Origin of the sequence: Pedobacter sp. AK017 (genome assembly GCF_014200825.1) — a bacterium.
Taxonomy (GTDB): domain Bacteria; phylum Bacteroidota; class Bacteroidia; order Sphingobacteriales; family Sphingobacteriaceae; genus Pedobacter; species Pedobacter heparinus.
This window is the reverse complement of record NZ_JACHCW010000003.1, coordinates 173,014-230,510: the sequence shown is the minus strand read 5'-3', so window position 1 is coordinate 230,510 and position 57,497 is coordinate 173,014. Positions and strand designations below refer to the sequence as shown.

Genomic DNA, 57,497 nt, shown 5'->3' with positions numbered 1-57,497 from the left:
ATGATAATGCACATCATTGGTGGCCACCATCGGCATATCCAGCAGCTTAGCTAACTGCGACAGCCGGTAAAGCTGTTTCATATCATCGCCATTATACAAACGCATCGCGCCGAGATAAACATCCGATCCCAAAGCCTCACGGTATTCAGTCAATGTTTTTTTGAAACTCTCCTCAAAGTCAAACCTGGTATTTAGTGAAGCTGGTGGAACTACGATAAATTTTATGCCTTTGGCATGTTCATACACATCTTTTTTATATAAATGGCAAGATCCTTTTTCAGCCCTCAGGTTACCTGTTGTAAGCAAACCAGATAAACGGCTGTAAGCATCTCTGTCTGTCGGATAAGCCAGCAAACTTGGCCCATCAATCAGGTCAAATCGGCAAGCAGGAATAATGGACATTCCGATCTTTTTAGCAGCAACATGGGCACGCACAATACCTGCCAGTGTATTCCTGTCTGTTATGGCTATTTTAGAATAGCCATAAGCCGCCGCCTGTTCCACCATTTCATCAGGATGGGAAGCGCCCCGCAGGAAGCTAAAATTGCTGGTAACTTGTAATTCAGTATAACCCATTATTTATGCTCTTATGCGAAAAATCCATGTATAAACCATTGATGGGACTTATCATCAGAATAATGCCCCGACCGGAACAACCAATAGCGTTTGCCAGCTGCATCTTCTACACTATAATAATCGCGGTGCTCACCATTTTCCAGCCACCACTCCCGTTCAATACGTTCGGGACCATCTGCTTTTCTGATCTGATGTACCTTGCTTTTATAAATAAAAAGCATAGGCGGACTATCAGGAATCAACGCTGTTACTTCAATCCGTTCCGGCTTGTCCAATAACCATATGGGCCGTGGCTTATCGCTCTTCCAGCTCATTTGAGGTTTTTCCTGGAGTGTGCCGACAGCTTTAACAGAACGTTCCGGCCAGTAGTGCGCTACCGGCAGGTAACGGTGGATTGCATTTGCACCCACCTTGCCCGCCAAGCGGTCGATCAGTTCTGTTACTGCCCTGGCTTCAAGGCCCAGACTTCCTGCCCATAATCCTTCCTGAACGAGTGGTACATCTTCTGTTTTGGACGCTTCCATTACAAATAACTCGATACCCAAAGCCGGTGTAATGGTAGCAATCTTTAGTTCAAAAAGCTTGAACAAATGCGAAATATGATAAGTAGCACTGCTGGTGCCAATGCTGACCTGTTCCAGTTCGCCATCTATACGATAACATTTAAAAATGGCAGTCCGTAAGCCTTTGCCGTCTTGTTTCAGGCGCAGACAAAGCATTTCCAATAATTGTTTGATTGCGATCTCTATCCCGATAGCTGTTCTGATCGGCTCCAGGCAGGGCAAGCGTTCGCTATAGGCCTCGATTGGTTGCAAGGGCTGCAACAATTCCTGCTCGTTACCCAGTGCCTGATCAAGTCGTAATAGCAGCTGTTGGCCAAAACGCCGCCGTAGAGCGGAGCGCTGCATATGGATAAAACTGCGGATATTCCTGAGCCCTAGTTTTTGCAGCCGTTCTGTAATCCTATTGTCTAATCGTAGCGCCTCGGGCGGTAATGAAAGTAAAGCCTCAGCCTGCTCGCCGGGCTCAATGATCGGTTTTACCTTTCCGAAGCGGGCAATTGCCCAGGCTGTGCCAACAGTATCGGCCATAGCGCCACGCACATCAAAGCCTTTGCTTCTCAAACGGGTAACCACTTCTTTTAAATAACTTCTTTCATCACCCCACAAATGGGTACAACCGGAAATATCCAGTATCAAGCCATCAGGTAAATCGACCGTTACAAACGGTGTATAACGAATGCACCATTCGCCCAGCAAGCTCAGCAGTTTCAGGTCTTTACCAGGAATATCATCCACTACTTGCAAAGATGGAACAATAGCTTTGGCATCCGCTGCCACCATCCCAACATTTATTCCCTGTAATTCCGCTTCAATAGTAGTGGCGGTAATCACCATACGGCCATGATCTGGTGTAGCAAAAACAAAAGGCACACCCTTTAGCTCCGGCTTGCGGAGGGCAAGCCAGTCCGTCAGTAAGTGACGAAACCATAAGGTTACAAATCGTTTTTGCATGATTATCCTGCTTGTAATGTTTGAAGCTCCATTTCCTTTGCTGATGCAGGTTCACTGAGCTGTATAAAGTGACCTTCGGCCCATTCCATTTGCCAGCTACCGGGATTGCCGTTGCGGACTTTCAGCAGTTCAACATTCCAGCGGGGAAAACCTACACCAGGCATTTCACTTTCCTCACTTGGCAAGGAGGTAATCTGCCAGCGTACGGTACATGCCGTTGTACTTAGTTTTCTGGCATCGGTTCGCAAAATAAACCCGGTTACCCTGCTGCTTTCGACAGCCAGTTGCAGTCGCCGGGATTGCGCAAAGCTGATCTCCCGCACTTCTCCGACAACAGCAGCCAGTCCCTCACATTTCAGTGCTTCTTCCATTGCCCAAAGAACATCCCTTTCCCTTTGCAGGTCCACAAAAACTACCCGGTCCGGTTCAATGCCGAACGCCTTCAGTGCAGGCGGAAATAGCTTCCTTGAAGTGCCAATCCATACGCCGATACCCTCATGCTGCATCAGCCTGCCCAGCAAAGCCGCCATAAAACCGCTGCAGGCCGCAGCCTGTTCTGTTTCGGCACCCAAAAACTCGTGCACCACACCGATAGGAAAAATTCCATTTGGAAAAGTAGCCTCTAAGAGCCCAAGCCCCATAACAGAAACAGCTGCCGCAGTCGGGGGCTTAAAACCTTCCAACTGCAAAATATCCTTTCGGAGCTGATTGATAATATCGATGTTGCTTTCGGGCATCACTTCTGATTTGGAACCGTAAAGTTATGCTAAAAATATTAGTATTTTATAAAAATAATTACAAATACTTCAATATTATTGACTGTATAACACTACCAAGCTTTCCCATTCCTCTTCAAGTGAAATTTTCGGTCTATGCTTTCATTCCCTCTTATAAATTACAGCAGATCTTATGCTTTTGGTCAGGTCCGTAACTGCAGGAAATATTTTTGTCATGAGCTAAGCATATAATGCAGATTGGGACTAAATATATTTACAATATAGCAATAAACTCCTGACGCACAAATTACTGCTGCTTACGGCTATCCTCGATGCCACTGTAGCGTTTTTTGTGTCCAAACCAGTTAATCTGAAACATAATTCCACCTGGTTTGTTCTTTAATCAGATAATAGGTATTCACTAAAACTTATAATTATGGCAAACCAACAGGATAAGCTGAAAAAAGATGAAGCGCCAAAAAAAAATGTTTATAAAGAAACGAAGGAGCCCATCAATGAAAAGAAACCAGATAGTGGAGAAACCTCTTCGGTCGCTGATCTGGGAAGAACAGATCTGATCTCAAGACCGGAAAGAAAGCATAAACCACTGGGGTCAAGTCATGAACCGGGAACAACACCGGGCAGCGACATATAGAAATAAGGTGCTGATGTCTGATCAGCACCTATTTTTTACATTTTAAAATCATACTTATGAAAAATCATGGAACACCCAAACCCGGCTCTAAGCAATATGATGTTGAAAAAACAGAAAATCTGACCAAACCTAAATACCATAGCAGCACCGATCGGCGAAGTAGCCAGGAATTGCCAGCAACGGAAAACCTGAATGATCAGCCCGAAAACAATTCTGACGAAAAAATAAAGGACACAGATGTCCCAAAAACCAATTTAGGTAATAAACGCGATGGTGATGAAAAAAAAATGTAAATTTCCTCCTGAACTATAGCATGCCTGTCATACTCCCCAGGCAGTTACAATGAGCTTCCTTTCACCTCCATGATCACGATGTTCACAAAGATAAATCCCCTGCCACATGCCCAAGGCCAATTTTCCATTACGGATGGGCATAGTTACTGAGCTACCCAGTATAGAAGATTTTATATGTGCGGGCATATCATCTGCACCCTCATAATCATGCTTGTAATCAGGATCGTTTTCCTGAACTGCTTTATTAAAAAAGGTCTCAAAATCCCCGCGCACTGTTGGATCCGCATTTTCATTAATGGTAAGTGACGCGGAAGTATGCTGAATAAAAACCTGACAGATTCCGGTTCTCAATGATTTAATTTCTGGAAATTCCATCAGTATCTCATCAGTAATCAGATGAAATCCTCTTTTTCTTGCACGTAATGTTAACGTTGTTTGATAAATATCCATTTAAATAATCCCGCTTTATTGAACTTAACCAAAAAGAGGATGACCATTTTTGATACATCCTCTTTTTTAAAAAATTTCTAAACACCATAAGTAGTGGAAGACGTTTCTCCACCGCGCCCCGTCCAGTTGGTATGAAAGAACTGACCACGTGGTCCATCTAAACGTTCATAGGTATGTGCGCCAAAATAATCCCGCTGTGCCTGTAAAAGGTTTGCCGGTAAACGTGCACTTCTGTAACCGTCAAAATAGTTGATCCCCGCGCTGATACAAGGCACCGGAATTCCATTAAGGACAGCAGCAGCCACTACCCTTCTCCATCCGGCCTGGGCCTGAAGGATTTTGTCTTTGAAGAAATCATCAAGGATCAGGTTTTGCAAAGCAGGGTTTTTATCAAAAGCTTCTTTTATTTTGCCTAAGAAAGAAGACCTGATGATACATCCTTCACGCCACATCAGGGCGATACTGCCATAATCCAATTGCCAGCCGTACTCTAGTGCAGCAGCCTGGATCATTTGATAACCTTGTGCATAAGAGATCACTTTAGCAGCATACAACGCGTCACGCAGGTCATTGATAAACGCAGCCTTATCGCCTTCAAATGTAGGTGTAGGGCCGGTTAATACCTTAGAAGCCGCTACACGTTCATCCTTTAAGGCAGACAAACATCTTGAAAATACAGACTCCGCAATTAAGGTAAGGGGAACACCCAGTTCAAGCGCTACAGTACCTGTCCATTTACCGGTACCTTTTTGTCCGGCAGTATCCAGGATCTTATCCACTAAAGGCGCTCCGTCTTCATCTTTAAAGGCCAGGATATCACTCGTTATCTCAATCAGATAACTGTTCAGTTCACCTTTATTCCATTCCGCAAATACCTTCTGCATATCATCTGCCGACATACCCAGCATATCTTTCATCACCTGATAGGTTTCATTGATCAATTGCATATCGCCATACTCTATACCATTGTGAACCATTTTCACAAAATGACCTGATCCCCCATCTCCGATCCACTCACAGCATGGCGAACCGTCTTCTACCTTTGCTGCTATAGCTTGAAAGATCGGTTTTACAGATTCCCATGCAGCCTTGCTGCCGCCCGGCATAATAGAGGGGCCCAATAAAGCGCCTTCTTCTCCTCCGGAAACACCAGTACCTATATACAACAATCCTTTACTTTCTACATATTTAACACGTCTTTCCGTATCAGGAAAATGAGAGTTGCCGCCATCTATAATGATATCACCAGGTTCCAGTAATGGAATAAGTGTTTCAATAAAATCATCAACAGGACGTCCGGCTTTCACCATCAGCATCACCTTACGCGGACGCTTTAATGAACCAATAAACTCTTCTATAGACATCGCTCCAAAAATATTTTTTCCCTTGGCGCGTCCATTCACAAACTTTTCTACCTTATCAACACTACGGTTATAGGCTGTAACACTAAAGCCTTTACTCTCCATATTCAGAATGAGGTTTTCACCCATTACCGCAATACCTATAACGCCTATGTCAGAAATCGCTTCCATAAATTTTATTCAATTTTTAATTAATTTATATTTATTTACAATAATAGGCTTCCAAATTAAAATAACCAACTTATTCTGGCTCATTATGGGGTATAATCTCTTCAGTATTTTCTTATATTCGCGTTTAATTTTTTATAATGAGAACCAGAACAATCGTATTTCTAGCTTTATTGCTGCCAGCTGCTTATTCTTGTAAGACTAAAAAAATCCTGGCCAAATCACCCCAAACTGCCGAAACCAAAAGTACCGATAACGAAATATTTAACATACAAAGAGAGCTGCCTGGCGATCAGGTAGAACGTACAGCCGCAGGGATCAGATTTACATTCAGTTCGGAAATATTGTTCCCTACCAATTCTTCTTACCTAAATGAAAAATCAAAAAGCAGGATTAATGATGTGGCAAAAGTGATCAGAAATAAATATGCCGATAGAAAAGTATTGGTTGAAGGCCACTCCGATAAGACCGGAACCCCGGAATACAATTTGTGGTTATCAGAAAAAAGAGCTGCCTCTGTAAAAACTTATCTGGTAAGTTTAGGAATTCCTGAAGCAAACATTAAAACTTCAGGATTGGGCGATACTCGCCCTGTTGCCGACAATAAAACCAAAGAAGGCAGATTGATCAACCGGCGTGTTGAAGTAACGGTATTGAAAGCTGATTAATGCTAAGACAATTCTCTAAATATAACAATTGGGCCAATTCGCTTTTGTTAACTGCCTTAAAAGAAAACGAAAGCGCAGTCCCCGGGTCCTGCATCAGGCTATTTAGCCACATTGCAAATGCGCAAACGATATGGGTCGCCAGGATCAATGGATTTGAACCTGCCGTGACCGTATGGCAGGTACATGATCTTAAAACCTGCGCCCTGTTACTTGAAAAAAGTGCAGATGCACTGGCTCAAATAGCCTATCCCGATATACCAGACTCCAGAATCATAACATACAAAACTTTTACAGGTGACAGTTATGAAACCGCTGTTGCCGATATCTTGTTGCACGTTTGCAATCATGGCACTTATCACCGTGCCCAGATCGCAAAAGATATGAAGCTAAATAATCTAGAACCTGTTAATACAGATTATATCCAGTTTGTACGCTTGCACTAATATTTAAAGTGCTTAGTTTTTATACACGATCACAGGCTTGCCATTTACGCAGTCTGTTCTGTCGAATTTCAATTTGCTCCGAAGGATACCACCAGTACCTTGTGCTTCAAAGATCCTGTATTTCAATTTATTATAAAGGGAAACTTTTTTCTTTAATACCGAGTAGTCCTTTGAGTGTAGATAAAGGATAAAATCCAGCTCCATTACCTCATCTTTAACTATGGGTGTAGGCCACCATTCTGCTCCACCGGTACAGGTTTGGGCATTTACCATCGTCATGATTTCTTCATAGCTCTTTGCTGCAAGGGGGATGGCTTCTTCAATATTGATGTTATTTGATGTGATGAGCTGAACTTTACCATCTTTGCATTCGGTTCGGATAGGTTGTTCGGCCATCCAGATGGATTCAAAACAAGGTTCCACAATATAACCAGCACGATATAAAGATTTATTATAAGCACTCAATAGATCAAAATACGCTGTTTTTAGCTTTTCAAATTGTGCCAGCTTTGAGGCAACTACCAGATAATACGTTACGGAACAGTCCGTTGAAATATCTTTAATCTGCACATGCTCAAGCTCACTGCAGGGAATATTGGCCGTAAGGTTTACCAGCTCGTTCTTTTTAGCCGACAACAGCTCTTCCCAGTCGGTAGGGCTACGTTCCTTCTTTTTACAGCCATTCATTAAAAATGCTACAGCCAGTAGAATGGTAAAGACTTTAATGGTTAGGTTCGGATATTTCTTCATGCAGGTAAATAGTTTATGGTTTATATAGCATAAACGTAATCAGGTAAACAAACGTTACAGGAGCTGATAAAAAGAAAAAGGCCATTTTTCATAACGAAAAACGGCCTGTGTTTTTGAAAAGAATGAGATAAGGTTTATCTCAAAAAACGGTAGGTTCCTTCAGTTCCTTCAAAATAAAGGGCTCCATCATCACCTTTGGCAGAAAGCGCAGGATAAAGTATTTTTCCGTCTTTCAGCACCTGCCAGGTACCGGGTAAAAGATCGGTCATCACAAATTTGAATGTTCCTTTACCAACAACGGAAAAGCCAAAGGGACGATCAACAGTTTCTGAAGTTTTGCTAAAAGTAACTATCCTGTCAGCAAGCTGCACACCAACAACCTTGTCACCGTCAATACGCTTCACCTCGTGTAATTTTTGCTGTGTATTGTCGGCAATCTGTATCACATTCAGGTAGTAATCTTCGGCTGCTGCCTTTTTTGGAGTGATTTCCACACGCCATTCTCCACGTTCCAATGCTTCATCCGTGCCCGGTTTAGGATCATTGGTATAATTGGTACCAAACACCCAGAAGTCTTTGCCCTTGCCGCCAATGGAGGTAATGTTTGAATTGGCCGCATCCGGCAGCAAAGCCGTATTCACCAACATCCCGCTATCACCGTTTTTTGTACGTTTTATGGTAATCTGATTCCCCTTTATTTCAGGCTGCTCAATACTGTGCAACAACCAGAACTTCTTAAAATCAGGTTTGGAAGCAACTACCTTGTCAAAAACGATCATCGCTGCCGGAACTTTGGCATCCTTAAGGTTCAGGAATAGAAATGAACGTTTTACTTCCTTCACTTTTGCCGAATAAGCTGCTGTAATGTCTCCTTTCAGATAAGTATAATCAGGGGTTTGGTTATCCGGACCAAAGCCCTGGGCAAGAATTTTGCCGGTCCTGAAATCGCCTGCCAGCATTTCTTTAAGGTCGCGGGGTGCAATCCAACCTTTTCCGGGCAGCCGCTGACCACCATCGTTGGCAGCAAAATCGGTATGGTCACTTCCACCATATCCCGACGAACTGAAAGTTTCTTTAGGATCGTAAATCAGCAAGCTATTGTGTGCAATAGTCCGCTTAAAAAAGTTCTTGTTGTGCGGACTGTTATAACCTCCTGAAGACCCAGTATACGAGCCTGCATCTATGGCCAGCGGGCCTTTGTAATAGATCTGGAAGGCTCCTGCATCCTGATGCTGATGGTTAAGAAAGGAATATTCGTTGACTTTCATCTCTGCAATCACACTTTCCGGACCCCATCCGGTACGGGCAATCATCCATCCAAAAGGCGATCCTGAGTACCTGGAAAGTGGCAAATCATCAGGCTTACGACTTCCCAACTGGGTATCGCGCCATAAAAATTCGAACAATTTGCAATGTGGCTCAACATTGGGATCTTTCAGGAATTCGTAATTAAGGTATTCATCTTTATAATAGCTACCTGCAAGCAATGCAGGCATCGTATAATATTTTGGTTTTTTCCTGGAATAATCTACATCTCCACCTGCTAAAATCTGTCCATCGGGGCGGCGTTTATAGATCGCGTCATAAAGGATAAACTGCTGCCCTGGATTAAACACATTACCAGCGCCCATCCGGTCTAATATCCAGAGGGCAAAAAGGTCGTTGGTAAATCTTACGTTCAGGTATGACATACCCTGATGGTAGTTATGCGAGGGATAAAACCAGTTGCGGGCAACCAGGTGTTCTTTGAAAAAACGACCCGCAGCCAGGTTATACATCTCAGGGAATTCATCGTAAATGGCAATCCCTACAGAAAGCAGGTCCCGCATGATCATCCATTCGGAAGCATGCCCAACAATAGACTTGTCTTTTACCGGAGGATAACCACATTCGAGCATTTTGGCCAGCCTCACAAATGCCTTCACAAAACGTGTTTTCTCTTCTGGTTTCAGCTGATCGTAGCACCAGTCATACACAATGGCCCCTGTAACCATAAACAGGCCTATCCCTCTCGAAATATCACCTGCTGGTTTAAAAGTTGCAGTTTCAAGGGTATCAATAATTGAAGTGATGGCTTCCCGTCCTACCTTTGGATCCTTGGTCATCAGATAGTTCAGGGCCATTAGTTCAACCCTTACAGTAAGCCCTTTCTGGTTAAAATAAAAACGAAAGTCTTTAACTTCAGGAATATCCGCTGGCTTCCAGTCTTCCTGCATCTTGATCATATCGGCCCAAACTTTTTTCAGTTTAGGGTCGTTCATCCTGTTTTTCAGGTCAGGAACTTGCTGCTCACGTAGATACAAACGCGGGTGGGTCTTAGGGGGTATGGGCATAGATACGCCATCCACGTCTTTCCAAACCACATCGGCCTTGGTTTGGGAATAGCCCTTTGTTGTAAAAACCATAAGTTCAACTACAACAAAAATCATATACAGGTATAATTGTCTTTTCATAATTTGGGTTTAATTGTCCAGGTCATCCGGTTTATCCGACCTTGGTCATCTCAAGTTACAAACATTCTAACCTACTGATAAGTGCTATGGCCAATTTTCAACATAATTGAAATGAATTTATTGATTTTTAAAACTACCAGCTTCAAAGCTGCTCTCTTCTTTCAAAAATTGTATACCTGATTGTACCCTGGTATTTATCTTGTGGAAAAGTATGGAACTTTAAATGATTACCCTGCATACCGAAACCCGGATCGTCCTGTAGCTGCAGCCATTTGCCATCAGCAGCCACAACCTTGTAATAACGCGTTCCGCCACCGGGAAGGTCTAATCTGACAAAATCTACTTTAGGGGCATCTCTGTCCAGCTGCAACCGCCATTTTCCATTGCTGCTGTCAAAAGCCTCAACCAGGCCTGACTGTGCTTTGCCCGAATCGTATTGCCAGCCTCCCGTAGAGCGTACGCTTACGCCACGATCATTTAGCCTCACCCTGTCAGTCCGGGTCTTGCCATCCAGCTGATAACGCACTATGACCTCCGCTCCTTCCATGTATACCTTATCTATCCAGGGTTCTTTAGAAAAGGGCTCATGAACTGTGATAAAAGAGGATTTACCACCACTGTGCCGCTGCATAATGCTGCTGCGCATATAATTGTCGAGTTTATTGTCGTCTTCAGCTGCTGGACGAATAGCTGCTGAACGCAGTTTGAAAACCTGTACATTTTGGGGCGACAGGCTATGGATACGCAAGCCAGAATGATCGTAACGCCAGGTAGCTGTCCACCTCCCATTTGCTTTGCCTGATTGTATGTCACGCAGGTGGGCATACGGATGGTAGCGCCTGCCGGAGAGGTCCGCATCTTCCTGCGCTTCTGGCATCTGTTTGCCACCCCATTCCGGAACCAGCGTGCTTAAAGAACTGCCCAGGGGGATACTGGTTTCCAGCTTACCCTCCTGTTCGGCCATGCCATGCAAAAACCAATCGTGCGTTCCGCCACCTTCTACATCAAAACGGTCCAGTACATAGTCCTTACCCGGAGCTACATGCACCATAACCAAGCGCCGGCGATAGGTCTTTGCAACTTTGTAAGCTGGTGAGGCATCCACATCAATTACTTTTACACGTGCATCGGTATCATCATAATACTTGAGCCTGCCCGTCGCCGGATGTTCTGGTGTGCCCACATCCTGTCCCCGCTGGTCAATTACCACTGTATTGTGCGAGGCAGTCTGAATGCTCCAGCCACGATATTTTGTATGGGTATACCCAATATCCGACAGGAGTTCTTCACCAAGTGCATATAGGATAATACCGCCATTGTCGTAATGCGAATGACCGTAGTTACCACTCCAGTTCACATTGAGCAATACCTGATTTTGCCCCTCGCCGGTACCCAGTGCAGCATTGCCCAATGCAGACCACAGGTGTGAAACCGTTTTATCTGTGCCTTTGCCTTTTACTTTTTCATAAGGCCAGGTGTCATTGATGGGTATCTTGCGCCCATTTGGCAAAATGGCATCGCGACTAACACCATAGGCTTTTTGGTAAAACGGCATAGCTGCAGGATCCAGGCCCGCCGTTTTGATGACATTATTTAAACTGTTAATGGTTTGGTCATGGTACGAAACTGTGCCCTCTTTCCACCACCCATCGGCAAAGAAACCAACTTTTATAAATTCCTGAAAACGTTTGAGCCCATCGGCCACCATTTTCGGATCATTGATGATCTTGCCCAGTCTGATCATGTTTTCATACATACCTGGCGACATGTTGCTGTAGGCTTCAGGATTGGCCGCAACATGCGCATAGCCCAATACCAAAAGATCTTTTACTATTTTCCTGTCGGTCTCAGGGCCAATGGTCTTATCCATGCGCCTCCAGTCGTATGTGCTTTGCAATTGCTGGTACACTTCAGCCATTTTAATCGGGATAGATGAATAACCCCACCAACTCCATTTCGCTCCCCGATAAGGCTGCATACCTTCATAAGGCCACTTTTGGTTGGCCGCAAAGAAACTGACCGGACGGTTGGGGTAGTCGAAACGTACTGCATAGTCTGGAAAAACCTGGGCAAAGCGGCCCAATATGGCAGCCGCCCGGTCGGCATAGGCCGGATCCCTGGTCAGCGTCCACAATTCGGCCAACTGAGCAGCAAGCTGCTGTATCCACTCCCAACGCTCATACCAGGCGTGTGCTTCATAATAGTACGCCTTACCCTTTTCATTTTCGTAGTACCGGTAAACCTGCTTCCCGCCACTTGGTGTGGTAATCACGTTCTCTTTGTTGTCTGGAAACTGTGCATTGGGAAAAGTCATCTGGCAAAAACGGCATTTTACCCGATCGCCCATTCCATAAGTCCATTTCAATACGCCCATGTCCTGGGCACCCCCCTTACAGTTTGGACAGCCCACAAAGTTAAGGCCCGAGTAGCTGGGAACCAGGGCTGCGATTGCTTCTGGTGACAGTTTAACAAATGGCTCCACTGCCTTTTTAAGGGCAGCGATATGTGCATTGTCTGGTACAGATTGTCTGGCAGATGCAGTTCCAACAGCGAACAGAGCAATGAAAGCCAGCCCTAAGGATATTTTAAAAGGATTCATTCAGGTTATTTTGAAGATCCAATATACTAAACTACTCCCTTCCTTCCTACTCCATAAACCGTTTTATTTACCTTTCGTTAACCTACCCGAACAAAAACCCTTAAATAAAACCCATTGGTTTTTATCTGTTTATTTCAACCGCAATAAAACGCCTTTTCTTTTAACAATGTGCTTATAATCCCATTGTATTTCCCTTGATTTTTCAAGCCAGCGTTTCAGGTCTCCGGTATTAATTTCTTCGGCAGCAGTATAGGTCACCGATGCATCTTTAAATTTTCCAGTGTTTATTTTAAGTTGTTCTTCAGCAAAATCAGCCCCGCTCCAGAACATCAGCCTGATGCCGGCTTTAAGTTTGCTATAGCCAACAATGGGATTTCCATTTATAAACCAAACCGGATGTGCATGCCAGATCTTACTTTCAGCTTCGCCCAGGTTATGGCCAATTTCGGTTGCCAGTCTGTTGCAGATTTCTTTATATGCGCCAGGCTGGGCATCATTATAGGTTTGTATCTCTGTATTCATCAGTTCCTGCAATTGTATTCTTTCATCAGGCCATTACAGACACCATCTGTAATGTATGTTGTCCTAATTTTTTATTACCTGTAATTTCCACTTGTGGTAATATTTGTTCAGGTGCCAAACTTTTGGAAAAGAGTTTCCAGGCAGTATCAGGATCAATCTTAACTGTGGCATCTGCCTTCAGGTCGTTTTTCTTATTCAAAGTCCACTTGTTTTCATCTTTAACAATATTCCATTGTCCACCAATTTCACTGGTTATAATTAATGAAACAACAGTTCCGGTTTCTGCAGCTATATTTTTAAAAGTATACGGAAGCGCATACATAAAAACATCAAGAAAAGGATAATACAACTCCCTGGTCATAATACCTGGTTTGCCAACTGCATCCCTGATTTGCTGTTGATGCAAAAATTTCTCCGTGTATTCCCTGGCAATATTGAACCAATTGGCTGAAGTTTGTTGTCCTGCCCAGGAAACGGCAAATACCGCATTTTCAAATGGATCAAGCGAATTAAGGTGTGCCGAAAATTGTGGTCCGGTGATTTCCAAAAGGAATGTCAAAACATCAGGACTAAGTCTTTTGGTTGCATTTGTCCAGGTCATATTCAAATTATTAAGAAAGGATACCAGCTCCTGATAAGAACTTATGTTTTCAGCTTTCTCACCAATATAGCCATCTCTTGAGATAGATAATGTCCTTAAATTCGTATCCAGAAGATGGGAAGCAACATCTTTAACTTTCCAAAGTCTGGCTACCGTTTGGGCATTCCATTCTTCATCAGTTAAAGATTTTAAAAGTTCTATGAGTTTTTTGTTTAGCAAAGGGAACAAATGCAAAGTTTCAACTTCTACTTTTTTATCCATATAAAGTTATCATTTAAGAAGCCTCTTATGGCTTCCTCTTAAAAACCATAAGCTACTTCACTGCGCCAAAAGCTGCGAAATTCGAATTCTTATGCAATATCTCCGTAGTTCTAAAACCCACTTTAGTCAGCAATGCCAGCTGAAAATTTAAAGATCGCGGGGTATCCTCATAAGCAATATAATCAAATACGTTTTGCGCATACTCCGGCCCTCCCAAACTTTCGAGATAGACCCGGTACTTATCTTCAAAAAGCCGGTTGATCAGGCTTGAATTATGGGTAATCAGATCAGAAATCCATAAACTGCCACCTGGTTTTAGGGCTTTATAAATTTTAGTAAAAACAAGTTCCCAGTCGGCATCATCACGCAGGTGATGAAAAGTGGCCGCGGCCAGTACGATGTCAAAATGATTTTCTGGTAAATCTAAATTACGCATATCATTATGCAGGATGGTAATTTCACCACTGGTTTGAGCAGCCACACGTGCTCTTGCCCGCTCCAGCATCGGTAAACTCAGGTCATTTAAGGTACAATTCAGGTTGGGGATCTTACCAAGCATATTCAAAGTGTAATTACCTGCCCCACAACCAATATCGAGTAATTCCTTTGCCTTCGGATTAATGTATTGGGCTGCTGCTGTACACAGTTCCATTGTGATCGGAGCATCTATAGTAGATTGCTGTCCGGTTTCCAGATTTGAAAAACGTTCCACATCTTTATCAAATCTCGCTTTGATCTCTTCGTTTGTTGCCTTTTGGGAATAATCTGTATTCATCTCTTTCTTTTTTTTCAAAAACCTTTGTATTTACGATAATTAAAACCTCATCACATCAGTATCAGGAGGCGTATGGCCAAGCAGCCTGCCCATCGTCATTATTTGCCCCTTATGATGAAATTCATGGGTCAATACATGCGTAAAAATACTGTACGCATCCGTTTCAATGTATTGATCTGCCCATTTGTATCCCTTAACGGCTCGCATCGTATCTGTTGCAAAACCTGTAATAAACTGCTCCATGATCAGGTCGACATCTTTAAAAATTGTCCTCAGTTGCGCTACCATTGTAAACTCGCTTTCTGTATAATAAGGTCTTTGCATCGCCAAAGCAAAATTACCCACCCATGCAATATAGGTATTGGCCACATGTACCATCATAAAAGCAATACTTTTACCATTAAAGGTATCAACTCCTTTCAACAGGTCATCCTGTACTTGTAACTCCAGGTACCGCAATACCACCGCCCTGCTTTCCTTTACAAGTTGATATTGAAATTTAAGTAAGTTGTTCATAAATACGCTAAATATAACCATTAAATACTAAAAAATATGCTCCGGAAATAGGGAGACAATAATAATTAAACCCATTGCTTATCTGAAAATGTGTTAACTTCGGCTATTTTCAACGATAAATTATACCATGATTTTATGATCTCAGTAGCCGCAGCAATAATTTTCAGGGAAAATAAGGTGCTCATCGCAAGACGGGCGGCCCATAAACACCTTGCGGGCTACTGGGAATTTCCAGGCGGAAAAATAGAGCCCGGTGAGGAGCCTGAAGCATGCCTTGTAAGGGAACTTGCCGAGGAATTAATGATCATTATTCAGGTAAACCATCACATAATGGATCATATCCATAATTATGGCAATTTTACGATAACTTTAAAGGCTTACTCCTGCACTTTTGTAAGCGGAGAAATCATCTTAACGGATCATGATGAAGTATTATGGGTAAATGTGGATGATCTCCCTTCTTATCACCTCGCACCTGCCGATGTTCCCATAGCAAATAGGCTGATGCAAAAATAGGATTGTCTTACTTTTCCTTCGTCATCACAAATGTCGCCCCACCTTGTCTGAATGTCATTTGATTGTTCGCCACATCAAAAGTTAAGTTGATTCCTGCCGATTCAAAAGTAAAAACATCCGGTTTGGCCGCAACAAGGGGGAAAGCAGATTGCCCCGTGGCTTGTGCATACAAAACTGCATCCTTGCTGGTAATTGTTATTTTAAGTGGCATTTTATCACTTGCGTAGGTACCCAGATATTTATTCAGGTCTTCGTTTTTAAGCTTCAGATTGCTGAAAGTAGGAATAACATAAGGCTTGTTAAACAAAATGCTAAGCACTCCGATAGCCACATCATTCAATGAAGTGTTAACACCATTAGCCGTAATGGCTATTGCCATCTTATTTTCAGGAAAGTAGGCTGCCTGCGACTGAAAACCATCTATTCCGCCAGTATGTCCATAACTGCTGTGTTCACCAAATGACATCTTGAACATTGCCATTCCATAGCCATTTGTTATTTTTTCCATCTGCAAAAGACTGGCTTCGCTGATCAGTTTTCCGGTAAACAATGCATTAAAAAACTGTACCAGGTCCCCCGGGTTCGCTACCATTGCACCGGCAGCACCGGGTATACTCATATCGGTTTCTTGTTCGGCCACCCAGCCCTCTTTCCATTTGTAAGATCTGGCCTCATTATTTGCCGGATTGATCGGACCGCCATAATAGGTGTTTTTTAACCCTATTTTATCAATGATACGTGATTTTACAGATGCAGCGTAGCTTTTCTTATCCAGTTTTTCTATAATAAACCCTAACAGGATGAAATTGGTGTTGCTATACTCGTTTTTTGCACCCGGCTCAAAAACCGGGGCATGCTGAAACCTTGCCAGTAAGTCGGCCTGGCTTAATTTTGCTCCAAGAATACTTGCATAACCGGGATCACTTGTAAGGTTAAACAATCCGCTACTGTGATTCAGCAGATGTGCCATTGTTATTTTATCGGCATTCGGCAAAGCAGGAAAAAAGGTTGCCAGAGTAGTGGTAAGACTAAGTTTACCCTCCTGTATCAATTGAAAAATAACCGTTCCGGTAAATACTTTTGTAATGGAACCTATCCGGTATTTGGTTTCCGGTGTAGCGGGTATTTTTGTATCTGCAATAGCATAGCCTACGGCCTTGCTGTAAACCATTTTCCCATTTTGCATTACAGCAATGCTCATCATGGCTTTATCCTTTGCACCAACGGTTTTGATCAGGCTATCGAGTTTTAATTTGTTAAAGGTAGCAGGGCTCTGTGCAGATGCTGCAGAAGCTACCGTGAAAATCAATAAGAAAAAACTGGTGATTTTAAGCATGACTGGTGTTTTTTAGCTATTAGAGTATGCGGCTTTGTCTATGTTACATAAAAATAACCATCAATTCATTTTTATAGGGATGTTATAAGCTACCCTTACAGGTTTTCCACTTTGTATCCCGGGCTCCCATTTTTCCATCCCCTCAATAACCCGGATGGCTTCAGCATCCAGTAAGGGGTGTACCGACTCTTTAACATATACTTCTGATACACTGCCATCTTTTTCAATAAGAAAGCTGACCTTAATGGTACCTTTGGGCCTTAACTTCAACATGCTTTTGGGGTACACAAAATTGGCCCCAATGTATTTATACAATTTATTGATCCCTCCCGGATATACAGGCTGTTTTTCTAAAGAAACGAACTCAGTGGCCCCGTTTGGTGGTGGAACTGCTCTGTAGTCTTTTTTAAACCTAAGCTTTCCCAGTACATATACCGCTTCTTTTTCTTTCTTTCCTTGCTCATCGTACCAGATGAACTCCCCGTCCTTTACTTCTGGTGAAAGTGAGGTATAAGCACCAGTCATCTGGATTTTCCCGGATTTAAAGTAGTCGGTAACCTCATACCTTTTGCCTTCTTCTATTGTTTTGGTAATGCGGAAATAAGAACCCAATGCCTTTGTAGAAGGCTCCCAGTCTTTATCATAATAAGTGGTATCCGTTTTTTGGGCGTAGGTTACAATGCCCGAAAGCAACAGGCAAAGTACAAAAATAGTGGTACGTAAAATCATGCCCTGAAGATAAGAGTTATTTTAAAAGCAGACAATTATATAATATTTCTACGGGGTGCAATGCTCTTTTTCCGGTACCATCCTTAATCTGGTGCCTGCAGCTGGTTCCGGTTGCCGCTATGATCACCTGATCTGTCTGTTTTCTGATTTCCGGAAAAAGTACCAGCTCAGCAATCTGCATCGACAGGCTGTAATGCTCTTTTTCGTACCCAAAAGAACCCGCCATCCCGCAACAGCCTGAAGGAATGGTTTCCACTTTATAGTTCACCGGAAAGGAAAGGACCTGTTCGGTAGCGCTTAAGGCATTAAAAGCTTTTTGCTGGCAATGCCCGTGCAGTACAACCGTTCTGGCTTCAGTACTAAAATCAGACTGTTTAATATTTCCCCTTTGTATTTCTCTGGCCAAAAATTCATCAATAAGTAAAACGTTGGCAGCCAGTTTCCTTGCTACGTCCAGCTGATCGTCATTTACCAGATCGGGATATTCGTCCCTGAAAGTCAGGATTGCCGAAGGTTCAATACCTATTAAGGGCGATGCCTCATTGATCAATGGGTCCAGGCACCAGACATTGTGCTGGGCAATTTTCCTGGCCCTCCGCAACAGACCTTTTGAAATAGAAGCCCTGCCACTTTCCAGGTGCTTCGGCAGGATTACCTCATAACCAAGGGCTTCCAGCAGCAGGATGGCCTTTATGCCAATCTCCGTATCCTGGTAATTGGTAAATTCATCACAAAAAAAGTAAACCTTTTTTGTACTTTGCAGAACTTCTCCTTTCCAGGTGTCGCGCTGATGTTTCAGGAACCAGCTTCTCAAAGTGGTATACTGAATTTCAGGCATACTCCTGCCGGCAGCAAAACCGGATATTTTTTTTACAGCGTGGCTAACACCTCTTCCTGTCATCATCCAGTTGTACAGCCGGGGCGCCATTGCACCCAGCGCCGCAATTCTGCTAAAGTTGGCTATCAGCCTCGACCTGAACGGAATACCGTTGGCATCCTGGTAATGCTGTAAAAACTCAGCTTTTAATTTTGCCATATCCACATTGGAAGGACACTCCGATTTACACCCCTTACAGCTCAGACATAAGTCCAGTATTTCCTTAATTTCCCGGTGATCAAATTTATTGACCTGCTCAGAATGCGTTAAAAAATTTCTCAATATATTTGCCCGGGCCCGGGTGGTATCCTTTTCGTCATGCGTAGCCATATAAGAAGGACACATGGTACCCCCTGCCAGATGGGATTTGCGGCAATCTCCTGAACCATTACACTGTTCAATATGTTGCAACATATTCTGTCCTTCATAACGGAACACAGTTTTAAAATCAAATCCTTTTTGTCCGGCAGTGTACCTCAGCATGGTATCCATAGGCGGACTGTCTATGATCTTACCGGGGTTAAAAATATTCCGGGGGTCCCAGGTCGCTTTTATTGCTTTCAGCAAGGCATAATTCTTTTCGCCAACCATTTGCGCAATAAATTCTCCCCTTAACCGCCCATCCCCATGTTCACCGCTTAAAGAACCTTTATATTTTTTGACCAGCAGGGCTATTTCTTCGGCTATTAACCGGAACATTCGGGTTCCCTGTTCTGTTTTTAAGTTCAGAATAGGCCTTAAATGCAGCTCCCCGGAACCGGCATGGGCGTAATGGACAGCATACAAACCATGTTTGCTTAAAATAGCATTAAAATCCCGGATATAGGCCGGTAAATCCTGTACCGCAACTGCGGTATCTTCAATTACAGGAACAGCCTTTTCATCGCCGGGCAAATTACCCAATAAGCCCAATCCTGCTTTTCTTAACGACCATACTTTCTTAATGTCCTGACCGAACAACAAAGGAAAATAATAGCCCAGTCCCAGGTTACGCAGTTCCGCTTCAACCCTGGCCGCTACCTCCATCACTTCAGCCCTGCTAGCTCTGGCATATTCAATAACCAGCAGGGCTGCCGGCTCCCCTTGCACAAAAAAGCTGTTCGCACGCTGCTCCATATTATCCCTGGTACATTCCAAGATATAATGGTCAATCAGCTCAACCGCATTTGGCTGGTATTTTAAGGCTACCAGATTGGCTTGCAGGGCAGCTTCCAGTGTATTAAAATGGACACAGAGTAAACCTGAATGTGCCGGGGGCAGGGGTTCCAGGTTCAGCTTCACCTCCGTAATGAAAGCCAGTGTACCTTCTGATCCTGCTATCAGTTTGCAAAAGTTAAAATCCTCAGCTCCCGCAGTAAAAGGTGCCGTGTCAAGCAAAATATCTATCGCATATCCGGTATTTCGCCGTTCTATGTCACTGCGCGGAAATTCTTTTCTGATTTCCTGCTGGTTTTCATAATTCCCCAACTGGCTTCTGATAGAACGGTATAACCTGGCCTCAAGACTTGTCCCTTCGCATTTCGCAATAAACTCCTCAAAATTCAGCGCCTTAAATGTCACCTCAGAGGCATCACTTAACAAAGCTTTAATTTCAAGGGTATGCTCTCTTGTACTTTTGTATAGGATAGAATTTGAACCACAGGAATTATTGCCCACCATACCTCCTATCATGGCACGGTTGGCTGTTGAAGTTTCAGGGCCAAAAAACAAACCATAGTTCCGAAGGTATTTGTTCAGCTCATCGCGCACTACGCCCGGTTGCACCTTAACCCAGCGCTCAGTGGTATTGAGTGCTATAAACTGGTTAAAATATTTAGATACATCCACCACTATACCACTCCCTACTACCTGTCCGGCCAATGAGGTCCCTGCCGTACGTGGGATCAGTGATGTCCCTTCTTCACCTGCAAATTCAATCAGCAGCTTCAGATCAGCTACTGAACGGGGAACCGCAACAGCAAGGGGCATTTCAGAATAGGTCGATGCGTCTGTAGCATACAACAACCTGGTGGTGTCATCCGTATATAATTCACCTTGCAGCGAACCCGCCAGTGCCTTAAGCTTCTCTTCCATCCCTTGATTTCAAGACAAGTTAAGCATAACTTACAAATCAAACTTTATGCCCTGGGCCAATGGCAGTGTATTGGAATAATTGATGGTGTTCGTTTGCCGCCGCATATACCCTTTCCAGGCGTCAGATCCGCTTTCCCTGCCACCACCGGTCTCCTTCTCGCCACCAAAGGCGCCGCCTATTTCAGCCCCGGAGGTACCGATATTTACATTTGCAATACCGCAGTCAGAGCCTGCGGCAGATAAAAACTGTTCTGCTTCACGCAGGTTCAAAGTCATAATTGCAGATGAAAGGCCCTGGGGTACATCATTCTGCATGGCTATGGCTTCCGCTATGTCTTTGTATTTCATCACATACAGAACAGGTGCAAAGGTCTCTTCCTGTACAATTGCATAATGGTTTTTAACCTCGGCAATACAAGGTTTAACATAACAGCCCGATTCAAAACCAGGTCCATTAACCACTCCGCCTTCAACTAAAAACCTGCCCCCCTGTTGTTTCACCTGCTCAATCGCATTCAGGTAATCTTTCACAGCCCCCTGGTCTATCAGCGGACCCATATGGTTATTTTCATCCAAAGGATCACCAATTTTGATCTGCCCGTAAGCTTTGGCCAGTTTAGCCGTAAAATCATCATAAACGCTTTCGTGGATGATCAGCCTGCGGGTAGAGGTACAACGTTGCCCGGCAGTCCCAACCGCACCAAATACAGCTCCGATGACCGACATTTCTAAATCTGCACTTGCAGAAATAACAATGGCATTGTTTCCGCCCAGCTCCAGTATGCTCCGGCCAAACCTGCCGGCCACCGTAGCTGAAACCACTTTTCCAACTCTGGTAGAACCGGTGAAAGAGATCAATGGAATACGCTTGTCCTCATTGATCAATGTGCCACAGGCATTACCCGTAACCAAATTGCTTATTCCTTCAGGTAAATCATTTGCCTTTAACACTTTAGCAACAATATGCTGACAGGCTATGGCGCAGAGCGGTGTTTTTGAAGAAGGTTTCCAGACACATACATTGCCACATACCCAGGCCAGCGCAGTGTTCCAGGCCCAAACCGCCACAGGAAAATTAAAGGCCGAAATAATGCCGACTACCCCCAGTGGATGCCATTGCTCATACATACGGTGACCGGGCCTCTCTGAATGCATCGTTAAGCCATAAAGCTGCCTCGATAATCCTACAGCAAAATCGCAGATGTCGATCATCTCCTGCACCTCGCCCATGCCTTCCTGTAAACTCTTTCCCATCTCAAAAGATACCAATGCCCCCAGGGCATCCTTATGTTCACGCAGGGCATCTCCAAACTGACGTACCATTTCACCACGCTTAGGCGCGGGTACCTTTCTCCAATGCAAAAAGGCCTGGCTTGCCTGTTCCATTACTTTTTCATAGCCCGCCACATCTGTGCTTTGCAAGCTGGCAATTACCTGTCCATTTACCGGAGAGCTGGAACTGATAACAGCCCCTTTGGATGCCAGCCATTTACTACCTGTTGAAGTCCCTGAATTGTCTGGTTCAATCCCCAGTTTGTTTAATATTTCGTTGATGTTCATTGCTTTATAAATTGATTAATCCTTTGCAGGTTTAATATACGTACTTTCAAATATTTTATCAGCATTATTGGTCTCAAAACCTTCACGCCGGTGATCCCTTTTTATTTCAGTTAAAGGCAGCTCCCTGAATTCCGGTAAAACCAAACGCTCCGAAAATTCTACATAGCTGCCTGCAATCGGCATACGCTCGCCTTCCGCAAATACAGCCTCCTGCATTTCGGCCATAGTACTGCTCTGCCGCAATAAACCGTCTGCACTCACTTTGATCTTACCACCTGAACTGTTCAGCTTTAAGCCAAGCGATTCCACAAACCGGTTAAAATCTTCCAGCTTATTGTAGCCAGGCTTCAGGTCCTGCACGCTGATGGTATAATGGTTCAGGTAGTATCGGTTGTAAATTACCCAGGCGGCATACTCACTTTCTTCCAGTAAGCGCTGGTAATCTGCCAGATCAGGCAGTTGCCATAAAGGCTGATGAAAAAATGTACCGATCTCAGCTCCATTGTCAAGGTCAAGTGTATCCACAGGGTCTTTATGTATACTGGAAGTGTACTTGTAAATAAGTTGCTGCGCCAGTTCCGACAGCTCTTTAACGATCAGCTCACTCATAAATATCCTGGGATATTCAGGAGCAGGTGGTGCATACCAATAGGCATTCAGTTTTTTACCCTCAAAATAATAGTAATCCATTTTTTTATACCCCTGGTGCAAAAAGATCTTTTCGAAAGAAGCAATGCCCAGATGTGGTACCCCTAAAGTACGGAAAGCAATGTGGTCATTCACAATTTCTTCCTGTGCTTTTATCACACCGGCCTCAATGAGCGAACCAGTAATCTTTTTAACCGCTGGTACAGCCTTCCGGTACCGGTCAAAAAGTACATTCAGAAAAATATCAAGGGTCTTTTCCTTATCGAAATTCATATGTTATGATTTAAATAAGCTACCGGTTCTGGTGTCCAGTAACGATTCAAGTGAAATCTCTTCCTGTTTAATAAATCCTTTGGCCGGAATCGAACCATTGGCTACCATTTCTATTACTGCAACCAGACTTGCAGCGGTAGTCCAGGAAATTGCCCTCCAGCGCTGCCCCGCAATTACAATCGGCGCACAGGCTTTGTAAAACTCATTTCTTTTCATCTGCCCATCTTTCCAGCCTTCTGCAACTGCATAAATCAACACTACATCTTCTTCTACTTCGGGCTTGGCATTTTTTAAGAGCTCTTCCAGCTGTTGCTTATCATTTTTCAGGTGCAGTTCATGGATCAAAAAATTCATCAGGTCGCAATGCCCCGGATAACGGATCGTTTTGTAATCCAGCTTATCCACTCTGCCTTCATAGGTCTCACACATCGTGCCCAAGCCACCTGAAGTATAAAAAGCCTCATAGGCCGCCCCCTCAATGTTAATCGCTTCTTTACCCTGTAAAGAAATTACGCGTTTCCGCTCAGCATTGTGTATAGCTTCTGCATCGTTAATGTACTCATTTACCACACCGGCGGCCGACCAGGTAAAGGAATAGGCCATTTCTCCATTGGGGTATTTTGGCAAAGCACCCACACGCATTTCTATAGAACGGATCTTTTCAAAGTCCTTACTCAGATGTGCACCTATAACACCAATAATTCCCGGGGCCAGACCACATTGGGGCGCCATCACCGCAGTTGCATCCTTACTCAGCTCCCTGATGTAAGCGGTAGTTTCTACATCCTCCGTCAAATCAAAATAATGGCTACCTGTCTGTTGCGCTATCAGTGCAATGGTTTTATTCAAAAAATAGGGCAGTGCCGATACTACCGCATCATGGTCCGCAATCAGCTTGCGCATCAGTTCAGCATCTGTCACATCACCGGTAATTACTTTAAAGGGCAGCGTATATGGATAATGGGGCTGTTGCTTATCCATGCCGGTTACCTCAAATTGCTCACTCAACAATACGCCTACCAGTGTCCCAACTTTACCAAGTCCCAGTGTAAGTACTTTTTTTATCATATATTTTATTTCAGCTTAATGGTTCCCCAACAAATATCCATAACTTAGTCATAAGTATTGATTAATGTTAATTATATAATGATCAGTTTCACTAATCAAATAGAACTCAGACATCTTGTGTATTTCAAAATGCTTGCCGAGGAGTTGCATTACCGTAAAGCTGCCGAAAAGCTGTTTATTTCCCAGTCTGCCTTAAGCCAGCAGATCAAACAACTGGAACAGCTGATCCAGATCTCCCTTTTTGACAGGTCCAATAAAAAAGTAGCTTTAAGTGAATCCGGAAAATCCTTATATAAGGATGCAGTCCAGGTGCTGAACAAGGTAGAATCTGCCCTTACCAATTTAGAGCTGATTAAAATAGGCAATACCGGACAGCTCAGAATTGGTTTCGTAGCCTCAGCAATGCAATCTGTTTTACCCGGATTGTTAAAAAATTTTCATAAAGAGTGTCCAAACATTAAATTTCAGCTCGATGAACTAAACAACAGGGAACAGTTAATGGCCTTAAAAAACGAAGAACTTGATCTGGGCTTCATGCGCTCCAACCATGTTGATGCGGGATATGACATCAGGAGTGTGTATAAAGAAACCTTTTCCCTGGTGCTGCCCCAAAATCACCCCATCAATGCAGAAACTTTTATAAATATAGGGCAGTTCAGAGAAGAACCTTTTATCCTGTTCCCAAATGACCAGAGTCAGTTATATTATCAGCAAATCATTAACCTGTGTGCTGATCAGGGCTTTGCACCTAAAATTGCCCACCGGTCCATCCATGCCCCAACTATTTTCAAATTGGTAGAATATGGAATGGGGGTCTCCGTTATCCCTACCTCTTTGGCGCATACTGAAAACAAGGAGATCAAATTCATCGAACTGAAAAAAATAACACAAAGAACTGAACTATACGCTGTATGGAAAAAGAAAAGCCAAAATCCGGCATTGCCGCACCTTTTAGAAATGCTTACAAATTTTACCCTATAACAGGATTTATCCAGCTGTGTTTAAGCCTCTTTTTTGTCCTGCTGGCCAGTTGTAACAGCAATGATGAGAGAAGGGAAAGTCAGGTTAAAACGGCATACCGGGCCATAAACAAAGATGATACGGCTTCGCTTAGAATAAGACTAACTGATAAGGAGTTTTATGGCAGGTTTGAAATCAATTATCATGGCGCTTACAAAGATTCCGGTGAAGTGACCGGAATAGTAAAAGGTGATACCCTAAAAGGAACTTGCCGCTTTCAGCGTTATGGGATCGAAACCTGGCACAGGATCCCCATAGCGCTGTTAAAAAAGGACAATAAGCTCATTATGGGTACAGGTTCCATGGAAATTTATATGAACATGACCTATTTCAAAAAGAACATCCCGATTGAGTACCAGAATCCAAAATTTGTATTCGAAAAGATCCCTTAACTGCCTAAAAAAATAAAGATCGTCCCCTGCCTGCAATTGATCTGGATATTTGTCGTTATTTTTGAGGAATTTACAGAAACCTTTGGAACACTGATCGCATGCCAGATAGCAATATATCTTTTAAAAACAAATGGATCCCCATACTTGCCCTGCTCGTTGGTATGCCCTGGGGTTACGCACAGGCGCAAACCACTGATTCATTAAGGACTGATCCTATAAAAAGGGACAGCAGCTATACCCAATACGATATTGGTGATCTTTTTAACAGTATTTTTCATCCTAAGCGGAAAAGTACTAACCCGGCAAAAAAATCAGCTGTAACCATCATTCCTAATTTTGCATATAACCCAAGTATAGGGGCACAGATCGGCATAAAGGCAGTTGCGGGTAAAATATTGGGAAAAGACCCGCATACACTCATGTCCATTGCCGCAACTTCAGCATCTATAACCACTAAAGGCATCATTTACTTTTACCTTAACCACAATGTATATACACCTGGTAATAAATGGAACCTCCAGGGAAGCCTGGTTGCCGCAAAAACCGTATTGCCAGATTTTGGATTGGGCATAGGTAAAGCTGCCACAGGTAGCGAAGCCGACATGATCCTCAGTAATCCCGGCCGAAAACCCTATGTACTTCACGCAGAATATTACAATTTCAGGGAAAAGATATACAAGCAGGTGCAGCCAAACTTATTTCTGGGTGCCGGGGTATCCTTCGAGATCAGAAGGAAAATTGAAGATCGCGCAAATACCAGCAATGCACTTACGCCATATAACATCTATAGCGACAAATACGGCTTTAACCGCGACCATTATCAATCTAATGGCTTATTGTTTAACCTGCAGTATACTACGCGCGACAACCAGAACCGTGCTTATAAAGGCATTTATGTTGATGCCGGCATCCGCCTTAACCAAACCTGGATGGGCAGTTCTAAAAGTGCTATGCAGATTACCACCGATTTCAGAAAATACTGGAGTCTTTCCAGCAGCAATCCTGAACATGTTATCGCCTTTTGGAACTGGGGCTCCTACCTGATCAATGGGGCCCTTCCCTATCTGGAACTGCCAGGTACCGGAAGGGATACTTACTTCCGCAGTGGAAGGGGCTATACAGTTACCTATTTTAAAGGCCCGCAATATTTTTATTCAGAGCTGGAATACCGTTTTCCGATCACAAGGAATAAATTTATAAGTGGTGTTGCTTTTGGCAATATACAAACGGCCAATGACGACCTCGGTACAGCACTGTTTCAGGAATGGCAGCCAGGTGGCGGTGCAGGCTTACGTGTATTGTTTAACAAAGCCACACGAACTAACCTCTGCCTGGATTATGCCTTTGGAAAATATGGTTCAAAGGGGTTCTTCCTGGGCCTCACTGAAGCCTTTTAACTGGTCCTGAAATAGATAAGTCAATTAATTCATTTGAGGCAGGGGAAGCAGATATTCATCCTGCTTACGCTTATAAAGCCTGTTAAAAGCAACCATAAATGATTTATAATCCTGCTGGGAAATGGCAAGCGAGGTCTGATAAAGGTTAACAGGATGCAGGCTTTCATCTACAGATTCAAAAACCAGCTTCATTGCTTTATTGCCTGTCTGAAAATTTTCATGAAAGGGAAACACCTTTAGCGATTTCGTAATGTTCAGGGTTTTTGCAGGCATTTTAATCGGGCCATAGCGTTGCTGGTAACTTAAAGAATGTTTTTTTAGAACCACAGTTTCTGAACCATACAGGTTCCATAAAGAATACCGGAACAGCAATACCTCCATCACGGTAATAAATAAGGTGATTACCCCTATATTACCTATAAAAAATAATATAATGATCCCAATGAGCAGCACATTTAAGGTATAAAGAAAGATTTTTCCGCCTAAAGACGAACGCACAACCAGGGTAGCGGTTATCGAAATTCCATCTTCATCAACTTTAAAATTACTCGCTTTCATATCTTCAAATTATGCATCAAAACTATTAAATCTTATTCATTTGCCCAACCGGCCCTTTCCCCTCTCCAGTCCTGCTATTGCTTTGGCTTAAATACTTTGGTCAGTTCCTGGGCCGCCTCAAGGTGTTTTCTCAACACAGGCAATTGTTTTAAGGCAAACGCTCTTATGGCCGGGTCTTTAGACTTACCGGCGGCAGTATAAAGCGCTATCATGTTCTGATTGCTTTCGATCATCTGTTCAACAAATTCCAGATCGGTTCTGCTGGAAACATTAAGGGATTTTAATGTAACCAGGGCCATGTTTTTGCTCCCTGAAAGCTTTTTTAAATCATGTTGAATCTCTGCGTGGTCAGTCAAAACCATAGCAGCATAATCCTTTATCCGGGTATTTGCGGTTGTTCTTACAGCGTTTTCACTCCGCTTAACTTCAATTTGCTGATCGGTTAACATCTTATTGACAAGTTCTTCATCACTCATAGCCGCTAACTTCTGCTGATTCACCCTCACCATCGCATTGGCTTTTGCAATTGCATTATTGGCAATACTGGTCGCATTTTCTTCTGAACCTGCACCATTTGACTGACCGATTCCGGGTGTAAGGCCGTCTCCACTTGCATTGATTACGCCCCTGCTCGGGTTTTTAATCCCCGGGGTTACACCTGTTATTTTTCTTCGTTTTTTACCTTCCTCAGCAGATGAACTCCTGGAAGATGAACAGGAATAAACTAAACAGGCCAATATCAGAAGAATTGCAAATATTCGGAGACTTTTCATGCGTGCAGGATTTAGCGGTAATACTTGTTAAAACTACAAAAACCTCGCAATAATGTTTGCTTTCCCTGCTTAAAATTACAGCTGCATTGCAGTACGCATGTCCTTTTTAAACTTTTTTAGGAGGAAGTTCAAATGCAACAGCCTCATGCTCAAAATGTCCGTTATGGGAACCATCACAAAAAGGTTTGTTTTTTGACAGCCCGCAACGGCAAATGGACAATACTGTTCTCCCCTGTAAGCCATAAGCATTGCCATTTCTGTCAACAATTTCAAAATCACCTTCTATTTTCACTGATCCGTTATTGTTAATTGTAAGTTTCGTTTTCGACATTGGATTGTTGTTCTTATTTCGGCCAAAACTAAAACAATGCCGGCAGAGTTCTGAATAACATTTTAGTTTAGAAACGTTATAACTAAAAGTCTCCGGAAGGTGTTATGATCCCGTCAATACTTTTATAGAGCGGGGCGTTCACATAAACAGGAAAATCTGCTGTCAGCACCTTCAAGCGCTTCAGGTTAGCATCTGCTTCAGTGGTTAAACTGAGTTTTTTTAAATTATAATTGTATGCTTCCGCAAAAAAGACAAGGCAAAGCCGGTTGTAAAGGTCAAGTTTCCGGTCTGCTATCAATGTCTCAATCGTTCTGTAAACTGCCGCTTTTGAGTCCAGTTCTGCCATTGCCCGTCCTGTACGGTTAAGTTCACCATAATAATGGTTAACCGCAAAATGATCGGCACGCAGCAAAATTCCCGGAACCAGGTACCTGAAATCAACGCCCAGCGCTTCCAGTTCTTTACCATAAGTTTTTCTTCCGGGTTGTGCATAACTCGCATCTATCATCCGCTCAAAGTTGTCATTGAGAATATCGAGATGCGATCTTAGAAAAATCTCCATACAACAGGTCTCTCCTGCCAGTCTTGCTATATTTGTAGCATGTATTATCGGACCGTTGTCCATGCTGCAAGATCCCATCACCCTCCTTCTGCGTTTAAGCTCCAAGGCCTTTTCCTTAGATAGGTATAGCTCAACATGATTTTCAAACTGATCCATTTCAAAACCCCAGGGCCCTTCTTTTAATATGACTTCAGTGGTCTTTGTCAGAAATTCTTCCAAATCTCTTTTCTGTGCAATACTTCGCTCTTTTTCTTTTACCGGATAGATTCCATCTGCTTTTGCTTTACGGATCAGTGTATCTATCCTGGATGGCTTTAAATTGTAAAACCTTGCCCGGGTAATCTTATCACTTTTGTAGATATAAGTATTGGTGTCAATCATGTAATCTGTATATTCAATGGCTAACCTCGCTTTCTCGGGCAATTCAGACCTTTTAAATTCTTCCCTGATCAACAATGCAAGAAGTACATCTGCTTCTGGCCTTGGGCCTTTATAATAGTCGGCAACCCATTTACCACTAAGATCCTGATCATAATCTGTTGCATTAGGGCTTAAAATTTCTGTATGGCCATCATCAGCAATTCTTATTGTTTGAAATACAACCTTTTTCGTACCTTCCTCCCGCCGGCCCTTAATAAAAAATACATCTGGCGTAACTTTCAGATCTGGATATAGCCTTTTAAGCTCCGGCAATGAACTGTTTTTAGCAATCAGTTCATTTACCTTAGCCGCATTTACGCCTTCTATTTTTACATAAACGGCATTACCCTGAGGCCTGGCCCTATACAGTCCGCCACGTTTCTCAGGATTAAATTTTTTGTTCTTCAGGCCAATCTCTTTTTTAAGTTTCAGCATAATTTCTTCGGGATAGAGAGTATGCTGTAGAGGGTTGGTTTGTCCACATGCTCCAAAGAACAACAGGGACAGGATAAGACTAAGGTAAATTTTCATGGTTTTGGTTTTAATCCATACCATGATGCAATTACTTTTCAGTTTCCACAAAAGAAAATATACATTCAGCAAAACGCCAAAAAAACTATGCTGGCTTTGGTAAACTCAGGGCCTCAACCAGGCCATAACTATCTTCCTGTAGCCGGTAACGAACAATCTGCCCATCAGCAACTGTAAAATGTGCAGAAAACATGGAGGCATAAACTTCCCCGGTCCTTAACATTACAGAACTGAACGAGCCTGTAACCACAGCAAAATCTCCTTCGGCCAGAATATGGTCAATCTCCGCACTCACCGGCTCAATGTTTTCCCACAGCAATACAAAAAAATCACGTATTTCTTTACGGTTACTTCTCTTCCCCAGCCATGGGGCCAGTTCCTGATTACCTGGTACATCCCAGTCTGGCTCTGCTGAAAAAAGAAGTAACAATTTTTCGAGTTCACGATTGGCCAAAGCCTCATAAAACTGACGGACAATGCTTTTTGTTTGGGTAGTTAAGAATGCTGACATGACATTTATTTTATTTCATAGCAAAGAAAACCACCGGTACTGACAACCCTATGGCAGTCTGTTTTTTATTTTATTACAATCAAATGTTACAGAATAGCCAAGCCTGGAATCCTGATAACCTAACTTTGTGCTTTAGAAATTATATCCGATTAAATTGAGCAGTACAAAAGTTTTAACACAACAACACGAGGGCATAGCAACCCTGCTTGCATTTGCCCTGTTACCACTATCCGGCTTTGCAACTGATATCTATATCCCTTCTTTACCCACAATGGCCTCCACATTACAGGTAAGCAGTCTGCAGGTCCAGCTTACGCTAAGTCTTTTTCTCATCAGCTACGGCATCTCCCAGCTATTTATCGGCAGTGTGCTCGACAGCTTTGGCCGGTACCGTTTAAGCCTCATCTGCCTGCTCATCTTCGCCGCGGCCAGCATCGTCATTGCCAATACGCATAACATCTACCTCATTTACCTGATGCGCATCATACATGGTTTTACAGTAGGAACCATTATTGTAGCGAAAAGGGCATATTTTGTCGACTTGTTTACCGGCGATCAGCTGAAACACTATTTAAGTCTCTTTTCCATTATCTGGTCTACAGGTCCCATTGTCGCCCCTTTTATAGGCGGCTACCTGCAAACCGCTTTTGGCTGGGAATCCAATTTTTACTTCCTGGCTTTACTGGCCATTGTGCTGGCCGTTCTGGAGTATATTTACAGCGGCGAAACGCTGAGCCATTTTTCGGCTTTTTCCTTAAAAAAGATTACCGGCATCTATATCACCATGATCAAAACCGCAAGCTTTAGCCTGGGCATCGTGATGCTGGGCCTTGCTTATACCATGGTGATGATCTACAACATGACAGGCCCCTTTATCGTAGAACACCACTTACATTTTACACCTGTTGTTGCGGGTTACAGCTCACTCATCCTGGGCTTTGCATGGATGGTAGGCGGATTCATAGGTAAGGCAACCATTAACAGGCCCTTCTTCAAAAAGATGACCACCAACCTGATATTTCAGGTGATATTTGTATCAACCATGCTGCTCAGCATACAGTTCATTTCCAGTCTGTATACCTTAATCCTGTTCGCATTCCTCATCCATGTAACCGCCGGTTACATCTTTAACAATTATTTCACTTTCTGCCTCGGGTTGTTCCCTAAAAACGCTGGAATTGCCAGTGGTTTAACCGGTGGCATCACTTATGTAATTGTATCTTTTTTAAGCTATAGCATCATTGCCATTTTACCGGCAAAAGACGAGCATCACCTTGGAGCCAGTTACCTGGTACTGACCATACTCTCTGCCCTGGTCATGTTTACCATTTACAGTAGGCATAAAAAAGCCGGTACTCAGGTAACAGAATGATTGGTTAACACACCTTAACCACATCCATGTTTAACAACTGGCCCAGCTTTTCAATTTTTGAGCTGATGTGTCCTACACCAATTGCACAGTGATGTGCAGGGCCGTAACTGTTCCAGCTGTTTACAAAATTTCTGGCACCAACAGGGAATTTATACCTGCTGTTGGTATTGCCAATCTGCAATATCGGACCCGGTACTGCTTCAGCCTCCGCTACCAGCAGCATCAGGGTCCCTCCTTTCTGTTCTACTACGGACAATAAGGTCACGGGGCCATTCTTTACCGACATCTCCACAGATACCCCCTTGCCAACTTTGCCATGGTATACACCTAAAGGACGAACTTTTGTTTTACCTTCTGCAATGGCAATATGTCCGGGTCCATCATGTCCCATCAGCACTACGTCGTCGTTAAAGTCCATTGCATAGTATTCTGTAAATGAGCCTCCCGCACCAAAACAATCCATAATTTTCATGGCCTGCGCATTTTTTATTTCATATTCGCCTGCCACAGGAATTCCCCGCGCAGTCAAAAGTGAATTGCCCAGAATGATTGAACTGATGGCTTCTTCATTCTCAATATTCCCCGTGCCTTTATAATAATAAGCCATCGAGCCCAGCTGATGTTTGTCCGCCAATCTATCCAGGGCCACCGAGGTAACCGCCGCTTTTTCCAGTTCTTCTTTAGCGCAGTCCTTTTGCACGTCAAAGGTTTCGTAAAACAACTGCAGCCTTTCGTTCATTTCCGCTGGCGTTACGGCTTTCCGCAAACTGGCCAGTTCCTCTACTTCAAGCAATTCTATATGGCCCCCAAAATGCGCATATTGCTGGGTCAGGTCAGAATAAATGTCCAGCATACCACTATAATAATGCCCCATACAGCCCATCCGGTTATAAAACATCATGTTGGCCACCTTTGCCGCTTCTACCCATTCTGTAATCTCGTTCCAGCATTCCGGATCGTGCCGCAGCATCCCGGTAATCTGATGAAATTTTATGCCTGTACGGTTAAATACATTGGCAATTTCAGGAACCGGACAGGCAGAGCAGTAAGACAGCCATTCACCCGTCATCTTGGTCCTGTCTGTCATGGCATTAAAGGCGGTATAATCTATAGCGGCTTCCGGACTCAGGTTAAGTATAATAACGGGTACCTTGGCGCGCTGAACCACCGGTAATACCGTCGACGATAAGGCATAAGTGGTCACATATAAAAAGATCACATCTACATCTTCTGTTTTAAATAACCTGCCGGCAGCAAAAGCCTTATCGGGGCTGTCTACCAAACCTGCATTTAAAACGGCAGGATGGATAGCCCCGAGTTTCTGCTCAACTATAGCCAGATAGCCTTCCAGCCGTTCTTTTAAGCCTTCAAACTGTGGCCAGTAAGTGTCTAATCCAATACCAAACAAACCTATTTTTAGTGTCGATTTTGAATTGTTCGGTAAAAATGATTGCTTTGCTGAAACGGATGCGATAGGGTCAGTCATAAGATTTATATTTAGGTTAAGCAAAAATTGGCGTTTCACTTTGTTTAATCAATGTACGATCTGATAATCCGCATATACTTATTGAGATGAGCAATTATTTTAAATACCTTCCTGTAAGTGATCACGATATCAACTGGGGCCTGCATGTCTTAAATGCAGGGTATAACCGGATCAGCAAGGCGGCAAATTATCCCCCTGCCGGTCATCCTGCCGGTCATTATTTTAACTGGGATAAGGGACGGATACTGGATGAATATCAGCTGATATACATTTCAAAAGGTACAGGTATTTTCGAATCTGCACATTGCAAACAGCTGCACATCAATGAAGGTGCTGTCATCCTGCTCTTCCCTGGCGAATGGCACCGCTTTAAACCAGATCCGGAAACAGGATGGGATGAATACTGGGTAGGTTTTAAAGGGGATATCATTAGCAATATTGCTAAAAAAAACTTTATTTCTCCCCATCTGCCCCTGCTGCAGGTGGGTCTCAGCGATCAGCTGATCGACCTTTTTTCGGCCATCCTGGAAAAAACCAAAACAGAACAACCAGGTTACCAGCCACTCATATCAGGAATGATCCTGCACCTCCTGGGTGAAGTGTATGCCAAAACCAAATTGCAGGCGCTGGAAAAGGAAAACATATCAGAAATCCTGATCAATAAGGCCAGTATCCTGCTACGGGAATCTGTCCATACAAATATCGCCATAGAAAAGCTCGCCGAAGAACTGCATGTCAGCTATTCCTGGTTTCGTAAGGCCTTCAAAACCTTTACCGGAATTGCACCACACCAGTATTTATTACAGTTAAAAATAGAAAAGGCCAAAACCCTCCTTTCAGACAGTACAAAACCCATCAAGGAAATTGCCTTTGAACTGGGCTTTGAATCCTCATTTTACTTTTCCAGGATCTTTAAAAACAAAACCAGTTATGCACCGGATACTTACCGAAAGCTAGTCCGGAAACTTTAAACAAGCGTTTTATACTGCATGTGCAGATAATTGCCACCCATAAATTCCTTTTCATTTACAGTTTGAAAGCCAAGGCTTGCGTACAACTTTTCAGCTTTAGGGTTTTCTTTGCTCACCAGTAAACCTACAAGGGGCTTATTTATTGAAAGGGCATGTGCTATTAAAGCCCTGATCAACTCTTTACCAATGCCTTTCCCCTGTTTTCCCGGGGCCACACTTACACAATCAATATAATATTCCCCCGCCTGCGTTTCATGTTCAATATGTTCCGGAAAACCATATTTATGGCTGATGTAAGCTAAAAAAGGAGCGCGAAGTAATTCCAGATCGGCCCCATCATAAGCACTGATCATTCCGGAAACCCCTGCTCCGTCTTCATACACCAATGTATTTTCGTAACTGTACTGATTGGCTGGCAGTGCAGCAAACCTTTCAAATAAAAGAACTGCTTCCTCAGGATCTTTACCGGCAACAAATTTTGCGGCCAGACTGTCCATGGCTAAGATAATTAGGCTGGCTATTGCAGCTGCATCATCAGGTTTTGCTTGTCTTATCATAAAACCGCTATTTGTCCTTTCCTTTTTTACGTACAAAATTAAAATAAACCGATAAAATTGCAGCAATAGCAAAGCCTATTGAAGTTGCTGCATCAATAAAATCTGCTGAAATATCCTGACCGCTTAACTTGTCAGCATAATATTTAATAAATGAATTCGGCAAATTGTTTTCACCTAAATGCGTTTTAACCTGCCATTGCCAGTCAGTAACAGGGCAATAGCCCAGCCCATACCATATGCCCAGCACCAGCCAGGATCCTGCAGTAAGCAGCACCAGCACAAAATGCATTTTCCTGGTCGGAGGCCATATCCAGCCCAACAGGTTAAATCCTATAATCACCAAATGGAAAATGGTAAAAAGAAAATCATATAACTGGTACATCGGTTAAAGATAATCCGAAAATCATTCCCTCAAAATATTATCTTTATCCTTATGAAGAAATTTCTGCCTGTCGCCCTGCTTTTCAGCTTTTCCAGTATAATGGCCCAGCAACGCCTGCTGGTTGATACCCATAACGATGTTTTCTCTTTTCAGCTGGTCACTAAAGCAGATCTGGGCAAACTGCAGCCTGTCGGAAATTTCGACCTCATAAGGGCAGCAAAAGGCGGATTAAATGCCCAGGTATTTTCCATCTGGTGTGGTGAAGACTATGGCAAAGGAAAGGGTTTTGCACATGCAAACAGGGAAATCGATTCACTTTATGCCTTAATTGCCCGTTATCCGGATAAGATGGCACTGGTAAAAAGCCCGCAAGAATTGAAAAAAGTGCATCAGCAAGGGCGATTTGCGGCAATGATTGGTGTTGAAGGCGGACACATGATTGAAGACAGGATGGATTATCTGGACAGCCTGATCAAAAGGGGTCTGGTCTATTTAACACTCACCTGGAACAACAGCACCTCCTGGGCCAGCTCGGCCAGAGATGAAACTACAGGAAAAGGTATGCGGCAGGCGGGTTTAAATGAGCTGGGTAAACAGATCGTAAAAACGCTGAACAAAAATGGCGTGCTGGTAGATGTTTCACACGCAGGTGAAAGAACATTTTATGATGTGCTGGCTACCAGCACCAAACCCGTTATTGCTTCGCACAGCAATGCGTATGCATTGACACCCCACCGGCGTAACCTCAAAGATGAACAGTTAAAAGCACTGGCAAAAAACGGCGGGGTGGTATTTGTTAACTTCTATAGCGGTTTCCTTGATAGCAGTTATGACCATCGTGTGCAGGATTTTCTTCAGCTGCATAAAAAAGAGCTGGATTCCCTGAACAACATTTACACAAAGGATTTTGCGCCAACCATGTTAAACGTAATGTATAAAAAAGAAGCTGATCAGATCCGTCCGCCATTAAGCGCACTGGTCAAACACATCGATTATATGGTAAAACTAATTGGTGTCGACCATGTTGGTATCGGCTCAGATTTCGATGGCTCTGAATCATTTCCGGCAGGAATGGATTCTGTTGCCGATTATCCAAAACTGGAAACCGCGCTTAAAAACATAGGTTACAAAAAGGAATGGATAGATAAGATCTTCGGAGGGAACTTTGTCAGGGTCTGGGAAGCCAGTAAAAAATAATATTTTTCACTGGCCGGCATCCAGGTAAAGGTCATTACAGTTAATTTGCGTCGTAAATGGTTACCTTCTCAAAAAGCACCCGGAACTGGTCTAAGAATGCTTTATGGATTTCATGTACCTGGTAAACATCATGCGCAGCCAGGTCTTCAAAAAACAGGATCAGCGAAAATGTATAACTGGTATCTACAACAGCACGTTCAATTGGTGCAGGTGTCCCAATGTGGAAGGTTTTAACAACTTCGATATTTTCCAGTGATTCCAGGCCTTTGCGGAAAGCATTTTTTTGATCTTCTGTGGTGTCGGCCTTTAGCCAGAACAAAACGTGATGAGCTATCATTTTTCTTATTTTTGGCGAATATAGGAAATCCACAGCAATTCAATAAAATACCCGCTTAGATTAGGAACAATATTTGTAAAAGATTTTATAACTTATTCAGAGCTAAAAACACAACATATAGTGGCCAACAAAAACCTATACCTGCTAATTGTTACCAGCCTGCTCAGCCTATCGGGATGTAGCCTGTTAAAAAGAGAACGGGTGACCAGGCACAATGGCATTGCACGATCCGACTTTGATCTGCCTGTATTTGCTTATCCGGCGGCCGACAGCAATAAAACCGGAACTTTAATTGTTATGTTATCCGGAGATGGCGGCTGGCTCGATTTCGAAGATAGCCTCTCCGTTCAATTTTCCAAGGCAGGCTTTAATACTGTAGGATTCAACTGCCGCGATTATTTCTGGGAAAGAAAAACACCCCGGCAAACCGCTGAGGACCTATCCATGCTCCTTCATGTCTACATACAACAATATAATTCCACAAAAATTGTACTTTGTGGTTATTCATTCGGTGCAGATGTAGTCCCTTTCATATACAACCGGCTTCGCCCGCACCTTAAATCCAGAATAACGGCACTGGGCATGTTGTCGCCCTTTGCAACCACAGATTTTAAGGTCCATACCTCCGATCTGCTCAATATTGCCAAAGACAATAGAAAATATAAAGTAAAAGCTGAAATAGACCGCATCAGAATTCCTGTTTTTTGTTTTTATGGAAAAGATGAAGAACCAAAAGCACAGGAAAACATCCTGAAACCCGGTTTTTACCTTAAACTGCTGGCGGGCGACCATCGCTATGAAGAATCAACATACCAGGAGATCGTAAACACCCTCACCAATACAATAAATCAAAAATGAAATTCAAAATCCTGCTCTTTTTATTGATATTGACTTACCAGGACTATACGCAAGCCCAAACTGCTTATCCTACACACCCGCTGTTTAAAAGTTCCCATAAACCGCTTGTCCTGTTCTTAACAGGTGATGGTGGATGGAATACATTTTCTATGCAGGTAGCCGATGAACTGGGTAAAAACGGATATCCTGTAATCTCCCTCGATACCCGGAAATATTTCTGGGAACAAAAAACCCCGGCCGGCTTTGCGGCCGACGTCAATACAATTGTCAGCAAATACCTTAACCAATGGAATAAGGACGAGTTCTGTGTGGTAGGCTATTCTTTTGGTGCAGAGGTTGGCGCCTTTTTACCCACACACCTGCCCGCTGCAACACTCGAAAAATTTAAATCCCTTGTCCTGCTTTCCCCAGGCTATTCCAACAGCTTTGAAGTCCGCTTCATCAATATGATCGCCACTAAAAACACCAATAAGGACAAATATAAGGTATACCCCGAACTGCTAAAATCTAAAATCCCGGTATGGTGCATCTTTGGGGAGGAAGAAAAGACCGACATCAGCCAGGAATTAAAAGAAACAAACAAAATCCGGAAAATCACGATCCCCGGTTCGCATCATTACAATGACGATGTACAGCTTGTGGTAAGCGGGGCAATAAAAGGACTGGTCAATTAACTGCCTTCAGAAACACGTCTCAGGGCCGATGGCACCTGCAACAAATGGTAATTATGACTGTAAATCAAATATTTCTTTTCCCAGTTGGGATAAAACTTCTCCTTGTATTTTCTTAAACCCTTAAACTGCCCGAATACTTTAAAATTCTCGTAGGCATACTTAATTGTTTTCTGGGTAATGTTTACCTCTTCCATTCCCGATAAAGGTGCCAGTCCCATATTGACACTGATATAACCCTGCTCTTTTAAATAAATAAAAGTTTTGGCCAGCAGCATATCCAGCACGCCGTTGGGTGCATCGCTGACCTTCCTGATCAGATCGTAGGTAGCCTCACCCGGCGCATAATCCGGTACCAGGTTCAAAAATGCATAAACCTTCTCTTCTTCATCCTCTACGGTAATGATCGTCTGCGTTTTTAAAATACTGGTATCAAAAACACCCTGGGTAAAAGCAACTTCCTTTTGGTGCAGCTCCGCCAGCCAGTTGTCCGATACCTTTTCAAGCTTTTGCAACAGGCCCTCCTTAATCGGTTCCTGGTAAACTTTTAAACAATAGCCTTCGGCAGTAAGCCTGCTGATGGCACTCCTGGTGGTTTTCATCTTGCCACCATCAAGTGTAAAACCAGTCAAGTCCAGAACAGCTTCTTCTCCTATAGGGATAAATTTATATCCTGCAGCAGTATACAGCTGTAAAGATTTTTCAGGCACGCGGTAATAGGCACTTATAAAACCATTCTGGGCACAGAAATCTTCAAACAGCCCGATCATTTCCTGTTGCGCCGTCTCAGTACCTGCAACGGGATCTTCCAGCACAATGGCAAAATGCCGTGTCACCTTAAAGCTGATAAAAGCCGTTTTGTCGGGCTTAAAGAATAAAAATTTATCGGGGTATACTTTAAAATAATCCAGTGCAGAAGAACCGTATTGCTGCAGCAACTGCCTCGCCAAGTCAAAATCCTGCTCAGAATTATAGGGCTTGGAAAAATAAGGCCTCAGTAAACTGAAAACTACAAAAAGGATCACTGCAGCCCCCGAGATATAGATGGAATCCTGAAAGCGCTCACCAAACCTGGTCAAAGGTGTCATTCCATGATAATCGATCAGAAAGAACAACTTTAAAACTGCTTTCAGTGCCTGCATAAAATGAAAGTCAATCCCAAAATGTCTTTTGTCTATGAAATAAAAGCCCAGTACCCCATAAGCAAGCAGGGCAAGTACTGCGTACAGCAACACCAGGTAATTGATGGAAACCAGTTTGGCATTGGGCTTAAGCTTATAGGAGCTTCTGGTATACCATAAAGCCGAAGCAGCAATAAAGGCCAGTAAGGCTTCCTCGTAATCCGCTGCCTTAAACAGGTGCCCGATAACTGAAAAAACAGTCAGAAACAAAGCCGTATACCAGGCTCGTCTGGAACCCTGTAACAAAAATATGCTGATGATAACCAGTATCAAGCCAAAAACCAGCACCAGTGAATTACTGGTAATGATCAGATCTTCTGGCAGCAGGTCTTTTACCATCCTTAAACGGGTAGGTATAGCTGGTGTAATAGCCGAAATGATGTTTACAATGCCCAGCACCAGGATAATGCATGCCGGCAGTATCCGCAGGATGAGGTTATCCTTTTTGGTGATAAAACTTATAATGCCCGCCAACAGCGGAATCCAGAATTCAAAAAACCTGAACAGCAGGGTAATGGTTGCTGCAGCAAGCACCGGAAAGCCAAACTGCTGTAAAACAAAGGTCAGCGACAATTCTATTGCTCCCAGTCCCCTTAAAAAAGGCGATGCGATCAGCAGGATCACCATCACGATATAACCTATAATGGCTGCCGGCCAGCTGGCATCAAAGCCAAGAGCCAGCATAGAAATGTACAGGTGTACAATACCAATCACCTCTATGCCAACAGAGATCAGTAAAGTTATCCAGAATTGTTTTCTGTTGATCTTTTCATTGATCATGTCATCCAGAACGGTAGACAGCGAGGGCCGCATCCTGGAAAGCCAGCGATAGGCACGGCCTTTTACAGAAATAGAATAAACAAGTAAAATAAAACCTGCCGTAAGCAACAACAGAAAAACAAAGCCCAGCAATTCGGCATTCCCTAACCTGGTAAACAACAGGGCGATGGCCAAAACCGGGACCGCTACAATAACTACCGAAAGGATACTGCAAAAACCAAATAAAGTAGAGGCCAGATGAATCTGTGATTTGCCTACCCCCTTCTCCTCTATCTCTTTCGTAAAAAACACCAGTGATGAAAAACCACCCGCCGGTAAAAAAACACTCACCAGGTTTCTTTTAAGAAACAATTTAATGGCCAGCGCCAGCGAAATCGATTTGTTTAAAGCTTTAAAACTGTACACATACATCAGTCCCTGCGCAAGGATATAAACTACAGTCAGCACTAATCCCAAAACAATGTAGACAGGTTGGCTGCGTTCCAGCTCCGCCTTGATCTTTACCACCTCAATGTGTTCCTGCCGGATAAAAAAGATCGCCATAGCAATCATAAAAATTGCCAGAAACAACTGCCAAAAAAACTTGTTGTAAACCAATCTCGAGAGGTATAACCTGGCTTTGTTCATATTGCAATTCTAAAAAAAGATTATGAATAGCATGTCTTTTTTTTAGCTTTTTATTTTGCCTGCTTTAAAGCTTCAATACTAAAACGGTTAAAAGCCAAAATAGTTTTAATTAACCACAGCCCGGCCCTCCAGCCAGGCCTTAAAACTACTTACCCTTTCCCTGCTGATGATCGCTTCCATATCGGTGGCCGGAAACAACTGTATCACAAACCTGCTGTTGTAATAAGTGGTGATCTTTCTTATGGCATCTATATGAACAATAAGCTTTCGGTTAATCCTGAAAAACAACCGCTGGTCCAGCAGCTTCTCCATCTGTTCCAGCGAATAATCCAAAGGTATCTCCTGCCCAGTCATGTTTATTGCCCGGGTAAGGCCATCCAAAAAATATATATAGGCAATATCCCTTGCTTTCACATATACCAGCTGGTTGTTTATCTTGCCAATAAACCGGGTGTGTTCTCTTTTAAAGAACTCCTCGGCAATCTGTGAAATGTTCAGGGCCGGATTCGCCGGCACCTTAAAATACTCATATTTTTCAATGGCCCGCTGTAAATCCTTTACATCAATCGGCTTCATTAAATAATCTACGCTGTAAACTTTAAAAGCCTGCAGGGCAAAACTATCATAAGCAGTGGTAAAAATAATCGGGGTATGGATCTCCTTTTGCTTAAACAGTTCAAAACAGTTTCCGTCTGAAAGCTGGATATCCATAAAAATCAGTTCAGCAAGGTCTTCATGCACATTAAGCCATTTTAATCCTTCTTCTACCGACTCAATAACCGCCAGCACTTCAACAGTTTCAAGGCATTTTTGCAGCAGCTGGATCAGCCTTTCTGCATTGTGTTTTTCATCCTCAAATATGATGATCTTCATAATTATTAATTATAGGGACTTTTACAATAAATTCATATTCGGTTTCGGTAATTTCTATCCTTTTATCACTCGTCAGTTCATACCTTTTGCTGATGTTGTCCAGCCCAACACCTATCGAATGCTGAAGCCCTGTGCGCTTTCTCAGGTCGTTCGAAACAATTAATGAATCTCCGACATCTTTTATATTGATATGCAAGGGGTCATTTGCCGAAAAACGGTTATGCTTTACCGCATTCTCCACCAGCATCTGCAGCGTAGCCGGTGGCACCATGCCCCTGTTCCTCACCTCCTCGTCTATGTCAATATTAAAAACAATGCTGCTCTGGTGCCTTATCCTGATCAGAAAGGAATAGGATGCTAAAAACTCAAGCTCCGTACGGATAGATACCAGGTTCTCAAATTTTTTGTCCAGAATGTACCTGTAGCTCTTCGCCAGTTGTGTAATGTATTCGGCCGACAGGTCGGCACTCTTATACACCAGGTTAGTCAGTACACTTAAGGAATTAAAAAAGAAATGTGGATCAATCTGGCTCTTCAGCACATCATACTTCGCCTGTATGTTCTCCCGCATCAGCCGCTCCGCATTCAGCTGGCTTTCTTTCCAGTTTTTGTAATAGAAAACGATGCCGCTATAAGCCAGGATCAGCAGGTAAAACATAAATGAACCAAAATAAAGGTCATAGCTCAAACTCGAAAAACTATTCCAGGCCTCGTATTTATGGTAAAGAAAAATATCAAATACCGAATAACAAAAGCCAAACAAAAAGCTGGATAACAAACCATAAACGATAAGGCTAAAACACAAAAACAGCAGCTTATAGGAAAGGTTATGGTTAAAAACATGTTGTTCCACATACTTAGAGACCCTCACTGCCCCTTCCCATGCCACCAGGCCCACCAGCACAAACATTAAACTGAAAGCCTGTGCCCTGAAAAGAAATGGGTTAAAATTTTTAGGAAACGTAAGGTCAAAAGATTTAAAGATGATACTGAATATAAACAGGACAACCGCCCTGATCCCATATTTAAATATTTTACTTTGAAAAACCGCTTCCACTTGCGTTGCATTCATTTTTAATAACATTATGATAAGCGAACCAATCAGCATCCCACAAAATCTAACAATAATTATTATCCCTGAACCAGTTCAGCGCATTGCCTATCGCCTTTTCTATAGGTGTATAGCGCAGTCCCAATTCCCGTTCAGACTTTTTGCCGGAATAGTAATTGTACAGGCAAAGCATATAGGCCGATGAATAATTCAGTTTAACTGATGTCTTGCTCAATACACCAAGCAATGTACCCATTATTCCCGTCATTTTTAAAACAAAGCCGGGAATGCAGATTAAGGTGGACTGCTGACCGGAAACTTTGTTCAGCAATTTAAAAAATGTCCTGTAGCTTAAATTTTCGCCTGCCAGCAAATAACAATCGCCATTTTTCCCCAGCTTAAGCGCATTTACAATACCCGTGCAAACGTCATTGATGTGCACAAAATTCTTTCCGCCCGGCGGATAAAAAACAAAACGCTTGTTCATACCGTGCAGGATGAGTTGTCCCGAACTTGGTTTTGCATCGCATTGTCCGATCATAAAGGTGGGATTCAGAATTACAGCTGGCAAAGCTTTGCCCGCTACCTGTTCCAGAACATACTGCTGCGCAATGTATTTGCTGCTGATATAACCCGAGCTCAAATGCGAGAGCCGGAAAGAACTCAGCTCATTTGCAGGCCTGTCTTTATCGCCATGGCCAATGGTATTGGCTGTGCTGATGTAGATCAGCTTTTTGACCCTGTACTCTAAACAGGCATTTACCACATGAACAGTCCCCTTTACATTCACCTGTTCATAAGTTTTAAAATTTACCCCCCATTGCGCGGTTACCGACGCGGTATGGACCACATAGTCGCATCCCTTAACTGCATGAAAAACCTCATCTTCATTACTGATATCTCCGTAATATACCTCACAGGGAATATCTGCCACAATGGCCATATCGGCCGAGGGCCGCATCATCAGTTTCACTTCGTAGCCCTGCCGGAACAGCTCCCTTGCCGCATTAGAACCCAAAAAACCATTCCCCCCGGTAATAAGTACCTTATTTGTCCTTTGTAAACTCATTTAATGGCCATCTCCTTTTTAACTGCTTTAGATACAATTTTCAGCTTGGTCTCTACGGGTAGCAAACCCATAATGCGGTGGTTGATCCTGTTCCAGAAACCAGGGATAATAAGGGCCTTGCCCGCCAGGGTTTTCTTCAGTGCTATTTCCGCAATCGCTGAGGTGCTGAGCAGGCCCATCCGGCCTTTTATTCCCTGTTCCATGATCCTCGCTGATACGCCCGAATTGGTCATGATGGGTCCAGGATAAACCACACTTACAGATACACAGGTATCACTCAACTCCTCCCTTAAGCCCAGCGCAAAAGATGAGATAAAAGCCTTCGATGCCGGATATACCGTTTTATAAGCTATCGGGGTAAATGCAGCCATGCTCGAAATGTTCATGATATAGCCCCTGTCCTGTTTCAGCAAGCCGGGCAAAAGGATTTGCGTAATCAGCACCATACTCCTGATGTTGACCTGTAAAATCCTGTCAATGGCTGTAAGCGGGCTTTCAGTAATGGCAACGGTTCCACCAATCCCCGCATTGTTGATCAGAAAATTGATCTTAAAGTTTTCAGCAATATAATTCAGCTTATCAACCAGCAAAATGCTGTCGGTCATGTCAAACTCAAATACTTCGATCTTAATCCCAAACTCCAGCATCAGGTTTTCGGCCAGTGATACTGTATTGCTGGCCGGAAGCGCAATCATAATGATGTTCATGCCCAGCCCGGCGCACTGTATAGAGAATTCCCTGCCCAGCCCGGCACTCGCGCCTGTAATCAATGTATACCTGCTCATCTCAGTGGTCTGCTTTCTTCAAAATAAACACTCAGATATTGTTGTACCTTCTTTAAGGAATCGCGGTCAGCACCCACCTTAAAATCTGAATCCTTATAGCTAAAATTTGCTATAAAATGCCTGATGTTCAAACATACAAATCGTTTTCCTATATAATGATGGATGCCTGTTACATCCGCCTTATCTATTCCGGAAAGGGTTTTTCTGCACAGGTATTCCAGCAATTGTATATTGATATCGTCCAGCTCATCCAGTACCGCATACTCGGCAAGCGACCTCATCAGGCTGTTGATCATCAGCATTTCCATCCAGCTGCAGCCAAAACCGTAATGTGTACAGGGTTTACGCTGTACCACATACTGCTCTACCAGTTCCTCACCCAGATAGGCCTGTTCTATTTTTTCCAGAAAATCAACCAGCAGGTTTGAAGCATCTGTAGCTTGCAGCTCATAATCAACTACCACACTGATAATTTTTCTCACTGTGCCATGCAATGCGATAAGATCAGACAGCTCACCAGAGAGCCTGATCCCTGATCCGTTTTCAAAAAGACAACTCTTTAACATAATGTGCTTATTTGTACCCTGCAAAACTGTACATATATTTACCGGGAAAAATAAATAAAAGACGAGCCGTCAATATTTCAGCCTGAGTTGTAAGAAAAGAGTACTCAAAAGAAATTGGCCTTAAAAGAGAAACGGGAATAAAGTCGGAGAGACTATTCCCGTTTATAAGGTCGATCCACCACAGATCAACCTAAACCAAACTAAACCGATACGATAAGAACAAATAACATGCCAAAAAAACAAAACCCCAAAATTCCCCTGTTTTCATCTTCAGCCTGACATACAGATGTCAGATAACTGATCATAAAACCATAATTTTGTCTACAATAGTTAACGCTGCTACAATTCTCCTATGAAAACAATAAAAATTCCTCCATTGCCCGCTGTACTCCTGGCCATCATCAGTGTACAGGGTGGTGCGGCAATCGCCAAAGGCTTATTCCCACTGCTTGGCGCTGCGGGCACTGCTTCTGTAAGGATAGGGTTCTCGGCCATCATCCTGCTTACAGTCTACCGGCCAAATTTAAAACAGCTTAGCCTGCAACAATGGAAAACAGTAAGCGCTTATGGCCTTTCACTGGGTGCTATGAACCTTATTTTTTACCTCGCCATAAAAAGGATCCCGCTGGGTCTGGGTGTAACGCTCGAATTTATCGGACCTTTGCTCCTGGCTGTACTGGGCTCCAAGCGGGCAATTGATTTTCTATGGGTGCTCCTTGCAGCCATCGGTATTGCCTGTATTGCACCATGGAACGAAAAAGGTGCCGACCTGCTGGGCATGTTCCTGGCCCTGCTGGCCGGTGCGTTCTGGGCAGGCTATATTGTACTGGGCGGCCGCATCTCCAAACTGATGGACGGCGGCCAGGCTGTAGCCATTGGGATGGTCTTCGCCTCAATTGTTGTATTGCCTTTTGGTATTGCCGGTGGTATATTAAACCACTTTAGTCCAACTATGCTGTTCTCGGGCATTGCGCTTGCACTGCTCTCCAGCGCCATCCCTTTTACCTTAGAGATCAACGCCCTCCGAAAAATACCTGCCCGTACTTTCAGTATTTTAATGAGCCTGGAACCTGCTGTAGCAGCAATATGCGGACTCCTCTTCCTGAATGAAATACTTTCTTTTTATGAATGGCTGGCCGTGGCCCTGGTGATCATCGCCAGCGCCGGGGCTACCCTTACAAAAGGAAAGCGGAACCTTTAAATCATAAAGGCCCCGCTTTCCATGTGTGCTGATCTATTTTATTTCAGCAGCTTGTCAATAGCCTGATAAGTCATAGGATGATAATTTCCTCTGGCAATTTTATAAATCTCTTTAGCAGTTTTTGTGCCCTCAGGAGTTTTCAGCAACGCTTTATAAAGTGGAATGATGTGCCACATCCGCCCATTTTCTATTAAGTACGACCTGATCCGCTGATCGGCTGCAGTATAATGGTGGCGAATGGCCAAAGTATACCAGCCCAGTTGTACATCCGTATTGTTGGAAGCCGTAAAATGAAACTCTTTATCCAGTTCCGACATTTCCTTAGCGGTCAAATCTGCTGGAAGCTGACTGATAAAATAACGTTTCTCATTGCTCGACATAATTTCCTTACGCAAACCGGTCAGCTGTCCGGTTTTTCGCCATCTGCCCAGTAAACCATCAATTATCTTAAATCTTTCTGAGCCAACCGCAACAATATTAGCAGGAATTCCAGGACCATACACCCAGGCTTTAACATTGATCTTCTGCTCCAATTCCCCGTCGCCCTTAATCAAGTTCTTATTCAAATAGTCTAAAAACTGCTCGGTAGTCAGCGATTGAAAGGCATGGGCATCAAAATAACTCCTTAAAAAAGCATCAAATTTTTCCCGGCCCACAGCGGCCTCAATGCCCCGTAAAAAGAAATACCCTTTTTCATAAGCAATGTCATTAGTGCCCTCATCCGGGTTCCGGCCGCTATAATCTGTTTTTAAATGGGTGTCCTTACTGCCTGCACCCATATCCGAAATCGCATCATCTAAAGCATGTCTGGCAAAAACGGCCTGCATGTCCGCTTCATGCTTACCATACAGTTCCTCATCAATCCTGCGCTCAAAATAATTGGTAAAGCCTTCATTTAACCAGAAATCATTCCAGGTTGCATTGGTAACCAGGTTTCCACTCCAGCTATGTGCAAGCTCATGACAGATGATACTCACCAGTGAGCGGTCGCCGGCAATAATAGTTGGTGTAATAAAAGTCAGGTTCGGATTCTCCATTCCCCCAAAAGGAAAACTGGGTGGCAGCACCAGCAAATCATATCTTCCCCATCGGTACGGACCGTATAATTTTTCTGCAGCCGTAACCATTTTACCCATATCGGCAAATTCCCAAACGGCTTTCTGTAAAACTGAAGGCTCAGCATACACACCCGTACGGGAATCTACAGCTTTAAAAGCAATGTCACCCACCGCCAATGCCAGCAAATAAGATGGAATAGCATGCACCTGTTTAAAATGGTACACACCACTGTCGTTTTTTACGGTAGGGTTTTCAGCACTCATCAATGCCAAAAGTTCTTTTGGCACCCTAACCCTTGCATTATAGGTAAAACGGATGCCGGGACTGTCCTGACAAGGAATCCAGCTGCGTGCAGCAATGCTTTCCGACTGGGTAAATAAATAGGGATGCTTTTTACCTGCAGTTTGCCGGGGTGTTAACCATTGCAGGGCACTTGCCTGCTTATCCGTAGTATAGTAAATATTCACTTGCCTGGTATCAGCTGAAATGGCCACTTTCAGTGCCTTGCCTATAAACTCCTTCTCTTGTCCGAAACTAAAAGTAGTGCTGCTTTCATCAGCACCCAGGCTAACCTTTTCAATATTGAGCTTACTGTCGTCAAAAACAAGCTCAGTCGCCCCCGCACTGTTATCAATTGTCCAGCTGGCCTTTCCTTTAATTTGCTGCTGCTCAAAATCAACCGCTATATCCAGGTCAAGGTGCTTCACAAAAGCAGCCGCGGCATTGGCATAAGAATGCGGGTCAGCCCCCCCTTCTGATAAAGCTGTTTTATGGTTTTCAGGCTGACAGGCAAGTATCATCAGAACAGGGATAGCTAAAATAAACCACTTCATATTTTATTTTAAAGCACTGATAGAATACTTGTATTTATACAGGTATTTAATTGGTGATCGTAACGGTTGATCTGTCTTTGTGTCCTCTGTCACCGAACGGGTCCCCTTTACATCTTTGGTCTTGGACACCATAAAAAATGCCATACCTGCTATCAGTGTTTTTCTAAGCATAGATTTATATTTTATTTGATATCGAAAGTAACAATTTCTTTTTTAATTGCACAGCATTATAAAAGGTCGTTGGCCAGATTGGCCAGCTCACTCCGCTCCCCTTTGTCCAGCGTAATGTGGGCATACAAAGGATGGTCTTTTGCATGTTCAATCAGGTAAGACAAACCATTGCTCTCCGCATCCAGGTAAGGGGTATCTATCTGGTAAATGTCTCCGGTAAAAATGATCTTTGTATCCTCTCCTGCCCTGGATATGATGGTCTTAATCTCGTGGGGCGTTAAGTTCTGCGCTTCATCCACTATAAAAAAGATCTTGCTCAGGGTCCTTCCCCTGATATAGGCCAGCGGGGTGATCACAATCTTTTCGGTACTCACAAATTCATCAATCCTGGCCTGCATTTTAGGATCATCGTTAAACTGCTCTTTTATGAACCTCAGGTTGTCCCATATCGGGGCCATATAAGGGTCAATTTTTGATTTTACATCACCGGGTAAAAAACCGATATCTTTATTGCTCAGGGCAACAATAGGTCGGGTTACATAGATCTGCCGGTAGTCTTTACGTTGCTCCAGTGCGCCTGCAATGGCCAGCAGGGTTTTTCCCGTGCCCGCCTTTCCCTGTATGGTAACCAGTTTAATATCCGGGTTTAGCAATGCATTTATGGCAAAGGACTGCTCATCGTTGCGTGGGGAAATGTTAAATATAGTACGCGGGGCGACAGGGAAAAGACGTCCCAGAGCCGCATTGTACCAGCTGGTTGTTGTTTTTCGCTTCCCTTTTAAAATACAGAAATGATTGGCTTCCCTGTCCTGCATGTCCAGCCCCCCTGCATCCACACTTTCTCCGGCTTTCAGCAGCTTAAACAATTCATCCGGAACATTCGTCAGCACTGCTTTTCCGGTGTACAGTTCATCTACATTTTTAATTTTACCGGTTTCGTAATCCTCCGCGTAGAGTTCCAGGGATTTAGCCTTTAAACGCAGGCATATGTCTTTAGACACCAGTACCACCTTCTTTTCAGGAAATTCCTGCTTCAGTCCCAATGCCGCATTCAGTATCCGGTGGTCAAATTTTCCCTTCCCAAAAACAGCTTCTGCATCAATTTGCCCGGGTACATTATCCATTACCACTTTAAACCGGCCATGTTTACTTCCATTTAAAGGGATCCACTGGTTCATGATCCGCTCGCCCGAAGCATGGTCCATCAGCCTGATGAAACTCCTGGCTTCCGCGTTGCGGGTTTCATTGCCGTTTTTCATGTTGTCCAGTTCTTCCAGTACCTGTATCGGAATGGCCACATCATGCTCCTTGAAATTGTTAAAAGCATTGTGATCGTAGAGGATCACCGAGGTATCTAAAACGAAGATCTTTTTTTCTGTACTCATGATGTATAAAAATAAAGAAAAGATTTGTATCCCGGGGGCTAAAAACAATTAAAGCACCCCTACAGGTGCCTTAACATTGTTATTAATTGGGGGGAATTAACGCTAATGTAAACACATACATTATCATAATGAAATAATTTTTTATCATTATCTGTAACATAATTAAAACACTACATTAATTTAACCCTCAGAAAGGTTTCCAATATCGGGAAATGAAAATAACAGTAATGGGAACAGAAAAACGCATAAAAAAGAAAACGGAGCCCTTCTTCTTTCGATTCTGGTTCTCCGTTTTCACCTTTCCTATGGCCGTGGCCACAAAAAAAGCATCAATTCGTCTTTTACTTAACAATACGTAATGTTCTTCAGTCCATGCGAACTTTGAAATCCGTTATCCTTACTCCGGTCTGTCATTCCCTTAGAAATGCGCAGTGGTGTAGTGTCTGTCCTGGTGTCAGTGCTATTCATTCGCCTCTCGGTTCCTGATGTGTAGGTCTGCTTCGCTGTCTCCTTTGAATTCGATCCTTACTGATCCTTCGAAAATCCCAGAAACTTTTGCCCGGAGGCTCCTGATTCTTTTTGGAATGTTTCTCAGACTGTCAAAGTACTCCGTTATTGATACATCTAATGTACGGCGAATAATTACTTTAAGCAAATATATTTAAGTATATTTATTAACAAGTTTTTAACAGCTTTTCAACAGGTTATTCACAATCAGGCTATTTACCTTCAAGCTCGGCTATGGTAAAAGCTTTTTCCCTATCCTTATACTGTTTTCTTACTTTGGCTACTTCATCAATGGATACCTTTCCTGCATTATTTTCCCATGAACCACGGATAAAACTCAATACCTGCGCCACATCGTTGTCAGATATTTCATCGCTATGTGCAATCCCTGGCATATCGGCCGAAATCTCGGGCGCTTCATATACATAGCCGTTGATCTTAACCGGTCCGGTTAAACCATATAAAACAATAGAAATGAGTTTCTCTTTGTTTCCGGTAACCCATTCCGACTTATTTAACGGAGGGGCCAGCGACTTGATCCCATTGCCGTCCGGTGCATGACAGGTCTGACAGCTGGAAGCAAACAAAGCTGCCCCTTTAGGGAAATCCCTGATCAATAAAGAAGGGTCCCTGTTCTTCTGCGAATTGTTGACACCCGTAATCACTTTTTTCAACTGCTTGTTAATGGCCAGGTTGGCATCGGGTACCAGCCCTGCAATCTCTCCGGCAAACTGCTCCTCTCTATAGCTCAGGTTACTGATCACCGCAGCAGAAACGTAAGGGTTATCGGGATATTTCTTCACCAGCGCCAGCAACAGTGCATCTGCTGCAGGGGCATCATAAGGCCGGATGTAACTGGCTGCAAAACCCAGGTAAGGTGCGGCCATCTGATCATCAGCAGCAACCATCTTCAGCAGTTCATCTCTGAAATAGCGGTAGGAACTGCCATTGATTACAGCAGGCAGAACGCTTAAAGCCTGCATTTTTACCGGCCATTGCGGCGACCTCAATAACTCCAGCACTTCATTCGTCTGCAAGGCCGACAAACCTTCCAGTACCCACATCGCATGGATGAGCTGCAAGGGCCGATCCTTATGACCAAGCGCAGCTCTTAAATAAGGAATAGCCGATCTGTATCTGCCGTCAATCAGGATCTGCTGCGCCATGTCCCGCACCAGTCCGTTTTGATGCCCCAGCATCGCAACCAGTGCCCCGGGCTCCTCAGTAAACTTTACAGCAGCTGTTTTACTGTTTTTAGGAACTATTTTATAGATCCTGCCACATCCAAGGGGTTGCGCCAGCTTCCTTTCTTCTATAATGTTTCTTAAATAAGGTGTTACATAGGTTTTATGCTGTATAATCCCCCTGTACATGTCAACCACATATAAGGCCCCATCCAGTCCGTTGTATAAACTTACAGGTCTGAAACGTTCGTCTATACTCGCCAGAAATTCTTTGCCCTGATAGGCCTGTGTTCCGCTCACCACAAAACCCTTCTCAGTCAGCACGTTCCGCTTAATTAAATTGGCCGATGGTTCTGCCACAAAGGCATTAAAATCGTAGGCATCACCAAACAGGTGCCCACGGTAAATAAGCGGTCCGCAGGCCGCCGTAAAATTCCTTAAACGCAGACTGTCATCGAGCGTTCCGGGCATATATCCCCTGTTTACACCTGGCGTAGGCCTTGCCGGATAAACCCGGTTGTCCCGTACCGTTCTTTCCGAATAGCCCTCCACACCATGCTGGTCGGGGTTCCCGGCACCATAACCCGGGCTAAAATAATCACTCATCAGGTTGGTAGAATTGTCGTTGTAATAGAGCCGGCCATAGTTATCCTGACTGATCCCCCATTGTCCCCTGAAATGGGTTTCTTCTGTCACCCAGCGATCTCCATATTTGCGGTAGCGTTTGGTCGACTTGGCATTATAGATCCAGTTGTCCATCGCCCTCAGCAAGCCATTGGGCTGGTGTTCTACGTTCCCCTCCACTGCATATTTATCATCAACCAGTATCCGCTTTCCGGGTTGATCATTTTTAATTTCATAGTACCAGAGGTTCGGCGATTCTGCCACCAGTATGCCCCCGTCAATCAAACAGATGGCCCTTGGCAATACCAGCGAATCTAAAAAAACCTTCCGCTCATCTGCCACACCATCGCCATTCTTGTCCTCAAGGATCACGATCTTACCATTTGGCCTGTCCTCCCCTTTGCCATATACATCTGGCATATAGCCTACCATTTCTACTACCCAGATCCGGCCCCTGGCATCAAAGCTAAGGGCCACAGGTGCAGTAACCAGCGGCTCGGCAGCCACCAGTTTCACTTCAAAACCATTTTCCAGCTTCATCAGCTTAATGGCCGCATCGGCCGGTATCACCGGCGATCCGGTGGTATCGGGCATCAGGCCGGGTCTGGCTGCTCCAGTCGTTTTTTTATAACTCTGGCATTGGTACAACGTAAAAACAAAGAGTGCTAAAAGGGTATAAATATATAATTTCATAAAGGTTTACAATTCCTCGTTCTCAATTGCAGTTATTTTGGCCAGTCTTTTTACATGGCGCTCCTCATGGGTAAAGCTTGCTCTTAAAAAAGCAAAGCTGATGTCCTTTGCCAGCTCTATCCCGATCACCCGTTCACCCATACACAGGATATTGACATCATCGTGTTCTACCGACTGGTGGGCAGAATACGTATCATGGCATACACCGGCCCTTATCCCTTTAAACTTATTGGCTGCAATACTAACCCCTACCGCACTTCCGCAAACCAGGATGCCCCTTTCCCCTTTTTTTTCAAGAATGGCCCTGGCTACAGCTGCCGCATGGTCCGGATAATCCGTAGCAGCCGATGTATATGTCCCCAGATCCAGCACCTCATACCCTGCGGCTGTTAAAGTAGTCAGCAGTATATTTTTATAGGTAAAACCTGCATGATCTGAACCTATTATTATCTTCATGATGATTTATGTTTATTAAAGTGCCAATTTAGCCAATTTTATCTATTTTTACTGTAGCGTTTGTATGACACTCTGCGTTTTAACAACAATATTTCACAAATCTTAAAATATGATAATGAACCTTTTTACTAAACCGCTTTCCTTAAAATTTGCAAAACTTACTGCATTTTCAATTGCAGCCGCCAGCACCCTATTGTTAAATTCCTGCTCAAAAGATCCTGACCCGGTACAGGACGTTTCGTTTTTAGCCATTACCAATGCCTCGCCTACCCTGGCCTCTTATAATGTATATATTGGCGCTAACCAGGCCAACCGGAGTGGGGCTCTCGGCTTTGGCAGCAATGTTGCCTATGCGCAGTGCGCTGTTGGCAGCAACAGCGTTAAGTTTACCACTACCAGCAATACGGAAAGTGTCATCACCAAAGCTGTAAATGTAGAAGCAAATACGGCAAACTCCCTTTTCCTGATCGGTAAAGCCGGTCAGCTGGACTACCTGGTGCTCAAAGACCAGCTGGGCAGTGTCAGCTCCGACAAAACCTTTATCCGCTTCATCAACCTTTCGCCCGATGCCCCGGCATTGGACCTGGCTGTTAAAGATGGCAATACGCTTATTGCCGATAAAGCATATAAAGCCAGCAGCAGCTTTACAGAGTTCGAAGCAAAAACTTACGTTTTAGTGGTTAAGGATAAAGCAACAGGAACAACACTAAAGCGCGAACTGGCCAGTACCGAATTTAAGGCCGGCAGGTCTTATACCATTATTGCTGCTGGTTTAGTTGCCCCTGCCAATACGGAACAGGCCTTTACCACACAGATCATCACCAATCAGTAATCATAAGATCCCCACTATAAAAAAGGGCGCATATACATCATGTATAGCGCCCTTTCGGTTTAAATTGTGTGTGTGTGTGGTGGTTAGTGTCTTCCCCTGCCATGCCCTTTGTCATTTCCACGATCATGCCCCCGGTCATTTCCTCTGTCATTGTCCCGGCCGCCCCAGTTGCCATGCCCACGGTCCCTGTCATAACCTCTATCTCTATCATAACCTCTGTCACGCTCTCTGGAGTAGTATTTCTTTGCCTGTCCCGGAGGCATACCATGCGGATGGCCTTTTACGACATAATATCTTGAATCGTTGCTGTACCTGATGACCGGCTGGCTCCTTACATTCCTGTATCTCGAATAATATACCCTGTCATGGTCAAAGTTCCGGTAAGAATTTACCACTACCTTATAACCGTTATAAAGGTCGTAACTCCTGTACCTCGAAGGCAATGAAGCCGAAAACCTCCACCTGTTGCCCTCCATATAAATGAACTGGCGTTTTGGTACATGATAATAACACTCTACATCCGGCAGGTAATAATAATCCACATAATCATAGCCTACTGGTCCCCATAAAGGTTGTGAGCCAATATTTACATTGATACTTAACTGTGCCTTTGCCTGGTAGGGCATCCATCCCATTATTCCAAACATTCCCAATAATACTAACCTTTTCATAAACCAAATATTTAAAGTTCCATTTGTGTGTTGTTGAATCAAATCTCTATACTGAACATGAAATCAACATGAAATTTCAGAATTATTATTTTTTTTATTTTTCATCTTAATTTCATGTTCGGTCTGCATCTTCGTACCATTAATTATCTGGGCGCGGATAATTATGACACACACAATGTTTAAGTTGAGAAATGTTAGTTTGCCTCTGCAGAGAGGCAAACTTTCTATATATTTACAGGATGAGTACAGCTATTTTCTTCCGTATATGCCTTACAGCCATGGTCATCTCCTGGCTTCCCCTCGCCTCTTCAGCCAGCAATACGCGCCATACGTCTTATAAAACAAGCTGGCAGGACAAAAAAGATAAAAGGCAGGAACGCGGTAAAGAAAATAAGAAACCAGAGGTGAAAGAAGTTCCGCAATCCAGGAAACAGGAAAAGCCGGAAGAAGTAAAACCAGATAAAAAAGAAAAGCCGAAAGATAAAAGAGGAAATAACTAAGCCCATATTATGAAGGTCCTGATTGTAGAAGATGAAAAAACACTGGCTTATGAAATGGAAGACTTTTTGAAAAAGGCCTTTTATATCTGCGATCTCGCACATAACATCAGCGATGGGCTCGAAAAAATCAGTGCCAACAGCTACGACTTTATTTTACTCGACCTCGGACTGCCAGATGGGGATGGGCTAACCCTGCTCCCAAAAGCAAAAAAACACAATCCTGATGCAGCTTATATCATTTTAACGGCCCGGGGAAACTTGGAAGACAGGATCGCAGGGCTCGATCTGGGGGCCGACGATTACCTGCCCAAACCTTTCTCCCTGCTCGAACTGCAATCCAGGATGCAGGCCATTGCCCGCCGTAAATTCAATCTTAAAGAAGAGTTATTGCCCCTGGGCGATTTTAAGCTCGACCTGCAAAAAAGGCTCATCTTTTTTAACGGACAGCAAATCGAGCTTTCCAGAAAGGAATTCGATATCCTCAGCTACCTTTTCCTGCACAGCAACCGCGTGCTTACCCGCATGCAGCTGAGTGAACACATCTGGGGTACCTTTGCTGATGACGATTACGATTCCAATTATATAGATGCGCACATCAAGAACATCAGAAAAAAGCTGAATGCCTGGGCAGCTACAAATTTCCTGGAAACAGTACGTGGTGTAGGTTACAGAATAAAGAAATAATTGAAACTATCTGCCAAATTAATCCTGTTCATTACCAGCTCAAAGCTAGCTGTAGTGCTGCTGTTTGTCATTTCCCTCCCTTTCCTCGTTAACGGCATCGTATCCGAATACATCAGTTATTCTTTGCGCCTGCAGCAGGATAAAGTCATCCGCATCATCCATAAAAACGGCATCAACTATTACCTGCAGGGCGACAATAACTATGGCAGCTATACCATGCTCAAAGAAGAATACATCGCCCTCGAGCCTTCAACAGCAAATACCCGTATCGATACCATAAAAACAGCCAAACGTCTGGTAGAAAGGGATACGCTCAATTACAGGATCCTGATGCATACCTTTAATTATGAAGGAAAAAATTACCTGCTCGAAATCGGAAAAACGACTTCCAGCATTAACCAGTACAACAAGCCCCTGCAAAGACTGGCCCTGTATGTACTCATGGGCCTCATCGCCCTGAGCCTGCTGTTCGACCTGCTTTTTACTCGTGCACTCATCAGGCCACTCGGAAAAATTATCAAATCAAAGCTCATCGACAGGAAATTTCCTTTCAAAAACCATCCTGCACCCATACGCACCTCTACGTACGATTTTAAATACCTCGATGAATCCCTGATCCTGCTCATGGAACAGATCAATGAAGCTTTCGAGAAAGAACGGGAATTTACCGCCAATGCCTCCCATGAGCTCATGACCCCCATCAGCATCCTGCAAAATAAAATGGAAAACCTGATTGGTGATGAACAGCTGAACGAGGAAGCAGTCGTAAAAATTGCCGATATGATGAAAACGCTCGACCGGTTAAAAAAGATCTCCAGGTCGCTCCTCCTCATCTCCAGGATCGAAAACGAACAGTTCGCCAAATCCGATAGCCTAAAGCCTGCAGCACTGATCAGAGAAGTACTCGATGAGATCAGCCACCGTCTGGAAGAGAAAAACCTGGATATTTCTGTTCAGCTTAACGACCAGGTCCTGTTAAAGGGTGTCAACCACGATCTTCTCTTCCAGTTGTTCTATAACCTCATCAACAATGCCATC

Annotated in this window: 56 protein-coding genes (2 of these 56 only partly in view); 18 read left to right on the top strand and 38 right to left on the bottom strand. The window is 43.5% G+C overall.

The genetic code is table 11. The features are described 5' to 3' along the window. The 3 genes in view from HDC92_RS05955 to HDC92_RS05945 are tightly spaced (at most 11 nt apart) and all read right to left on the bottom strand, a layout consistent with a single transcriptional unit that may run on beyond the window. Positions 1 to 576: the beginning of an error-prone DNA polymerase gene (locus HDC92_RS05955; RefSeq protein WP_183872996.1), read on the bottom strand. Its footprint begins 2,562 nt before the window's first position; only the first 576 of its 3,138 coding nucleotides appear in the window; the start codon lies at positions 574 to 576; its stop codon lies beyond the left edge, outside the window. Between the two features lie 11 nt (positions 577 to 587). Then, positions 588 to 2,090: a Y-family DNA polymerase gene (locus tag HDC92_RS05950; RefSeq protein WP_183872994.1), complete on the bottom strand. Its 1,503-nt coding sequence runs from the start codon at positions 2,088 to 2,090 to the stop codon at positions 588 to 590. A gap of 2 nt (positions 2,091 to 2,092) precedes the next feature. Continuing rightward, positions 2,093 to 2,827: an ImuA family protein gene (locus HDC92_RS05945; RefSeq protein ID WP_015808216.1), complete on the bottom strand. Its 735-nt coding sequence runs from the start codon at positions 2,825 to 2,827 to the stop codon at positions 2,093 to 2,095. Between the two features lie 415 nt (positions 2,828 to 3,242). Between HDC92_RS05945 and HDC92_RS05940 the strand changes: the two genes are divergently transcribed. Both HDC92_RS05940 and HDC92_RS05935 read left to right on the top strand, forming a co-directional pair. After that, positions 3,243 to 3,461, top strand: a complete 219-nt coding sequence (locus HDC92_RS05940) for a hypothetical protein (RefSeq protein ID WP_015808217.1) — start codon at positions 3,243 to 3,245, stop codon at positions 3,459 to 3,461. A 56-nt stretch (positions 3,462 to 3,517) separates the two neighbouring features. Further along, a complete protein-coding gene (locus HDC92_RS05935; RefSeq protein WP_015808218.1) occupies positions 3,518 to 3,754 on the top strand; it encodes a hypothetical protein in 237 nt (78 codons plus the stop codon). A 27-nt stretch (positions 3,755 to 3,781) separates the two neighbouring features. Here the strand turns inward: HDC92_RS05935 and HDC92_RS05930 are convergent, their stop codons facing one another. Both HDC92_RS05930 and gnd read right to left on the bottom strand, forming a co-directional pair. Then, on the bottom strand, positions 3,782 to 4,204 hold the full coding sequence (locus HDC92_RS05930; RefSeq protein WP_183872992.1) for a secondary thiamine-phosphate synthase enzyme YjbQ: 423 nt from the start codon (positions 4,202 to 4,204) through the stop codon (positions 3,782 to 3,784). 77 nt (positions 4,205 to 4,281) lie between these two features. Then, positions 4,282 to 5,736: a decarboxylating NADP(+)-dependent phosphogluconate dehydrogenase gene (gnd, locus tag HDC92_RS05925; RefSeq protein ID WP_015808220.1), complete on the bottom strand. Its 1,455-nt coding sequence runs from the start codon at positions 5,734 to 5,736 to the stop codon at positions 4,282 to 4,284. 137 nt (positions 5,737 to 5,873) lie between these two features. Here gnd and HDC92_RS05920 point away from each other — a divergent pair, with 137 nt between their 5' ends. Next, positions 5,874 to 6,401, top strand: a complete 528-nt coding sequence (locus HDC92_RS05920; RefSeq protein ID WP_183872990.1) for an OmpA family protein — start codon at positions 5,874 to 5,876, stop codon at positions 6,399 to 6,401. Further along, positions 6,401 to 6,844: a DinB family protein gene (locus HDC92_RS05915; RefSeq protein ID WP_015808222.1), complete on the top strand. Its 444-nt coding sequence runs from the start codon at positions 6,401 to 6,403 to the stop codon at positions 6,842 to 6,844. Before HDC92_RS05920 ends, HDC92_RS05915 begins: the two co-directional genes overlap by 1 nt. Before the next feature lie 12 nt (positions 6,845 to 6,856). Here HDC92_RS05915 and HDC92_RS05910 read toward each other — a convergent pair whose 3' ends face one another. The 7 genes from HDC92_RS05910 to HDC92_RS05880 all read right to left on the bottom strand — a co-directional run bounded on the left by HDC92_RS05910 (position 6,857) and on the right by HDC92_RS05880 (position 15,321). Beyond that, positions 6,857 to 7,594: a hypothetical protein gene (locus tag HDC92_RS05910; protein WP_183872988.1), complete on the bottom strand. Its 738-nt coding sequence runs from the start codon at positions 7,592 to 7,594 to the stop codon at positions 6,857 to 6,859. Positions 7,595 to 7,728: 134 nt separating this feature from the next. Continuing rightward, positions 7,729 to 10,047, bottom strand: coding sequence for a heparin/heparin-sulfate lyase HepB (hepB, locus tag HDC92_RS05905; protein WP_183872986.1), 2,319 nt, complete (start codon positions 10,045 to 10,047; stop codon positions 7,729 to 7,731). A gap of 142 nt (positions 10,048 to 10,189) precedes the next feature. Beyond that, positions 10,190 to 12,646 carry a heparinase II/III family protein gene (locus HDC92_RS05900; RefSeq protein ID WP_183872983.1) on the bottom strand — a complete coding sequence of 819 codons (2,457 nt, stop codon included), beginning with the start codon at positions 12,644 to 12,646 and terminating at the stop codon, positions 10,190 to 10,192. Positions 12,647 to 12,775: 129 nt separating this feature from the next. After that, positions 12,776 to 13,168 carry a DUF1801 domain-containing protein gene (locus HDC92_RS05895; protein WP_015808226.1) on the bottom strand — a complete coding sequence of 131 codons (393 nt, stop codon included), beginning with the start codon at positions 13,166 to 13,168 and terminating at the stop codon, positions 12,776 to 12,778. Positions 13,169 to 13,193: 25 nt separating this feature from the next. Next, entirely contained in the window at positions 13,194 to 14,030 is an 837-nt protein-coding gene (locus HDC92_RS05890; RefSeq protein WP_183872981.1) for a maleylpyruvate isomerase N-terminal domain-containing protein, read from the bottom strand. A 52-nt stretch (positions 14,031 to 14,082) separates the two neighbouring features. Then, complete coding sequence (locus HDC92_RS05885; RefSeq protein ID WP_255484459.1) at positions 14,083 to 14,823, bottom strand: class I SAM-dependent methyltransferase; 741 nt, start codon at positions 14,821 to 14,823, stop codon at positions 14,083 to 14,085. Between the two features lie 21 nt (positions 14,824 to 14,844). Continuing rightward, a complete protein-coding gene (locus tag HDC92_RS05880) occupies positions 14,845 to 15,321 on the bottom strand; it encodes a DinB family protein (protein ID WP_015808229.1) in 477 nt (158 codons plus the stop codon). Positions 15,322 to 15,456: 135 nt separating this feature from the next. On the opposite strand from HDC92_RS05880, the gene HDC92_RS05875 reads away from it, so the two are divergent. Then, positions 15,457 to 15,837, top strand: a complete 381-nt coding sequence (locus HDC92_RS05875; protein WP_183872979.1) for a (deoxy)nucleoside triphosphate pyrophosphohydrolase — start codon at positions 15,457 to 15,459, stop codon at positions 15,835 to 15,837. A gap of 7 nt (positions 15,838 to 15,844) precedes the next feature. Here HDC92_RS05875 and HDC92_RS05870 read toward each other — a convergent pair whose 3' ends face one another. From HDC92_RS05870 to HDC92_RS05845, 6 genes are read right to left on the bottom strand one after another with little or no spacing between them, the layout of a single operon-like run. Then, a complete protein-coding gene (locus HDC92_RS05870; RefSeq protein ID WP_183872977.1) occupies positions 15,845 to 17,173 on the bottom strand; it encodes a serine hydrolase domain-containing protein in 1,329 nt (442 codons plus the stop codon). A 60-nt stretch (positions 17,174 to 17,233) separates the two neighbouring features. Continuing rightward, positions 17,234 to 17,902, bottom strand: a complete 669-nt coding sequence (locus HDC92_RS05865) for an energy transducer TonB (RefSeq protein ID WP_015808232.1) — start codon at positions 17,900 to 17,902, stop codon at positions 17,234 to 17,236. A gap of 16 nt (positions 17,903 to 17,918) precedes the next feature. Then, entirely contained in the window at positions 17,919 to 20,852 is a 2,934-nt protein-coding gene (locus HDC92_RS05860) for an FAD-binding and (Fe-S)-binding domain-containing protein (protein WP_183872975.1), read from the bottom strand. Between the two features lie 30 nt (positions 20,853 to 20,882). Then, entirely contained in the window at positions 20,883 to 22,412 is a 1,530-nt protein-coding gene (locus tag HDC92_RS05855; RefSeq protein ID WP_183872973.1) for an aldehyde dehydrogenase family protein, read from the bottom strand. 15 nt (positions 22,413 to 22,427) lie between these two features. After that, positions 22,428 to 23,333: a DUF1338 domain-containing protein gene (locus HDC92_RS05850; protein ID WP_183872971.1), complete on the bottom strand. Its 906-nt coding sequence runs from the start codon at positions 23,331 to 23,333 to the stop codon at positions 22,428 to 22,430. 3 nt (positions 23,334 to 23,336) lie between these two features. Continuing rightward, entirely contained in the window at positions 23,337 to 24,401 is a 1,065-nt protein-coding gene (locus HDC92_RS05845) for a saccharopine dehydrogenase C-terminal domain-containing protein (RefSeq protein WP_183872969.1), read from the bottom strand. Positions 24,402 to 24,479: 78 nt separating this feature from the next. Here HDC92_RS05845 and HDC92_RS05840 point away from each other — a divergent pair, with 78 nt between their 5' ends. From HDC92_RS05840 to HDC92_RS05830, 3 genes are all read left to right on the top strand, one after another. After that, on the top strand, positions 24,480 to 25,382 hold the full coding sequence (locus HDC92_RS05840) for a LysR substrate-binding domain-containing protein (RefSeq protein WP_183872967.1): 903 nt from the start codon (positions 24,480 to 24,482) through the stop codon (positions 25,380 to 25,382). Next, positions 25,313 to 25,813, top strand: coding sequence for a hypothetical protein (locus HDC92_RS05835; RefSeq protein ID WP_221270926.1), 501 nt, complete (start codon positions 25,313 to 25,315; stop codon positions 25,811 to 25,813). The genes HDC92_RS05840 and HDC92_RS05835 overlap by 70 nt, the downstream gene beginning before the upstream one ends. A 98-nt stretch (positions 25,814 to 25,911) precedes the next feature. Beyond that, on the top strand, positions 25,912 to 27,210 hold the full coding sequence (locus tag HDC92_RS05830; RefSeq protein WP_183872965.1) for a BamA/TamA family outer membrane protein: 1,299 nt from the start codon (positions 25,912 to 25,914) through the stop codon (positions 27,208 to 27,210). 24 nt (positions 27,211 to 27,234) lie between these two features. Here the strand turns inward: HDC92_RS05830 and HDC92_RS05825 are convergent, their stop codons facing one another. The 5 genes from HDC92_RS05825 to HDC92_RS05805 form a co-directional block, all read right to left on the bottom strand. Beyond that, entirely contained in the window at positions 27,235 to 27,768 is a 534-nt protein-coding gene (locus HDC92_RS05825; protein WP_183872963.1) for a hypothetical protein, read from the bottom strand. 74 nt (positions 27,769 to 27,842) lie between these two features. Then, positions 27,843 to 28,541, bottom strand: a complete 699-nt coding sequence (locus HDC92_RS05820; RefSeq protein WP_015808241.1) for a DUF4142 domain-containing protein — start codon at positions 28,539 to 28,541, stop codon at positions 27,843 to 27,845. A gap of 106 nt (positions 28,542 to 28,647) precedes the next feature. After that, entirely contained in the window at positions 28,648 to 28,872 is a 225-nt protein-coding gene (locus HDC92_RS05815; RefSeq protein WP_015808242.1) for a CDGSH iron-sulfur domain-containing protein, read from the bottom strand. Between the two features lie 82 nt (positions 28,873 to 28,954). Further along, a complete protein-coding gene (locus HDC92_RS05810; RefSeq protein ID WP_183872960.1) occupies positions 28,955 to 30,385 on the bottom strand; it encodes a hypothetical protein in 1,431 nt (476 codons plus the stop codon). An 85-nt stretch (positions 30,386 to 30,470) separates the two neighbouring features. Beyond that, entirely contained in the window at positions 30,471 to 30,896 is a 426-nt protein-coding gene (locus HDC92_RS05805) for a nuclear transport factor 2 family protein (RefSeq protein ID WP_183872958.1), read from the bottom strand. A gap of 154 nt (positions 30,897 to 31,050) precedes the next feature. Between HDC92_RS05805 and HDC92_RS05800 the strand changes: the two genes are divergently transcribed. After that, entirely contained in the window at positions 31,051 to 32,268 is a 1,218-nt protein-coding gene (locus tag HDC92_RS05800) for an MFS transporter (protein ID WP_183872956.1), read from the top strand. 4 nt (positions 32,269 to 32,272) lie between these two features. On the opposite strand, the gene HDC92_RS05795 is transcribed toward HDC92_RS05800, so the two are convergent. Further along, positions 32,273 to 33,754, bottom strand: coding sequence for an arabinose isomerase (locus HDC92_RS05795; protein WP_183872954.1), 1,482 nt, complete (start codon positions 33,752 to 33,754; stop codon positions 32,273 to 32,275). 86 nt (positions 33,755 to 33,840) lie between these two features. On the opposite strand from HDC92_RS05795, the gene HDC92_RS05790 reads away from it, so the two are divergent. Then, entirely contained in the window at positions 33,841 to 34,725 is an 885-nt protein-coding gene (locus HDC92_RS05790) for an AraC family transcriptional regulator (RefSeq protein ID WP_183872952.1), read from the top strand. On the opposite strand, the gene HDC92_RS05785 is transcribed toward HDC92_RS05790, so the two are convergent. Together HDC92_RS05785 and HDC92_RS05780 are read right to left on the bottom strand one after the other, a co-directional pair. After that, positions 34,722 to 35,282, bottom strand: coding sequence for a GNAT family N-acetyltransferase (locus HDC92_RS05785; protein ID WP_183872950.1), 561 nt, complete (start codon positions 35,280 to 35,282; stop codon positions 34,722 to 34,724). The genes HDC92_RS05790 and HDC92_RS05785 overlap by 4 nt on opposite strands. A gap of 7 nt (positions 35,283 to 35,289) precedes the next feature. After that, entirely contained in the window at positions 35,290 to 35,664 is a 375-nt protein-coding gene (locus tag HDC92_RS05780) for a DUF2784 domain-containing protein (protein ID WP_015808249.1), read from the bottom strand. A gap of 51 nt (positions 35,665 to 35,715) precedes the next feature. Here HDC92_RS05780 and HDC92_RS05775 point away from each other — a divergent pair, with 51 nt between their 5' ends. Further along, entirely contained in the window at positions 35,716 to 36,861 is a 1,146-nt protein-coding gene (locus HDC92_RS05775) for a dipeptidase (protein ID WP_183872948.1), read from the top strand. Positions 36,862 to 36,901: 40 nt separating this feature from the next. Here the strand turns inward: HDC92_RS05775 and HDC92_RS05770 are convergent, their stop codons facing one another. Then, the gene (locus tag HDC92_RS05770; RefSeq protein ID WP_015808251.1) at positions 36,902 to 37,198 is read right to left on the bottom strand and encodes a Dabb family protein; all 297 of its coding nucleotides are present in this window, start codon (positions 37,196 to 37,198) and stop codon (positions 36,902 to 36,904) included. A 120-nt stretch (positions 37,199 to 37,318) separates the two neighbouring features. On the opposite strand from HDC92_RS05770, the gene HDC92_RS05765 reads away from it, so the two are divergent. Together HDC92_RS05765 and HDC92_RS05760 are read left to right on the top strand one after the other, a co-directional pair. After that, positions 37,319 to 38,056: a virulence factor family protein gene (locus HDC92_RS05765; RefSeq protein ID WP_015808252.1), complete on the top strand. Its 738-nt coding sequence runs from the start codon at positions 37,319 to 37,321 to the stop codon at positions 38,054 to 38,056. Continuing rightward, positions 38,053 to 38,730: a virulence factor family protein gene (locus HDC92_RS05760; protein WP_015808253.1), complete on the top strand. Its 678-nt coding sequence runs from the start codon at positions 38,053 to 38,055 to the stop codon at positions 38,728 to 38,730. The genes HDC92_RS05765 and HDC92_RS05760 overlap by 4 nt, the downstream gene beginning before the upstream one ends. Here the strand turns inward: HDC92_RS05760 and HDC92_RS05755 are convergent. From HDC92_RS05755 to HDC92_RS05730, 6 genes are all read right to left on the bottom strand, one after another. Beyond that, positions 38,727 to 41,315 (bottom strand): phosphatidylglycerol lysyltransferase domain-containing protein, encoded by a 2,589-nt coding sequence (locus HDC92_RS05755; RefSeq protein ID WP_183872946.1) that lies wholly within the window; start codon positions 41,313 to 41,315, stop codon positions 38,727 to 38,729. The two genes, HDC92_RS05760 and HDC92_RS05755, sit on opposite strands and share 4 nt — an antisense overlap. Positions 41,316 to 41,420: 105 nt before the next feature. Then, the gene (locus HDC92_RS05750) at positions 41,421 to 42,188 is read right to left on the bottom strand and encodes a LytR/AlgR family response regulator transcription factor (protein ID WP_015808255.1); all 768 of its coding nucleotides are present in this window, start codon (positions 42,186 to 42,188) and stop codon (positions 41,421 to 41,423) included. Next, entirely contained in the window at positions 42,169 to 43,260 is a 1,092-nt protein-coding gene (locus HDC92_RS05745) for a sensor histidine kinase (RefSeq protein ID WP_255484458.1), read from the bottom strand. Before HDC92_RS05745 ends, HDC92_RS05750 begins: the two co-directional genes overlap by 20 nt. Before the next feature lie 46 nt (positions 43,261 to 43,306). Next, on the bottom strand, positions 43,307 to 44,308 hold the full coding sequence (locus HDC92_RS05740; RefSeq protein WP_183872942.1) for an NAD-dependent epimerase/dehydratase family protein: 1,002 nt from the start codon (positions 44,306 to 44,308) through the stop codon (positions 43,307 to 43,309). Then, complete coding sequence (locus tag HDC92_RS05735; protein WP_183872940.1) at positions 44,305 to 45,093, bottom strand: SDR family NAD(P)-dependent oxidoreductase; 789 nt, start codon at positions 45,091 to 45,093, stop codon at positions 44,305 to 44,307. The genes HDC92_RS05740 and HDC92_RS05735 overlap by 4 nt, the downstream gene beginning before the upstream one ends. Next, positions 45,090 to 45,659, bottom strand: a complete 570-nt coding sequence (locus HDC92_RS05730) for a DUF6904 family protein (protein WP_183872938.1) — start codon at positions 45,657 to 45,659, stop codon at positions 45,090 to 45,092. The genes HDC92_RS05735 and HDC92_RS05730 overlap by 4 nt, the downstream gene beginning before the upstream one ends. A gap of 352 nt (positions 45,660 to 46,011) precedes the next feature. On the opposite strand from HDC92_RS05730, the gene HDC92_RS05725 reads away from it, so the two are divergent. After that, positions 46,012 to 46,860, top strand: coding sequence for an EamA family transporter (locus HDC92_RS05725; protein WP_183872936.1), 849 nt, complete (start codon positions 46,012 to 46,014; stop codon positions 46,858 to 46,860). A gap of 38 nt (positions 46,861 to 46,898) precedes the next feature. Here the strand turns inward: HDC92_RS05725 and HDC92_RS05720 are convergent, their stop codons facing one another. From HDC92_RS05720 to rpiB, 4 genes are all read right to left on the bottom strand, one after another. After that, positions 46,899 to 48,752, bottom strand: a complete 1,854-nt coding sequence (locus tag HDC92_RS05720; protein WP_183872935.1) for a M1 family metallopeptidase — start codon at positions 48,750 to 48,752, stop codon at positions 46,899 to 46,901. 227 nt (positions 48,753 to 48,979) lie between these two features. Next, on the bottom strand, positions 48,980 to 50,308 hold the full coding sequence (locus HDC92_RS05715) for a PhoH family protein (RefSeq protein ID WP_183872933.1): 1,329 nt from the start codon (positions 50,306 to 50,308) through the stop codon (positions 48,980 to 48,982). Positions 50,309 to 51,027: 719 nt separating this feature from the next. Beyond that, on the bottom strand, positions 51,028 to 53,316 hold the full coding sequence (locus HDC92_RS05710; protein WP_183872931.1) for a c-type cytochrome: 2,289 nt from the start codon (positions 53,314 to 53,316) through the stop codon (positions 51,028 to 51,030). A gap of 6 nt (positions 53,317 to 53,322) precedes the next feature. Then, on the bottom strand, positions 53,323 to 53,772 hold the full coding sequence (gene rpiB, locus HDC92_RS05705; RefSeq protein WP_221270925.1) for a ribose 5-phosphate isomerase B: 450 nt from the start codon (positions 53,770 to 53,772) through the stop codon (positions 53,323 to 53,325). Positions 53,773 to 53,887: 115 nt separating this feature from the next. Between rpiB and HDC92_RS05700 the strand changes: the two genes are divergently transcribed. Continuing rightward, entirely contained in the window at positions 53,888 to 54,604 is a 717-nt protein-coding gene (locus HDC92_RS05700; protein WP_015808267.1) for a DUF4397 domain-containing protein, read from the top strand. 83 nt (positions 54,605 to 54,687) lie between these two features. On the opposite strand, the gene HDC92_RS05695 is transcribed toward HDC92_RS05700, so the two are convergent. Then, positions 54,688 to 55,275, bottom strand: coding sequence for a hypothetical protein (locus HDC92_RS05695; RefSeq protein ID WP_221270924.1), 588 nt, complete (start codon positions 55,273 to 55,275; stop codon positions 54,688 to 54,690). A 239-nt stretch (positions 55,276 to 55,514) separates the two neighbouring features. Between HDC92_RS05695 and HDC92_RS05690 the strand changes: the two genes are divergently transcribed. The 3 genes in view from HDC92_RS05690 to HDC92_RS05680 are tightly spaced (at most 9 nt apart) and all read left to right on the top strand, a layout consistent with a single transcriptional unit that may run on beyond the window. After that, entirely contained in the window at positions 55,515 to 55,775 is a 261-nt protein-coding gene (locus HDC92_RS05690) for a hypothetical protein (protein WP_036674051.1), read from the top strand. Between the two features lie 9 nt (positions 55,776 to 55,784). Next, positions 55,785 to 56,459 (top strand): response regulator transcription factor, encoded by a 675-nt coding sequence (locus tag HDC92_RS05685; RefSeq protein ID WP_015808270.1) that lies wholly within the window; start codon positions 55,785 to 55,787, stop codon positions 56,457 to 56,459. Further along, positions 56,460 to 57,497 carry the 5' portion of a sensor histidine kinase gene (locus HDC92_RS05680; RefSeq protein WP_183872929.1) on the top strand. 279 nt of this gene lie beyond the right edge of the window, so 1,038 of the gene's 1,317 nt are visible here — the first part of the coding sequence; it begins with the start codon at positions 56,460 to 56,462; its stop codon lies beyond the right edge, outside the window.

Excerpts from the sequence above, each read along its gene's own strand:
- HDC92_RS05760 (WP_015808253.1), top strand. The coding sequence starts at position 38,053 with ATGAAATTCAAAATCCTGCTCTTTTTATTGATATTGACTTACCAGGAC.
- gnd (WP_015808220.1), bottom strand. The coding sequence starts at position 5,736 with ATGGAAGCGATTTCTGACATAGGCGTTATAGGTATTGCGGTAATGGGT.
- HDC92_RS05820 (WP_015808241.1), bottom strand. The coding sequence starts at position 28,541 with ATGAAAAGTCTCCGAATATTTGCAATTCTTCTGATATTGGCCTGTTTA.
- HDC92_RS05910 (WP_183872988.1), bottom strand. The coding sequence starts at position 7,594 with ATGAAGAAATATCCGAACCTAACCATTAAAGTCTTTACCATTCTACTG.
- HDC92_RS05770 (WP_015808251.1), bottom strand. The coding sequence starts at position 37,198 with ATGATAGCTCATCACGTTTTGTTCTGGCTAAAGGCCGACACCACAGAA.
- HDC92_RS05845 (WP_183872969.1), bottom strand. The coding sequence starts at position 24,401 with ATGATAAAAAAAGTACTTACACTGGGACTTGGTAAAGTTGGGACACTG.
- HDC92_RS05690 (WP_036674051.1), top strand. The coding sequence starts at position 55,515 with ATGAGTACAGCTATTTTCTTCCGTATATGCCTTACAGCCATGGTCATC.
- HDC92_RS05835 (WP_221270926.1), top strand. The coding sequence starts at position 25,313 with ATGGAAAAAGAAAAGCCAAAATCCGGCATTGCCGCACCTTTTAGAAAT.
- HDC92_RS05890 (WP_183872981.1), bottom strand. The coding sequence starts at position 14,030 with ATGGATAAAAAAGTAGAAGTTGAAACTTTGCATTTGTTCCCTTTGCTA.
- HDC92_RS05920 (WP_183872990.1), top strand. The coding sequence starts at position 5,874 with ATGAGAACCAGAACAATCGTATTTCTAGCTTTATTGCTGCCAGCTGCT.
- HDC92_RS05780 (WP_015808249.1), bottom strand. The coding sequence starts at position 35,664 with ATGTACCAGTTATATGATTTTCTTTTTACCATTTTCCATTTGGTGATT.
- HDC92_RS05695 (WP_221270924.1), bottom strand. The coding sequence starts at position 55,275 with ATGAAAAGGTTAGTATTATTGGGAATGTTTGGAATAATGGGATGGATG.
- HDC92_RS05950 (WP_183872994.1), bottom strand. The coding sequence starts at position 2,090 with ATGCAAAAACGATTTGTAACCTTATGGTTTCGTCACTTACTGACGGAC.
- HDC92_RS05875 (WP_183872979.1), top strand. The coding sequence starts at position 15,457 with ATGATCTCAGTAGCCGCAGCAATAATTTTCAGGGAAAATAAGGTGCTC.
- HDC92_RS05850 (WP_183872971.1), bottom strand. The coding sequence starts at position 23,333 with ATGAATTTCGATAAGGAAAAGACCCTTGATATTTTTCTGAATGTACTT.
- HDC92_RS05715 (WP_183872933.1), bottom strand. The coding sequence starts at position 50,308 with ATGAGTACAGAAAAAAAGATCTTCGTTTTAGATACCTCGGTGATCCTC.
- HDC92_RS05935 (WP_015808218.1), top strand. The coding sequence starts at position 3,518 with ATGAAAAATCATGGAACACCCAAACCCGGCTCTAAGCAATATGATGTT.
- HDC92_RS05750 (WP_015808255.1), bottom strand. The coding sequence starts at position 42,188 with ATGAAGATCATCATATTTGAGGATGAAAAACACAATGCAGAAAGGCTG.
- rpiB (WP_221270925.1), bottom strand. The coding sequence starts at position 53,772 with ATGAAGATAATAATAGGTTCAGATCATGCAGGTTTTACCTATAAAAAT.
- HDC92_RS05940 (WP_015808217.1), top strand. The coding sequence starts at position 3,243 with ATGGCAAACCAACAGGATAAGCTGAAAAAAGATGAAGCGCCAAAAAAA.
- HDC92_RS05825 (WP_183872963.1), bottom strand. The coding sequence starts at position 27,768 with ATGAAAGCGAGTAATTTTAAAGTTGATGAAGATGGAATTTCGATAACC.
- HDC92_RS05700 (WP_015808267.1), top strand. The coding sequence starts at position 53,888 with ATGAACCTTTTTACTAAACCGCTTTCCTTAAAATTTGCAAAACTTACT.
- HDC92_RS05805 (WP_183872958.1), bottom strand. The coding sequence starts at position 30,896 with ATGTCAGCATTCTTAACTACCCAAACAAAAAGCATTGTCCGTCAGTTT.
- HDC92_RS05870 (WP_183872977.1), bottom strand. The coding sequence starts at position 17,173 with ATGCTTAAAATCACCAGTTTTTTCTTATTGATTTTCACGGTAGCTTCT.
- HDC92_RS05840 (WP_183872967.1), top strand. The coding sequence starts at position 24,480 with ATGATCAGTTTCACTAATCAAATAGAACTCAGACATCTTGTGTATTTC.
- HDC92_RS05775 (WP_183872948.1), top strand. The coding sequence starts at position 35,716 with ATGAAGAAATTTCTGCCTGTCGCCCTGCTTTTCAGCTTTTCCAGTATA.
- HDC92_RS05740 (WP_183872942.1), bottom strand. The coding sequence starts at position 44,308 with ATGAGTTTACAAAGGACAAATAAGGTACTTATTACCGGGGGGAATGGT.
- hepB (WP_183872986.1), bottom strand. The coding sequence starts at position 10,047 with ATGAAAAGACAATTATACCTGTATATGATTTTTGTTGTAGTTGAACTT.
- HDC92_RS05880 (WP_015808229.1), bottom strand. The coding sequence starts at position 15,321 with ATGAACAACTTACTTAAATTTCAATATCAACTTGTAAAGGAAAGCAGG.
- HDC92_RS05795 (WP_183872954.1), bottom strand. The coding sequence starts at position 33,754 with ATGACTGACCCTATCGCATCCGTTTCAGCAAAGCAATCATTTTTACCG.
- HDC92_RS05725 (WP_183872936.1), top strand. The coding sequence starts at position 46,012 with ATGAAAACAATAAAAATTCCTCCATTGCCCGCTGTACTCCTGGCCATC.
- HDC92_RS05710 (WP_183872931.1), bottom strand. The coding sequence starts at position 53,316 with ATGAAATTATATATTTATACCCTTTTAGCACTCTTTGTTTTTACGTTG.
- HDC92_RS05900 (WP_183872983.1), bottom strand. The coding sequence starts at position 12,646 with ATGAATCCTTTTAAAATATCCTTAGGGCTGGCTTTCATTGCTCTGTTC.
- HDC92_RS05930 (WP_183872992.1), bottom strand. The coding sequence starts at position 4,204 with ATGGATATTTATCAAACAACGTTAACATTACGTGCAAGAAAAAGAGGA.
- HDC92_RS05810 (WP_183872960.1), bottom strand. The coding sequence starts at position 30,385 with ATGAAAATTTACCTTAGTCTTATCCTGTCCCTGTTGTTCTTTGGAGCA.
- HDC92_RS05785 (WP_183872950.1), bottom strand. The coding sequence starts at position 35,282 with ATGATAAGACAAGCAAAACCTGATGATGCAGCTGCAATAGCCAGCCTA.
- HDC92_RS05815 (WP_015808242.1), bottom strand. The coding sequence starts at position 28,872 with ATGTCGAAAACGAAACTTACAATTAACAATAACGGATCAGTGAAAATA.
- HDC92_RS05685 (WP_015808270.1), top strand. The coding sequence starts at position 55,785 with ATGAAGGTCCTGATTGTAGAAGATGAAAAAACACTGGCTTATGAAATG.
- HDC92_RS05865 (WP_015808232.1), bottom strand. The coding sequence starts at position 17,902 with ATGATTTTACGTACCACTATTTTTGTACTTTGCCTGTTGCTTTCGGGC.
- HDC92_RS05830 (WP_183872965.1), top strand. The coding sequence starts at position 25,912 with ATGCCAGATAGCAATATATCTTTTAAAAACAAATGGATCCCCATACTT.
- HDC92_RS05895 (WP_015808226.1), bottom strand. The coding sequence starts at position 13,168 with ATGAATACAGAGATACAAACCTATAATGATGCCCAGCCTGGCGCATAT.
- HDC92_RS05860 (WP_183872975.1), bottom strand. The coding sequence starts at position 20,852 with ATGGAAGAGAAGCTTAAGGCACTGGCGGGTTCGCTGCAAGGTGAATTA.
- HDC92_RS05945 (WP_015808216.1), bottom strand. The coding sequence starts at position 2,827 with ATGCCCGAAAGCAACATCGATATTATCAATCAGCTCCGAAAGGATATT.
- HDC92_RS05790 (WP_183872952.1), top strand. The coding sequence starts at position 33,841 with ATGAGCAATTATTTTAAATACCTTCCTGTAAGTGATCACGATATCAAC.
- HDC92_RS05915 (WP_015808222.1), top strand. The coding sequence starts at position 6,401 with ATGCTAAGACAATTCTCTAAATATAACAATTGGGCCAATTCGCTTTTG.
- HDC92_RS05855 (WP_183872973.1), bottom strand. The coding sequence starts at position 22,412 with ATGAACATCAACGAAATATTAAACAAACTGGGGATTGAACCAGACAAT.
- HDC92_RS05735 (WP_183872940.1), bottom strand. The coding sequence starts at position 45,093 with ATGAGCAGGTATACATTGATTACAGGCGCGAGTGCCGGGCTGGGCAGG.
- HDC92_RS05755 (WP_183872946.1), bottom strand. The coding sequence starts at position 41,315 with ATGAACAAAGCCAGGTTATACCTCTCGAGATTGGTTTACAACAAGTTT.
- HDC92_RS05745 (WP_255484458.1), bottom strand. The coding sequence starts at position 43,260 with ATGAATGCAACGCAAGTGGAAGCGGTTTTTCAAAGTAAAATATTTAAA.
- HDC92_RS05720 (WP_183872935.1), bottom strand. The coding sequence starts at position 48,752 with ATGAAGTGGTTTATTTTAGCTATCCCTGTTCTGATGATACTTGCCTGT.
- HDC92_RS05730 (WP_183872938.1), bottom strand. The coding sequence starts at position 45,659 with ATGTTAAAGAGTTGTCTTTTTGAAAACGGATCAGGGATCAGGCTCTCT.